This is a genomic window from Rhizobium sp. WSM409, from assembly GCF_057653825.1.
Genome location: NZ_CM172794.1, coordinates 3082589 through 3138740, shown reverse-complemented (window position 1 = coordinate 3138740; position 56152 = coordinate 3082589). Strand labels below are relative to the sequence as shown.

The 56152-nt window shown below is 61.2% G+C and carries 55 protein-coding genes (2 of these 55 cut by a window edge); 23 read left to right on the top strand and 32 right to left on the bottom strand.

Annotation, left to right across the window (positions count from 1 at the left end; genetic code table 11):
- The 3 genes in view from AC25BC_RS15710 to AC25BC_RS15700 are tightly spaced (at most 48 nt apart) and all read right to left on the bottom strand, a layout consistent with a single transcriptional unit that may run on beyond the window.
- On the bottom strand, positions 1-398 hold the 5' portion of the coding sequence (locus AC25BC_RS15710) for an ABC transporter permease (protein ID WP_003561446.1). It extends 520 nt beyond the left edge of the window; only the first 398 of its 918 coding nucleotides appear in the window; it begins with the start codon at positions 396-398; its stop codon lies beyond the left edge, outside the window.
- Positions 395-1318 (bottom strand): ABC transporter permease subunit, encoded by a 924-nt coding sequence (locus AC25BC_RS15705; RefSeq protein ID WP_012758514.1) that lies wholly within the window; start codon positions 1316-1318, stop codon positions 395-397. Before AC25BC_RS15705 ends, AC25BC_RS15710 begins: the two co-directional genes overlap by 4 nt.
- A gap of 48 nt (positions 1319-1366) precedes the next feature.
- Positions 1367-2947 carry a peptide ABC transporter substrate-binding protein gene (locus tag AC25BC_RS15700; RefSeq protein WP_011653015.1) on the bottom strand — a complete coding sequence of 527 codons (1581 nt, stop codon included), beginning with the start codon at positions 2945-2947 and terminating at the stop codon, positions 1367-1369.
- A 286-nt stretch (positions 2948-3233) separates the two neighbouring features.
- Between AC25BC_RS15700 and bglA the strand changes: the two genes are divergently transcribed.
- Positions 3234-4880: a beta-galactosidase BglA gene (bglA, locus tag AC25BC_RS15695; RefSeq protein WP_012758513.1), complete on the top strand. Its 1647-nt coding sequence runs from the start codon at positions 3234-3236 to the stop codon at positions 4878-4880.
- Between the two features lie 62 nt (positions 4881-4942).
- Here the strand turns inward: bglA and ade are convergent, their stop codons facing one another.
- Positions 4943-6640: an adenine deaminase gene (gene ade, locus AC25BC_RS15690; RefSeq protein WP_012758512.1), complete on the bottom strand. Its 1698-nt coding sequence runs from the start codon at positions 6638-6640 to the stop codon at positions 4943-4945.
- A gap of 150 nt (positions 6641-6790) precedes the next feature.
- Here ade and AC25BC_RS15685 point away from each other — a divergent pair, with 150 nt between their 5' ends.
- Positions 6791-7081 carry a hypothetical protein gene (locus AC25BC_RS15685; RefSeq protein ID WP_012758511.1) on the top strand — a complete coding sequence of 97 codons (291 nt, stop codon included), beginning with the start codon at positions 6791-6793 and terminating at the stop codon, positions 7079-7081.
- 72 nt (positions 7082-7153) lie between these two features.
- Here AC25BC_RS15685 and AC25BC_RS15680 read toward each other — a convergent pair whose 3' ends face one another.
- Together AC25BC_RS15680 and AC25BC_RS15675 are read right to left on the bottom strand one after the other, a co-directional pair.
- Complete coding sequence (locus AC25BC_RS15680) at positions 7154-8257, bottom strand: branched-chain amino acid ABC transporter substrate-binding protein (RefSeq protein ID WP_012758510.1); 1104 nt, start codon at positions 8255-8257, stop codon at positions 7154-7156.
- Positions 8254-8487 (bottom strand): hypothetical protein, encoded by a 234-nt coding sequence (locus AC25BC_RS15675; protein WP_157628338.1) that lies wholly within the window; start codon positions 8485-8487, stop codon positions 8254-8256. The genes AC25BC_RS15680 and AC25BC_RS15675 overlap by 4 nt, the downstream gene beginning before the upstream one ends.
- Before the next feature lie 260 nt (positions 8488-8747).
- Between AC25BC_RS15675 and AC25BC_RS15670 the strand changes: the two genes are divergently transcribed.
- Positions 8748-9662: an HD-GYP domain-containing protein gene (locus AC25BC_RS15670; RefSeq protein ID WP_012758509.1), complete on the top strand. Its 915-nt coding sequence runs from the start codon at positions 8748-8750 to the stop codon at positions 9660-9662.
- Between the two features lie 186 nt (positions 9663-9848).
- On the opposite strand, the gene aptA is transcribed toward AC25BC_RS15670, so the two are convergent.
- From aptA to AC25BC_RS15640, 6 genes are all read right to left on the bottom strand, one after another.
- Positions 9849-11174 carry an omega-aminotransferase AptA gene (gene aptA / locus AC25BC_RS15665; RefSeq protein ID WP_012758508.1) on the bottom strand — a complete coding sequence of 442 codons (1326 nt, stop codon included), beginning with the start codon at positions 11172-11174 and terminating at the stop codon, positions 9849-9851.
- Positions 11175-11529: 355 nt separating this feature from the next.
- On the bottom strand, positions 11530-11847 hold the full coding sequence (locus tag AC25BC_RS15660) for an ArsR/SmtB family transcription factor (protein WP_012758507.1): 318 nt from the start codon (positions 11845-11847) through the stop codon (positions 11530-11532).
- Between the two features lie 115 nt (positions 11848-11962).
- Positions 11963-12712, bottom strand: coding sequence for a HugZ family pyridoxamine 5'-phosphate oxidase (locus AC25BC_RS15655; RefSeq protein WP_012758506.1), 750 nt, complete (start codon positions 12710-12712; stop codon positions 11963-11965).
- 31 nt (positions 12713-12743) lie between these two features.
- Positions 12744-13796: a choline ABC transporter ATP-binding protein gene (gene choV / locus AC25BC_RS15650; protein ID WP_012758505.1), complete on the bottom strand. Its 1053-nt coding sequence runs from the start codon at positions 13794-13796 to the stop codon at positions 12744-12746.
- Positions 13793-14638, bottom strand: a complete 846-nt coding sequence (gene choW / locus AC25BC_RS15645) for a choline ABC transporter permease subunit (RefSeq protein WP_017994845.1) — start codon at positions 14636-14638, stop codon at positions 13793-13795. Before choW ends, choV begins: the two co-directional genes overlap by 4 nt.
- A 72-nt stretch (positions 14639-14710) precedes the next feature.
- Complete coding sequence (locus AC25BC_RS15640) at positions 14711-15667, bottom strand: choline ABC transporter substrate-binding protein (RefSeq protein ID WP_012758503.1); 957 nt, start codon at positions 15665-15667, stop codon at positions 14711-14713.
- A gap of 236 nt (positions 15668-15903) precedes the next feature.
- Here AC25BC_RS15640 and AC25BC_RS15635 point away from each other — a divergent pair, with 236 nt between their 5' ends.
- The 3 genes from AC25BC_RS15635 to AC25BC_RS15625 all read left to right on the top strand — a co-directional run bounded on the left by AC25BC_RS15635 (position 15904) and on the right by AC25BC_RS15625 (position 18935).
- Positions 15904-16506, top strand: coding sequence for a thymidine kinase (locus AC25BC_RS15635; protein WP_012758502.1), 603 nt, complete (start codon positions 15904-15906; stop codon positions 16504-16506).
- A 76-nt stretch (positions 16507-16582) separates the two neighbouring features.
- Positions 16583-17656: a hypothetical protein gene (locus AC25BC_RS15630; protein ID WP_012758501.1), complete on the top strand. Its 1074-nt coding sequence runs from the start codon at positions 16583-16585 to the stop codon at positions 17654-17656.
- 148 nt (positions 17657-17804) lie between these two features.
- Positions 17805-18935, top strand: a complete 1131-nt coding sequence (locus AC25BC_RS15625; RefSeq protein ID WP_012758500.1) for a DUF2333 family protein — start codon at positions 17805-17807, stop codon at positions 18933-18935.
- Between the two features lie 11 nt (positions 18936-18946).
- On the opposite strand, the gene AC25BC_RS15620 is transcribed toward AC25BC_RS15625, so the two are convergent.
- The 3 genes from AC25BC_RS15620 to AC25BC_RS15610 form a co-directional block, all read right to left on the bottom strand.
- Entirely contained in the window at positions 18947-19408 is a 462-nt protein-coding gene (locus AC25BC_RS15620) for a PAS domain-containing protein (RefSeq protein ID WP_128438227.1), read from the bottom strand.
- 46 nt (positions 19409-19454) lie between these two features.
- Entirely contained in the window at positions 19455-20180 is a 726-nt protein-coding gene (locus tag AC25BC_RS15615; protein WP_012758498.1) for a helix-turn-helix transcriptional regulator, read from the bottom strand.
- A 452-nt stretch (positions 20181-20632) separates the two neighbouring features.
- Positions 20633-20803 (bottom strand): hypothetical protein, encoded by a 171-nt coding sequence (locus AC25BC_RS15610; RefSeq protein WP_244432227.1) that lies wholly within the window; start codon positions 20801-20803, stop codon positions 20633-20635.
- Between the two features lie 181 nt (positions 20804-20984).
- On the opposite strand from AC25BC_RS15610, the gene AC25BC_RS15605 reads away from it, so the two are divergent.
- Positions 20985-22358, top strand: a complete 1374-nt coding sequence (locus AC25BC_RS15605) for a hypothetical protein (RefSeq protein ID WP_244432226.1) — start codon at positions 20985-20987, stop codon at positions 22356-22358.
- A gap of 82 nt (positions 22359-22440) precedes the next feature.
- On the opposite strand, the gene AC25BC_RS15600 is transcribed toward AC25BC_RS15605, so the two are convergent.
- On the bottom strand, positions 22441-22971 hold the full coding sequence (locus AC25BC_RS15600; RefSeq protein ID WP_012758496.1) for a TIGR00645 family protein: 531 nt from the start codon (positions 22969-22971) through the stop codon (positions 22441-22443).
- A 159-nt stretch (positions 22972-23130) separates the two neighbouring features.
- On the opposite strand from AC25BC_RS15600, the gene AC25BC_RS15595 reads away from it, so the two are divergent.
- Positions 23131-24810 (top strand): formate--tetrahydrofolate ligase, encoded by a 1680-nt coding sequence (locus AC25BC_RS15595; RefSeq protein ID WP_012758495.1) that lies wholly within the window; start codon positions 23131-23133, stop codon positions 24808-24810.
- Positions 24811-24818: 8 nt separating this feature from the next.
- Here the strand turns inward: AC25BC_RS15595 and AC25BC_RS15590 are convergent, their stop codons facing one another.
- The 3 genes from AC25BC_RS15590 to AC25BC_RS15580 form a co-directional block, all read right to left on the bottom strand.
- Positions 24819-25109, bottom strand: coding sequence for a type II toxin-antitoxin system RelE/ParE family toxin (locus AC25BC_RS15590; RefSeq protein WP_012758494.1), 291 nt, complete (start codon positions 25107-25109; stop codon positions 24819-24821).
- On the bottom strand, positions 25106-25351 hold the full coding sequence (locus tag AC25BC_RS15585; protein WP_017994843.1) for a CopG family ribbon-helix-helix protein: 246 nt from the start codon (positions 25349-25351) through the stop codon (positions 25106-25108). Before AC25BC_RS15585 ends, AC25BC_RS15590 begins: the two co-directional genes overlap by 4 nt.
- A gap of 84 nt (positions 25352-25435) precedes the next feature.
- A complete protein-coding gene (locus AC25BC_RS15580; RefSeq protein ID WP_017994842.1) occupies positions 25436-26446 on the bottom strand; it encodes an extensin-like domain-containing protein in 1011 nt (336 codons plus the stop codon).
- Between the two features lie 209 nt (positions 26447-26655).
- Here AC25BC_RS15580 and AC25BC_RS15575 point away from each other — a divergent pair, with 209 nt between their 5' ends.
- The 6 genes from AC25BC_RS15575 to queF all read left to right on the top strand — a co-directional run bounded on the left by AC25BC_RS15575 (position 26656) and on the right by queF (position 33946).
- Positions 26656-28905 (top strand): TonB-dependent hemoglobin/transferrin/lactoferrin family receptor, encoded by a 2250-nt coding sequence (locus AC25BC_RS15575; RefSeq protein WP_017994841.1) that lies wholly within the window; start codon positions 26656-26658, stop codon positions 28903-28905.
- Between the two features lie 264 nt (positions 28906-29169).
- A complete protein-coding gene (locus tag AC25BC_RS15570; protein WP_012758490.1) occupies positions 29170-31359 on the top strand; it encodes an anthranilate synthase in 2190 nt (729 codons plus the stop codon).
- A 128-nt stretch (positions 31360-31487) separates the two neighbouring features.
- On the top strand, positions 31488-31727 hold the full coding sequence (locus AC25BC_RS15565; RefSeq protein ID WP_003541831.1) for a hypothetical protein: 240 nt from the start codon (positions 31488-31490) through the stop codon (positions 31725-31727).
- A 15-nt stretch (positions 31728-31742) separates the two neighbouring features.
- Positions 31743-32414, top strand: coding sequence for a DUF2161 domain-containing phosphodiesterase (locus tag AC25BC_RS15560; RefSeq protein ID WP_012758489.1), 672 nt, complete (start codon positions 31743-31745; stop codon positions 32412-32414).
- Between the two features lie 153 nt (positions 32415-32567).
- A complete protein-coding gene (emfA, locus tag AC25BC_RS15555) occupies positions 32568-33482 on the top strand; it encodes a CDF family cation efflux transporter EmfA (protein ID WP_012758488.1) in 915 nt (304 codons plus the stop codon).
- Positions 33482-33946, top strand: coding sequence for a preQ(1) synthase (queF, locus tag AC25BC_RS15550; protein WP_012758487.1), 465 nt, complete (start codon positions 33482-33484; stop codon positions 33944-33946). The genes emfA and queF overlap by 1 nt, the downstream gene beginning before the upstream one ends.
- 125 nt (positions 33947-34071) lie before the next feature.
- On the opposite strand, the gene AC25BC_RS15545 is transcribed toward queF, so the two are convergent.
- On the bottom strand, positions 34072-34863 hold the full coding sequence (locus AC25BC_RS15545) for a DUF2076 domain-containing protein (RefSeq protein ID WP_012758486.1): 792 nt from the start codon (positions 34861-34863) through the stop codon (positions 34072-34074).
- 324 nt (positions 34864-35187) lie between these two features.
- On the opposite strand from AC25BC_RS15545, the gene AC25BC_RS15540 reads away from it, so the two are divergent.
- The 3 genes from AC25BC_RS15540 to leuA all read left to right on the top strand — a co-directional run bounded on the left by AC25BC_RS15540 (position 35188) and on the right by leuA (position 39392).
- The gene (locus tag AC25BC_RS15540; RefSeq protein ID WP_003561390.1) at positions 35188-35772 is read left to right on the top strand and encodes an ATP-dependent Clp protease proteolytic subunit; all 585 of its coding nucleotides are present in this window, start codon (positions 35188-35190) and stop codon (positions 35770-35772) included.
- A 209-nt stretch (positions 35773-35981) separates the two neighbouring features.
- Positions 35982-37211 (top strand): benzoate/H(+) symporter BenE family transporter, encoded by a 1230-nt coding sequence (locus AC25BC_RS15535; protein WP_017994839.1) that lies wholly within the window; start codon positions 35982-35984, stop codon positions 37209-37211.
- 429 nt (positions 37212-37640) lie between these two features.
- Positions 37641-39392 (top strand): 2-isopropylmalate synthase, encoded by a 1752-nt coding sequence (leuA, locus tag AC25BC_RS15530; RefSeq protein ID WP_017994838.1) that lies wholly within the window; start codon positions 37641-37643, stop codon positions 39390-39392.
- A gap of 100 nt (positions 39393-39492) precedes the next feature.
- On the opposite strand, the gene AC25BC_RS15525 is transcribed toward leuA, so the two are convergent.
- On the bottom strand, positions 39493-40002 hold the full coding sequence (locus AC25BC_RS15525) for a winged helix-turn-helix transcriptional regulator (protein ID WP_017994837.1): 510 nt from the start codon (positions 40000-40002) through the stop codon (positions 39493-39495).
- Positions 40003-40007: 5 nt separating this feature from the next.
- Between AC25BC_RS15525 and AC25BC_RS15520 the strand changes: the two genes are divergently transcribed.
- Positions 40008-40988 carry a quinone oxidoreductase family protein gene (locus AC25BC_RS15520; protein ID WP_128438226.1) on the top strand — a complete coding sequence of 327 codons (981 nt, stop codon included), beginning with the start codon at positions 40008-40010 and terminating at the stop codon, positions 40986-40988.
- Between the two features lie 324 nt (positions 40989-41312).
- On the opposite strand, the gene AC25BC_RS15515 is transcribed toward AC25BC_RS15520, so the two are convergent.
- The 4 genes from AC25BC_RS15515 to AC25BC_RS15500 form a co-directional block, all read right to left on the bottom strand.
- A complete protein-coding gene (locus AC25BC_RS15515; protein ID WP_012758481.1) occupies positions 41313-42158 on the bottom strand; it encodes an anti-sigma factor family protein in 846 nt (281 codons plus the stop codon).
- Positions 42159-42160: 2 nt separating this feature from the next.
- Positions 42161-42670, bottom strand: coding sequence for an RNA polymerase sigma factor (locus AC25BC_RS15510; RefSeq protein ID WP_012758480.1), 510 nt, complete (start codon positions 42668-42670; stop codon positions 42161-42163).
- A gap of 187 nt (positions 42671-42857) precedes the next feature.
- Entirely contained in the window at positions 42858-43418 is a 561-nt protein-coding gene (locus tag AC25BC_RS15505; protein ID WP_003561379.1) for a tetratricopeptide repeat protein, read from the bottom strand.
- 159 nt (positions 43419-43577) lie between these two features.
- Positions 43578-44486 (bottom strand): metallophosphoesterase family protein, encoded by a 909-nt coding sequence (locus AC25BC_RS15500; RefSeq protein ID WP_012758479.1) that lies wholly within the window; start codon positions 44484-44486, stop codon positions 43578-43580.
- Positions 44487-44586: 100 nt separating this feature from the next.
- Here AC25BC_RS15500 and AC25BC_RS15495 point away from each other — a divergent pair, with 100 nt between their 5' ends.
- Positions 44587-45036, top strand: a complete 450-nt coding sequence (locus AC25BC_RS15495; protein WP_050563527.1) for an NUDIX domain-containing protein — start codon at positions 44587-44589, stop codon at positions 45034-45036.
- Positions 45037-45117: 81 nt separating this feature from the next.
- On the opposite strand, the gene AC25BC_RS15490 is transcribed toward AC25BC_RS15495, so the two are convergent.
- Positions 45118-46128, bottom strand: a complete 1011-nt coding sequence (locus AC25BC_RS15490; protein ID WP_012758477.1) for a glutathione S-transferase family protein — start codon at positions 46126-46128, stop codon at positions 45118-45120.
- A gap of 5 nt (positions 46129-46133) precedes the next feature.
- A complete protein-coding gene (locus AC25BC_RS15485; RefSeq protein ID WP_164902749.1) occupies positions 46134-46358 on the bottom strand; it encodes a hypothetical protein in 225 nt (74 codons plus the stop codon).
- On the opposite strand from AC25BC_RS15485, the gene AC25BC_RS15480 reads away from it, so the two are divergent.
- On the top strand, positions 46323-46886 hold the full coding sequence (locus AC25BC_RS15480; protein ID WP_080518576.1) for a GNAT family N-acetyltransferase: 564 nt from the start codon (positions 46323-46325) through the stop codon (positions 46884-46886). The two genes, AC25BC_RS15485 and AC25BC_RS15480, sit on opposite strands and share 36 nt — an antisense overlap.
- A 43-nt stretch (positions 46887-46929) precedes the next feature.
- On the opposite strand, the gene AC25BC_RS15475 is transcribed toward AC25BC_RS15480, so the two are convergent.
- The 5 genes from AC25BC_RS15475 to AC25BC_RS15455 are packed head-to-tail and all read right to left on the bottom strand — an operon-like array spanning position 46930 to position 54176.
- Positions 46930-47346: a GNAT family N-acetyltransferase gene (locus AC25BC_RS15475; RefSeq protein WP_012758475.1), complete on the bottom strand. Its 417-nt coding sequence runs from the start codon at positions 47344-47346 to the stop codon at positions 46930-46932.
- A gap of 4 nt (positions 47347-47350) precedes the next feature.
- Complete coding sequence (locus tag AC25BC_RS15470) at positions 47351-49420, bottom strand: membrane protein (RefSeq protein ID WP_012758474.1); 2070 nt, start codon at positions 49418-49420, stop codon at positions 47351-47353.
- 1 nt (position 49421) lies between these two features.
- Positions 49422-52235, bottom strand: coding sequence for a DUF4159 domain-containing protein (locus AC25BC_RS15465; RefSeq protein WP_012758473.1), 2814 nt, complete (start codon positions 52233-52235; stop codon positions 49422-49424).
- Entirely contained in the window at positions 52232-53152 is a 921-nt protein-coding gene (locus AC25BC_RS15460) for a DUF58 domain-containing protein (protein ID WP_012758472.1), read from the bottom strand. Before AC25BC_RS15460 ends, AC25BC_RS15465 begins: the two co-directional genes overlap by 4 nt.
- A 13-nt stretch (positions 53153-53165) precedes the next feature.
- Positions 53166-54176, bottom strand: a complete 1011-nt coding sequence (locus AC25BC_RS15455; RefSeq protein WP_128438225.1) for an AAA family ATPase — start codon at positions 54174-54176, stop codon at positions 53166-53168.
- Between the two features lie 158 nt (positions 54177-54334).
- Between AC25BC_RS15455 and AC25BC_RS15450 the strand changes: the two genes are divergently transcribed.
- The 3 genes in view from AC25BC_RS15450 to AC25BC_RS15440 are tightly spaced (each overlapping or abutting the next) and all read left to right on the top strand, a layout consistent with a single transcriptional unit that may run on beyond the window.
- Positions 54335-54958 carry a DUF1285 domain-containing protein gene (locus AC25BC_RS15450; protein ID WP_012758470.1) on the top strand — a complete coding sequence of 208 codons (624 nt, stop codon included), beginning with the start codon at positions 54335-54337 and terminating at the stop codon, positions 54956-54958.
- Positions 54955-55605, top strand: coding sequence for a CoA pyrophosphatase (locus tag AC25BC_RS15445; RefSeq protein WP_012758469.1), 651 nt, complete (start codon positions 54955-54957; stop codon positions 55603-55605). Before AC25BC_RS15450 ends, AC25BC_RS15445 begins: the two co-directional genes overlap by 4 nt.
- Positions 55602-56152, top strand: the beginning of a protein-coding gene (locus tag AC25BC_RS15440; RefSeq protein ID WP_012758468.1) for a CCA tRNA nucleotidyltransferase. The gene runs 703 nt beyond the window's last position; the window shows 551 of its 1254 coding nt (coding positions 1-551); it begins with the start codon at positions 55602-55604; its stop codon lies beyond the right edge, outside the window. The genes AC25BC_RS15445 and AC25BC_RS15440 overlap by 4 nt, the downstream gene beginning before the upstream one ends.

Genomic DNA, 56152 nt, shown 5'->3' with positions numbered 1-56152 from the left:
CCGATATAACCCGATACCGCACCGTAGAGCACGCCGATGAAGACGGAGACGACGGTCGCCGTCAGCGCCACCGCCAGCGAGACGCGGGTGCCGTAAAGGACGCGGGCGAGAAGGTCGCGGCCGTTCGGGTCGGTGCCGAAATAGTGGCCGGTTTCGATCGAGGGGGGTATGCGGAAAGCCGCCCAATCAGGATCCTCATAGTTGAAGGGAATGAACCAGGGGCCGATGAAGGCGACGAGGATCAAAAGCGTCAGGACGACGATCGACAGGACGGCCGCCTTGTTGCGCCCGAGGCGACGCAAGGCATCCTTGGTGAGCGAGCGGCTTTCGGGCGCAAGGCCTTCCGCCTCCAGCAGTTCCTGGGCGAGCAATTCTCGCTTTGCGGGGTTGAGGATCATCGGTTTCTCACTTTCGGATCGAGCCAGGCATAGGCGATATCGACGAGAAGGTTCAGGAACACGATCAGCACCATGTAGAAGATGACCGTGCCGAGAACCATGCCGTAATCGCGGTTCAGCGCTGCGTTGACGAAATAGCGGCCGATGCCGGGCAATCCGAAGATGCTCTCGACAACCAGCGAGCCGGTGAGAAGGTAACTTGCTGCTGGACCCAGATAGGAGACGACAGGCATCAGCGCTGGCTTCAGCGCGTGGCGCATGACCGTCAGGCGGGGGCCGATGCCTTTGGCCTTGGCGGTGCGAATGAAATTCTGATTCATCACCTCGATCATCGAGCCGCGCGTGATGCGCGAGATACGGCCGGCATGCGGCAGCGCCAAAACGACGATCGGCAGAATGAGGTATTTGATCGAGCCGTCACCCCAGCCGCCGACCGGAAACCACGCGAGATGGATGCCGAAGACGAGCTGCAGGATGGGCGCAATCAGGAAGTTCGGTAGCACGACGCCCACCAGAATGAGCGCGCCCAGAATATAATCCGGTGCCTTGTTCTGATAGAGCGCCCCGAGACAGCCGACGGCCACGCCGACAATGATGGCAATCAGGAAGGCAGCCGTACCGATGGTGAAGGTGTAGGGCAGACCGATCATGATCTGCTGGGCGACTGTGAAATCCTCACTCGCGAAGGAGGGACCGAGATCGCCCCGGAGCAGGTCACCGACATAGATCAGGTACTGCTGGATGAGCGGCTTATCGAGATTGTAGTGGATCGCAAGGTTCTTCAGGATCACCGGCGGCAATGGCCTTTCGCCATCGAAAGGGCCGCCGGGGGCAAGGCGCAAAACAAAAAACGAGGCTGTCACGGCGATCCACATGACGGGGATCGTCGACAGCAGGCGACGGAGTGCGTATTTGATCATGATCGTGGGCCGGTCCTTTCCGCAGTGCGCGGAAAGGACCGTTTTCCCTTACTCTTTCATCGACAGCCAGCGGGTGCGGTGGATGTCTTGGATGTTGTCGACGAAGCCTTCGATCTTCGGCGAAACGACGTTCTTCGAGACATAGTAGTAGATCGGCAGGGCGGCGGATTCATCCAGCGCCAGCTGTTCGGCCTTCTTGAAGATCGCGGCACGCTTGGTGAGATCCGTCTCGGCGTTGCCTTCCTTGATCATCTTGTCGTACTCGGGATTCGACCAGCGGCCGTAGTTCATCTGCACGCCTGTCACCAGGAGGTTCAGGAAATTATCAGGGTCGTTGTAGTCGGCGAGCCAGCCGGCGCGGCCGATTTCGACTTGACCACGCTGCATCTGGTCGTAATGCACTTTGGTTTCGGCATTGACGAGTTCGACATCGACGCCAAGCGGCTTCCACATGGATGCGATGGCGACGGCGATGCGCTTGTGGTTGTCGTTGGTGTTGTAGCTCAGCACGGCGTGAAGCGGCTTGTCGGGGCCGAAACCGGCTTCGGTCAGGAGCTTCTTGGCTTCGGCGACCTTCTCGCTGTAGGGCAGGTCCTTCCAGCTAACATAGGCCGGTTCGCCGTAATTCGCCGTGCCCGGCGGAACCCAGGAATAGGCCGGCAGTTCGCCGGTGCCGAGGATCTGCGGGCCGATGACCTCGCGGTTGATCGCCATGGAGAGAGCCTGGCGGACGCGCTTGTCGCTGAAGGGCGGTTTCTGCGAGTTGACGACGTAATAATAGAGGCCAGAGAAGGGGGCGACATGCGCCTGGCCCGGCAGGTTTTTCTTCATCCACTCGTATTGGTCGGTTGGGAAGTCGGTGAGGATGTCGAATTCGCCGGCGCGGTAGCGTTTCAGCGCGGCTTCCTGGTCTTCGAGCACGAAGAACTTCGCTCCGTCGATCTTCAGGTCTTTGGTGTCATACCACTGATCGTTCTTGACTGTCGTGACATGCGAGCCCGGAACCCATTCGACGGGCTTGTAGGGGCCGTTGGTGACGATGTTGCCGATCTTGACCCAATCCTGCCCCTTCGCCTCGACGACATGCTTCGGCAGCGGATAGGCGGTGTAGTGCATCAGGGCATTGAGGAAATAAGGGGTGGAGTTTTCGAGGGTGATTTCGAGCGTCTTGTCGTCGATCGCCTTGACGCCGAGCTGGTTGAGATCGGTGATCTCACCCTTGTTGATCTTTTCCGCGTTCTTGATGGTGAACTGGAGATAAGCGTAGTCGGCGGCGTTCTTAGGGTCGACGAGGCGCTGGAAGGCGAAGACGAAGTCTCCTGCCGTTACCGGCTGGCCATCGGACCACTTGATGCCGTCGCGAAGCTTGAAGGTGTAGACCTTGCCGTCAGGCGAAATTGTCCAGCTTTCAGCCTGGCCGGGGATCGGATTATCCTTGGCGTCCTCAGTGACGAGGCCTTCAAAAATGTCGCCGGCGATGCGGTTCTCCCAGTCGCCGGAAAGCTTCTGCGGATCGAGCGACTGCGGGTCGCCACCATTGTGAATGTTGAGCGTGGCCGCGTGGGCCGAAAACGCCAGCAATGTGCCAAGCATTGCAGAGGCGAGAAATTTTTTCGCGAAATGGTTCATGGTGGGCCCACCTTTCTAGGCTTTTCGCCTTTATTAGACATTTGTTCCCGGTGTTTGACCTCTTACGTGCAGGTCAGCGCGCACATTATCGCAAAGGCTTTGCGTTGCAACCCCAAATCCGGAGGGTGGATTCGGGTTGTGGACAAGCCTATGTACGTCTCCCCCTTGTCGGATCGCGACGATGCGTCGCGGCGTTTCGCAACGCCTTCATAACCGCTTCACATGGTTGTCTTTTGTTTCGTCCGCTTTAGTGTGGCGAGCGCAAACGAGGCAGGAGATGTAGCCGATGGCATTGCAGGCAGGCGGGAGTGCGGACTGGTGGCGCGGCGCGGTGATCTATCAAGTCTATCCGCGCTCGTTTCAGGACACCAACAGCGATGGTCTCGGCGATCTCAGGGGAATTACCCGCCGGCTGCCGCATATTGCCAGCCTCGGCGTCGACGCGATCTGGCTCTCGCCCTTCTTCAAGTCGCCGATGGCCGACATGGGCTACGACGTTTCCGATTATTGCGACGTCGATCCGATCTTCGGGACACTCGCCGATTTCGACGAGATGATGGCCGAGGCGCACAAGCTCGGCATCAAGGTTGTTATCGACCAGGTGATCTCGCACACCTCCGACCGGCATCCCTGGTTCGTCGAGAGCCGATCGAGCCGGACCAATCCCAAGGCGGATTGGTATGTCTGGGCCGATCCGAAGCCTGACGGCACGGCGCCGAACAACTGGCTGTCGATCTTCGGCGGGCCGGGCTGGGAATGGGATGGCGTGCGCCGGCAATATTACCAGCATAATTTCCTGACCTCGCAGCCGGATCTCAACTTCCACAGCGAGGCCGTGCAGGATGCGGTGCTGGAGACGGTGAAGTTCTGGCTCGACCGCGGCGTCGACGGCTTCCGCCTGGATACGGTCAACTATTATTTCTGCGACAAGCTGCTCAGGAGCAATCCGCCGCACGAGCCGGATGAGGATGACGCAGGCCTCGATGCGCCCGACAGCAATCCCTACGGCATGCAGAACCACCTCTATGACAAGACGCAGCCGGAAAATGTCGATTTCCTCAAACGCTTCCGGGCGCTGCTCAACCAGTACGAGGATCGCACGACCGTCGGCGAAGTCGGCGATGGGGCGCGTTCGCTGAAGACGGTTGGCGCCTATACGAGTGGCGGCGACAAGCTGCACATGTGCTACACATTTGATCTGCTGGGGCCGGAATTCACCGCCGAGCATATTCGCGGCTGCGTCGAGGCCTTCCAGAAAGCAGTCACGGACGGCTGGGTCTGCTGGGCTTTTTCCAACCACGACGTCATGCGCCATGTCAGCCGTTTTGCGCGGACGGAGGAAGAGCGGCCTGTCATCGCCAAGCTGGCGATCTCGGTGCTTGCGGCACTACGTGGCTCGATCTGCCTCTATCAAGGCGAGGAACTCGGCCTGCCCGAGGCGGAGCTCGCCTTCGAGGATCTGCGCGATCCCTACGGCATCCGCTTCTGGCCGGCCTTCAAGGGCCGCGACGGATGCCGCACGCCGATGCCCTGGGAAGCCGGCAAGGCGCATGCGGGCTTCACGTCGGCCGAGAAGAGCTGGCTGCCGGTACCTTACGAGCAGGCAGCGCTTTCCGTGGATACGCAGGAGACGAGCGACAGCTCGGTGCTGCATCACTACCGCAGGACGCTCGCATTCCGGAGGAGCCACCTGGCGCTGATCGACGGCGAGATGACCTTCATCGGCACCAACCAGGATCTGCTCGCCTTCACCCGCGAAAAGGGCGGAGAAAAACTGCTCTTCATTTTCAACCTGACGCGCAAACCGGCGGAATTCCGCCTGCCTGACGGCATCGTGCTCGGGGAACCGCTTGCGATGCCGGGCTTCGAGGCGGTGGCTGACGCGGGATTGGTGAAGCTTGCGGCGTTGGATGGGTTTTGTGCGCGGGTTTGACGCTCGACTGAAAGGCGACTGTTGAGGTTGTCCGCCGCGGAGCCAGCCGTTTTTCAATCGCGTCACCCGATGAGCGCGAACTTGTCGACATCAACCATGCCGCGGTCGGATATTTTCAGGTGCGGGATGACCGGCAGCGGCAAGAAAGCGAGCTGGAGGAAGGGTTCTTCCAGCGTGGCGCCGAGCGCCAAGGCGGCTTTGCGCAGTTGGTGGAGCGTATCGCGGACCGTCTCATAGGGTTCGAGGCTCATCAAGCCGGCGATGGGCAGGGCGATTTCGCCGGTGACCTTGCCGTCTTCGACGACAACGAAGCCGCCCTTGATCTCGCCGAGGCGGTTTGCGGCGCGCGCCATGTCGTCCTCGTTGACGCCGACGACGCAGATATTGTGGCTGTCATGGCCGACGGTCGAGGCGATCGCACCCTTCTTCAGGCCGAAGCCCTGGACGAAGCCGTTGGCATGGTTGCCGTTCTTGCCGTGGCGCTCGATGACGGCGACCTTGATGATATCATTCGCAAGATCGACTGTCGCCTCGTTGCCCCTGACGGGCAGGCGATAGCGGCGATGCTCGGTGATGATCTTGCCCGGGATGACGCCGATGACAGGCGTCTCGCCTTCGGCGACCGGGACGCCGAAATGGGCGGCGTTGACGGGACGGGCCTTGACGCTGTCGAGGCCGATCGGGGCAACCGGCCTGCGCGAGGAAAAGAGCGCATCGGTGACGCGGCGGCCGGCGGAAAAGACCATGTCGGCGCGGCAGTTTTCCAGGCTGTCGAGCACCACCAGATCGGCGCGCCAGCCGGGCGCGACCAGGCCGCGGTCCCTCAGACCGAAGGCGCGGGCGGCCGAAATCGAGGCGGCGCGGTAGATCGCCAGGGGTTCGACGCCGCTCGCGATCGCTGTGCGGATCATATGATCAAGATGGCCCTGTTCGGCGATATCGAGCGGATTGCGGTCGTCGGTGCAAAGCGCGAGGAAGGGTGAAAGCCGCTCGGTGATAATGGGTATCAGCGCAGCGAGATCCTTGGATACCGAACCTTCGCGCACGAGAATGTGCATGCCCTTGCGGATCTTTTCCAGCGCTTCGGCGGCGGTCGTGCATTCGTGCTCGGTGCGGATGCCGGCCGAGAGGTAACCGTTGAGGTCGTTGCCCGAGAGCAGCGGCGCGTGACCGTCGATATGGCCGCTCTGGAAGGCTTCGAGCTTGGCCATGCAGATGGGGTCTTTGTGGATGACGCCGGGGAAATTCATGAATTCGGCAAGGCCGATGACCTGCGGATGGTCACGGTAGGGCAGGAGGCTTTCGATCGGCAGGTCGGCGCCGGAGGTTTCGAGATGTGTCGCCGGAACGCAGGAAGAGAGCTGGACGCGGATGTCCATGATCGTCTCCAGCGCGGATTCAACAAAGAATTCGATGCCGGCGGTTCCGAGCACATTGGCGATTTCGTGCGGATCGCAGATGGCGGTGGTGACACCATAGGGCAGAACGCAGCGATCGAATTCATGCGGGGTCACCAGCGAAGATTCGATATGCAGATGCGTATCGATGAAGCCTGGAACGACGATCCTGCCCGAGATGTCGATCTCGGTTTCGCCCTCATAATTGCCTGAGGTGCCGACGATGCGATCGGCGCCGATGGCAATGTCCGACTGGACGAGTTCGCCGGTGACGAGATCGAAGAAGCAGCCGCCCTTCAGCACGATATCGGCCGGCACACGGCCAACGCCCTGATCGATGAGACGTTCGAGCTTCGTGGTCATGGATTGCTACCTCTTCGATTGTTTTTCTGCCGCTGATGCCGAACTGATGCTGGAAACATTTGGATTGTATTTCCCGCTGCTTTTGCCTCGGTGGCAGCAGTGCTAGTGAAGCGAGAATACAGATGTCGTTTTCCAACTCAAGGTCATGATATGAAAGCAATTATTTCGGCGGCCTGCGCAGCAGTTTTTCTGTTGAGCGGCTGTGTGAACAACTCTGCGGTACTCACGACCGACAAGCACGGGAAGGTCAGTCAGATCATTCTCAAAAAATCGACCGGAAGTGTCGCTTCCGATGAAAATCTTAAGCGCGTCGTGGTCGCCAGTTTCTACGCGCGGATTTCAAATCCAACACCCAATCGGACGTATGTTCAACCGATGGTACTTATCGAACACCCGACAGTGGAAAGCTATCTGCGTGAGGATAAGAGGACGCGGGATTGACCGGCAGCCCATCTCTCAAAATACAAATCGGGCGCCGTGAGGCGCCCGATCCTGTTTCTCTATATCCGTCAATTACTCGGCGGCGACGATCTTGCCGGCTTCCCACTTGTAGAGCGAGAAGCTCTGCGAGGTGAGGTCGCCGGTCTCGCCGTAGGTGACCTTGCCGATGGCGGTCGGGATTTCTTCGCCGCCCTTCAGCGCGGCCGCGACGGCTTCCGCATCCTCGGCGCTGCCGGCCTTCTCGATGCCGGCCTTCAGCACTTCGACGGCGGCATAAGCGTTCAGCGTGAAGGCCTCGGCCGGGATGTTCTTGGCGGCGAGCGCGCCGGCTGCGGCCTTGGAATCCGGGCTCTTGGTGGCGTCCGAAGCGTTGGTGAAGATCGTGCCTCCTGCCGCATCCGTGCCGATTGCCCAGAATTCGGTGTTGGAGAGTCCGTCGCCGCCGATGATCGTCGCGTTGGCGGCGAGGTCATGCAGCTGGCGGGCGAGCAGCCCGCCTTCCGGATGGTAGCCGCCGAAATAGACCACGTCGACCTTCTCGGACTTGATGCGGGTGGTGAGCGCGCTGAAATCCTTGTCGCCAGGCGTGATCGCGTCATTGACGACTTCGGTGATGCCGCCGGCGTTCAGCGTCGCCTTGAAGGCATCTGCGAGGCCCTTGCCGTAGGCGCCCTTGTCGTTGACGATGGCGACGCGCTTGTCCTTGAAATTCTTCAGCACATATTTGGCGGCGACTTCGGCCTGCTGGTCGTCGCGGCCGCAGGTGCGCAGCACATTGGTGAGACCACGCTTGGTGAGGTCGGGGGCCGTCGCGGTCGGGGTAACCATCAGCACGCCGTTTTCAGCAAGCACGTCCGAAACGGGAATGGCGACGCCCGAGGTTACCGGGCCGACGACGAAGCGGATGCCGTCGCCGACGACCTTGTTGGCGGCGGAAACGCCCTGTTTCGGTTCGCCGGCATCGTCGGCCAGTTCGAGGACGACCTTCTCGCCGAGAATTCCGCCCTTCTTGTTGATTTCGTCGACGGCGGTCTGCGCACCATTCTTCACCTGGTCGCCATAGGCGGCGACCGGGCCGGTCAGCGGCGCGATCAGGCCGATGGTGATATCGGCATAGGCAAGCGGCGCAAAGGCGAGTGACGCGACGAGGGTCGCCGTCAATGTCTTGAGGGTCATAATTTGTCTCCTTGGATGGGGTCATTCGACCCGCGATGAAGCGTCGCGCCGGCTTTTCCGGATCGTTCAACGGCCCCCAGGCCGTGCCAAGGACGATCGATATCGGCGCGATCGATGCGCCCTCCGGCCATATTTGGCTCAAATGGGCGCAACGGCAAGATTTCTAGGAATTTTGGTGAGATTCCGCAAGTTGATAACAAAATGAAACGAAAATCGAGCCGATCCGGCATGAAATCGTCCCGGAATCGTCGATCCTGGCGCTGTTTGCCGATTTCTAGAGGGTGCGGTACCCCCTGGCATCAGCGCGGATCGCTGATAGACCTGCTGAATTTCGGGGAACGTCCTCGTCTTTCTGAATATTCGAATTCCGTTTTGAGATTAACACTTGATTCTACCAATTAGAGTAGAACCATTGTTCGTGCATATATTGCTGCGATGCAAAAGAGCGGTCGATAATAAACAGAGAGATATTTCGGGAACTGAGATCTGGATGCTCAAGCGTATCGAAGCCAGGCGGGTGCGCAACGGAATGTTTGTGGAGGCGATCGAGGGTGCATGGCAGGATCCTTTTCTGTCCAAGCGAAGATTTCTGCTGCGGCGTGAAGCCGATGCCCTGAAACTTCGCAAGAGCGGTATTGAAGGTGTTATCATCAACACCAGCAGAGGCCTGGACATTGACGGCCTGCCAGGCGGCAATATCGAGATCGACACCCAGGCGGCACGCGAGACCATCCAGAAATCCGTGCAGGTACTGGAAAGCGTTTTCGGCCGGCTCCAGCATGGCGATGGGATCAGCGTCGATCAGGTGGCGCCGGTGATTTCCTCAGTCTCCAAGTCGATGGATGACAATCCCACTGTCTTTCTCAGCGTTACGCGTCTGAAATCCAAGGACGAAGTGACGTTTCTGCATTCCCTTTCGGTGAGTGCGCTGATGATCCTTTTCGGCCGTCATCTCGGACTTGACGAGGCTACAGTGCAGACGCTCGGCACAGCAGGATTGCTGCACGACGTCGGCAAGCTCGAAATTCCGCTTGAGATACTCAACAAGGAAGGGCGTCTTGACGAGGACGAGATCAAGATGATCCGCGATCACCCCGAAAAGGGGCATGCAATCCTGTCACGCCAGGAAGGCATGTCGGAGATCGTACTCGACGTATGCCTCAACCATCATGAACGTATCGACGGCAAGGGCTATCCTCGCAGGCTTTCCGAGACGCAGGTCAGCTTCCATGCCCGTCTTGCTGCGATTTGCGACGTCTATGACGCCGTGACCTCCGTGCGGCCGTACAAGGCGCCATGGAGCGCGAGCCAAGCACTGAAGTGGATGCTTGGCAGCGAAGGGCAATTCGATCGCCGGCTGGTGAAGAAATTCGCCCTCTGCCTTTCCGTCGCCGCCGTGAGCTGAGGCCTATCGGTCTTCCCAACAAAAGGGCCTGGATGGATTTACAGCGCCGCGCGTCTTTTCAGACGCGAAAAGGACGCTGTAACACTTTGAATTGCCGCATAATTTTCTCCTTAAATCGGTTCCGATTTGAGGAATTATGCAGGCGGTCCGCCGCAGGCCATGATGCCTGAAGACTTCAGAGCTTTCTCAAATGTTGTTCTGCAGGATGGCCCGCAGCTTGCCGAAGAGCTCGTCGATGTGGTGCTTCTCGATGATCAGCGGCGGGGAGAGTGCGATGATATCGCCGGTGGTGCGGATCAGCAGGCCGCTTTCATAGGCTTTCAGGAAAGCGGTGAAGGCGCGCTTGGTGGGCTCGCCGGCGATCGGGTCGAGTTCGATCGCGCCGATCAGGCCGGTGTTCCTGATGTCGATGACATTGGGGCAGTCCTTCAGCGAATGCAGCGCGTCGGCCCAGTAGTCGGAAAGCTCGGCGGCGCGTGTCAGCAGGCCCTCCTCCTTGTAGGTGTCGAGCGTGGCGAGGGCCGCGGCGGAGGCGATCGGGTTGCCGGAATAGGTGTAGCCGTGGAAGAACTCGATCATATGCTCCGGGCCGTTCATGAAGGCATCATGAATCTCGGAGGTGACGAAGACGGCGCCCATCGGGATGACGCCATTGGTCAGTCCTTTGGCGGCAGTGATCATGTCAGGCTTGACGTCGTAATATTGCGCGGCAAAGGGGGCGCCGAGGCGGCCGAAGCCGGTAATGACCTCGTCGAAGATCAGAAGGATGCCGTGTTTGGTGCAGATCTCGCGCAGCTTCTGCAGGTAGCCCTTCGGCGGGATCAAGACGCCGGTGGAGCCCGCCACCGGCTCGACGATGACGGCGGCGACGGTGGAAGCGTCATGCAGGGTGACGATACGCTCGAGTTCGGTGGCGATGTCGCCGCCATGCTCGGGCTCGCCGCGGGTGAAGTTGTTCTTGCCGGGCTGGTGGGTGTGCGGCATGTGATCAACGCCGGTCAGAAGCGTGCCGAACATCTTGCGGTTGGTGACGATGCCGCCTACGGAGATGCCGCCGAAATTAACGCCGTGATAGCCGCGCTCGCGGCCGATCAGGCGGAAGCGTGATCCATTGCCCTTCACGCGATGATAGGCGAGCGCAACCTTGAGCGCGGTCTCGACGGATTCGGAACCGGAGTTGGTATAAAGAACGTGGTTCAGGCCTTCCGGGGCGATGTCGACCAGGCGGTTTGCTAGTTCGAAGGCCTTGGGATGGCCGAGCTGGAAGGCCGGCGCGTAATCGAGCTCGCCGGCCTGCTCGCGGATCGCCTCGGTGATCTTCGGGCGGCAGTGGCCGGCATTGACGCACCAAAGGCCGGCCGTGCCGTCCAGCACCTGACGGCCGTCATGGGTCGTGTAGTACATGTCCTTGGCGCCGACGAACAAACGCGGCTCCTTCTTGAACTGGCGATTTGCCGTAAACGGCATCCAGAAGGCGCGAAGATCGTTTGGTGCGTTGAGGCGATTGGACATGCTGTTCTCCTGGCCGCTGACGGCCCTTTCCCGGGGGCCTTACGCCCATATTTTTACTGCCCGGTCAAATTATCAGGGCTTCCCAAGGCGTCAACGGGAAAAGTCCCGAAAGCTCCCCTGACAGGAGGCTCAAGCTGCTTCGATCGATCACGGGGCGAGCGCTTCAGCGCGGTCGGGCTGCAGTTCCTTGCCTGCGGCGAAAGGAGCAGAAAGGCCAGGCCTTCAAAGGCACGACCGGCAAATCGCAAATTTGCCGGTCGTGCCATAAGGTTCAGGTGCTGAAATATCGCTGCCAAGCCTCCGGGAACATCCCCTTGCAGCGCGGCATCGGCCGACATTCATGTCAGCGCTATCATCAGGCGGCGGATCTATTCCGGTTCTGCACGAGGTAAATGTCTTCGAGCGTTGCCAGGATCTTCATGACTGGCTCGGAGGTGCTCGAATAATAAATGGTCTGTGCGTCTCTGCGGGTCTTGACCAGCTTTTGAGCGCGCAGTTTCGACAGGTGCTGAGAGAGAGCCGACTGGCTGAGCCCGACCTGCGTCGCAAGCACGCCGACGGCCACTTCGCCCTTCACGAGGCTACACAGGATCAGCAATCTCTTCGGGTTTGCCATGGCCGACAATAAAGCTGCCGCCACGCTCGTGTGGTCGGCCAAATCAGAGGTTTCCATATGTTATCTTCCTAATGCAAAACGTACATCAAGCGTGTTGGCGCAGGCCGCCAGCCGGGATTTTGACTGACACCAAAAACTAGCAACTGGGCTCGAAGATTGTATATACCTAAATTTAAGGTATCGAGTATGCTATTTTAGACATGTTTGAACAAATGTGATCGGTATCCACAGCGAGGGTTTCGAACTCGTATCGCAGCAGCAAATCGCCGGAAATCATGTCGAAACCTGAGGAATCGATACCACAAATGCGCCAAGAGCCGGATTCCGGCGCCTTTAGCCTGATAGCGAGGCTTTCCTCGACGTCGGGGTGGCGTTCTACTAAATCTCGCACTGCTTCTGCCGCCCCGACGGCAATCGCCTCATTCGCGGCCGACTGGATTACGAGATCGTTCCCATCCAGCTGGTAGGCGCGGCCGAAGCCGCCATTGAGGCTGGCCTGCTCAGGCTTGAGACGGAAGAATAGGAAATCAGGAAAGTCGATATAAAGCTTCGCCTTAGTGTGGCGAGCGAGAAAACGCATGTGGATCCGCGCGTAGCATGGATTGCTGCGCTCGACGGATTCTGCTCTGCACTGGGTCGTCAGACGAGGATAGGCGAGGGGATCGCCCTTGCCGGGCTCGCCAGTCAGGAGCGAGGCGCGCGGGTCGCTGGCGAGCGCCCTGGTATGGGCCGACAGCTGCGAAACCAGGATAACGGGGGTGCCGTCGATATCGGTGGCGACGAGCACGCGGCTGGCGAAGGGAAAGCCGGTCTCTGGGTCGAGAACGGCAATCGCCGCGTATCGTGCGGAGCGCAGAAGCACGCGGGCAAGCTTGCGGGCATCGTCGTCGGTTTCGCGTAAGGGCGAGGGCTGATCTTTCATATCCGCCTTGTGACAAAGCGGATGGAAAACATCAAGCTTCCTCCTTGCGGCGATGGCGGGTGAGGCCGGCAACGATATCCTGAGCCGAGATGGTGCCGACGATCGCGCCGTTTTCGACGATGCCGATACTGCCCGGTTGGCGGGCAAGGGCATCGAGGATATCGATGAGCGGGGTCGCGGCGCGGGCCGTGGCGCTGACGCTCATGCCGGCGGCAGTCTGACCGAGGCCTGGCTGCATGACGTCGGCCGCCGTCAGCATGTTGATCGGATTGAGGTTCTGCACGAAGTCGGCGACATACTGGTCTGCGGGGTTCTTGACGATGTCGTGCGGCGTCCCACACTGGATGATGCGGCCGCTCTCCATGATGGCGATGCGATTGCCGATGCGGAAGGCCTCGTCGAGATCGTGGCTGACGAAGAGGATGGTCTTCTTTAGCCGCCGCTGGAACTCCAGGAGCTCGTCCTGCAAACGGGTGCGGATCAATGGGTCGAGCGCCGAGAACGGCTCGTCCATGAGCAGGATCGGGGCGCCGGTGGCAAAGGCGCGTGCAAGGCCGACACGCTGCTGCATGCCGCCCGAAAGCTCGTTGACCTTGCGGCCTGCCCATTTTGTCAGGTTGACCAGTTCAAGCTGCTCGCCGACGCGGAGCTTGCGTTCGGCTTCCGGCATGCCGGCGAGTTCGAGGCCGAAGCCGACATTGTCGGCGACGGTGCGCCAAGGCAAAAGGGCGAACTGCTGGAACACCATGGAGACGGTGTGCGTGCGCAGATCGCGCAGAGCCTTGGCATTGCATCTGTAAGGGTTGACGGGGCCGGTGGTCGTGGAGACGGCGACATCGCCACGCACCACGGGAGCGAGCCCGTTGACGGCGCGCAGCAGCGTCGACTTGCCGGAGCCGGAAAGGCCCATCAGCACCAGAATCTCGCCTTCCTCGATCGTCAACGAAGCATCGGCGACGCCGAGCACCAAGCCGGTCGCGGCGCCGATTTCGTCGCGCGATTTGCCCTGATCGACCATGGCAAGCGCGGTTTCCGGCCGATCGCCGAAGATGATGCTGACATTGTTAAAGCTTACCGCGGTCATGCAGCGCCTCCTTCACCCGCCGTGCGGAACATCCGGTCGAGAATGATTGCCAGGATGACGATGCAGAAGCCCGCCTCGAAGCCCTTGGCGATATTGACGGTGTTCAGCGCACGGACGACGGGCACACCAAGCCCGGGAGCGCCGACAAGGGCGGCGATGACGACCATCGACAGCGATAGCATGATGGTCTGGGTGAGACCCGCCATGATCTGCGGCGTGGCGAAGGGAAGCTCGATTTTGCGCAAGACCTGTATCGGCGTCGCTCCAAAAGCGACGGCGGCTTCGACGAGGGACGGCGGCGTCGAGATGATACCGAGGCGCGTCAGCCGGATCGGGGCGGGGATCGCGAAGATGACGGTGGCGATCAGGCCCGGCACCATGCCGAGGCCGAACAGGATGAGCGCCGGGATCAGATAGACGAATGTTGGTATGGTCTGCATGAGATCGAGTATCGGGCGCATGGCAGCATAGACCCAAGGGCGGCGGGCGGCGGCAATGCCGAGCGGAATGCCGATCACCATACAGACGAAGGTGGCGGCGAGCACGAGGGCGAGAGTCTCCGTCGTTTCCTTCCAATAGTCCTGGTTGACGATCAGCAGCAGCCCGAGACAGGTGAAGACGGCGACTGCGATCGACCGGCGCAGCCAAAAGGCGATGGCGGTAATGGCCGCGATGACGATCAGCGGATGGGGCTTCTGCAGCACGAAGAGCAGGCCATCTATAGCGCTCGACAGCAGGAAGGCGATCTGGTTGAAGAACCACTCGCCGTTCGAGGTCAGCCAGTCCACGAAGGATTTGGCCCAGGGGCCAACGGGAATCTTAAATTCGGTGATCCAATTCAAGGGTGCGCCCATCCAGAAAAACAACAATCGGACAAAAATGAAGCGGGGCGGCGAGCCGCCCCGTTCGTATTATCAGAGGCCGAGGCCGGTCTTGGCGGCCGCGAGAGCCTCGCCGCTGCCGTCGCGGGTTTTGACGCCCGCGAGCCAGGGTTCGAGCGCTGCGGGGTTCGCCTTCAGCCATTCGGAAGCTGCAGCCTCCGGCTCCTTGCCGTCGTTGAGGATCTTGCCCATGATCTGGTTCTCCATGTCGAGGGAGAATTTCAGGTTCTTCAACATCATGCCGACATTCGGGCATTCGTCGAGATAACCGGCACGCACGTTGGTGAAGACCTTGGCGCCGCCGAAGTCGGGGCCGAACACTTTGTCCCCGCCTGTGAGGTAGGTCAGCTTGAAGTTGGTGTTCATCGGGTGGGGCTCCCAGCCGAGGAAAACAACGGGCTTGCCTGACTTGTCGGCACGCGCGACCTGGGCGAGCATGCCCTGTTCGGAGGATTCGACGACTTCCATATCCTTCAAGTCGAACTCGTTCTTCTCGATCATGTCCATGACGAGGCGGTTGCCGTCATTGCCGGGCTCGATGCCGTAGATCTTGCCGTCGAGATCGTCCTTGTGGGCGGCGATATCCTTGAAGTCCTTGATGCCGAGTTCCGCACCCTTGGCGTTGGTGGCGAGCGTGTACTTGGCGCCGACCAGGTTCGGGCCGAAGGATTCGACCGACTTGTCGTCGAGATAGGGACGAACGTCCTTCTCCTGCGTCTCCATCCAGTTGCCGAGGAAGACGTCGATGTCCTTGTTCTTCAGCGAGGTGTAGGTGACCGGCACGGAGAGAACCTTGACGTCGGTCTGATAGCCGATGCTCTTCAGGACGATGGATGCGGTGGCGGTGGTGGCGGTGATATCCGTCCAGCCGACGTCCGAGAAATGAACGGTGGAGCAGCTGTCGGGATCGGCGGCGAAGGCGGCGGTCGCAACGGAGAGGGCGGCGACGGCAGTTGCGGTAACGAGTTTGAACGTGCTTGTTGTTTTCATTTTAGACTCCCAGTCTTTAAGTTCCCAAGCCAACCATCAATAACCGAGTTTGACAAGCGACCTCAGTGCGTTTGCGCCGTATCGACCCATGCGATTGCGACGTCCGCGGATTTTTTCGCAATGCCTTGTTTCCGGGGCTTTCGGCGGTTTTCGAGCCGGATTCCTGTGATTATCGCTCCCTCAGGGCTTTTCTTTGCCATTCCAAGCTTTCAATAAGCCGATCAAGGAGAAATCGGATGGCAAAACTCTATTTCAACTACTCGACGATGAACGCCGGCAAGTCGACGATGCTGCTGCAGGCCTCCTATAATTACCAGGAGCGCGGCATGCGCACGGTGCAGCTGATCGCCGCCTTCGACGAGCGCGCCGGCCGAGGCGTCATCGGCTCGCGGATCGGCTTGGAGGCGAGCGCCATTCCCTTCGAGCCGCATGAAGATCTGTTTCGGTTGGTCGCGACGCTGAGCGGAGACGGAGCGCCGATTTCCTGCATCTTCGTCGACGAGGCGCATTTCATGACGCCTGTCCATGTCTGGCAGCTTGCCCGCGTCGTCGACAGGCTCGGTATCCCTGTGATGGTCTACGGGCTGAGAACCGATTTCCAGGGCAAGCTGTTTCCGGCCTCGCAGGAACTGCTGGCGATCGCCGACGAAATGCGCGAGGTGCGCACGATCTGCCATTGCGGGCGCAAGGCGACGATGGTTGTGCGGCTCGACGCGAAAGGAAAAGTATTGCACGAAGGCGCGCAGATCGATGTCGGCGGCAATGAGAAATATGTCTCGCTCTGCCGCAGGCACTGGGACGACGCGATGAACGGTGCCTGGATCGCCGAGCCGGTCTAAAGCCGGCGATGCTGCCTGTTTTCTTTGGCGCCGCAAGCGACTAGCTTGGGGGCAGGAGATTCCCTGGAGAGATCAGGTGCGCAAACCCCCGTCATTCGACAGCCAGTATGAAGCCGCAGGCAGCCTCGCCGAGAGGATTGCGGCCGAGGGGGCCTATTGCGTGGCTGCGATCAGCGCCTTCAGCGGCGACGAAACACGATCAGCCGACGAGGTCTTCCTCGAGCAGAATGCCCGCTTCCAGGCCCATATCGCCGATGCTGCGGCGCTCGACGCCCAACTGGCCGAGCTGGTCTTTTGCCTCGACCGGCTGACGGCCGAGGTTTCTGCCGATCTCGACAGTTTCCGGGGGCTGACGCTACGTGAGAAGATGGCCGGCTGGGTGTCGCGCCAGCGGATGTGGCGCATGTACACCGAACGCGTGCGCGAGGCGCCCGTCATCGAGCGGCTGCTCGATCTTTTGACGAAATCGGACGCGCTCGCCAGGCTGATCGCCAGTCAGCGCGCCGCGCTTACCGAACGGCACAAGGCAGCCGAACTCAGCCTTGTCGATATCGTCGAGCAGCGGCGCCGGCTGGTCGTTTCCATCGATATCGCCCGCCTCAAGATGAAGGAGCTCAATGCCAAGGCGCTGACGACGCAGGGCCGTATCGGCGTCTATGGCAACAGGGCGCATTGGGAGCAGATGGAGGCGGAACGGCGGGCGCTGAAGGCGGAGGCCGAGCGGATTTCCGCCGGGGAGCACGAGATGCGCGACGACAGCCAGCGGCGTGAGCGCTTCATCGGCCTGTTCCAGACCTATGTCGATTCGCTGAACGGCCGGATCGCCGCCTGCAACGCGCTGTTGCGCAAGCTGTTGATCGACGTGGAGGAGCGGCTGATCATCTACCAGGCGCAGGTCGATACCGACCGGCCGGGCATGAAGGTGAGGATCAAGCCGGAATTGTTCCCCGATATCGCTGCGCCGATCAGGCTGTTCGAGAAGGGCATGCTGGTCGCCCAGGATCTGGAGCGGCGCAAGAGCCGTGCCGATCTCGAATTCGCTAGAAGGTTCCCGACCTATGCCGATCCGCCGCCGGAAACCTCGGGAGCGCCTCTGATCGATACGGCGCGCAGGTCCTTCCGTTTCAGCCGGCCTTTCCTGCGCTCCTGACCAGCAGGGCGCGGGCAATACCCCTCTCCCAATGCTTTCATTCTGGAAAATCGAAGGGTTCGTGTTGTGCTCGGCCCATCGAGCGCATATGTGGGATGCAGCGGGACGGCAATGTCCCGATGTTCGCCTCGCCTGACAGGAGACGACGATGCTTGACCGGATAGCCGGTTTTTTCAGGCTGATCGGCCAGACGATCGGCCGTTGGGCCCGCCTGTTTTCCGCCTGGGCCTTCTGGCCCTTTCTTGCCGCACACGGCTGGTATCAGCGCCGGAGCTGGATGATCCGGCTGCCGGTCATCGCGTTCGTGGCGCTGCTGGTCGTGCTCTATGGTTATTTCTTCTGGCAGACGCAGGTCTGGTCGAATTTCAACACCGCCTTTGTCGATCAGTACCGGCTTTCCGAACGCAAGGTTGCCGCCGGACAGGAAGTGCCGGTCGCCGAGGGCGCCAATGCGACGGCGCCGAAGACCTGCCAACGCTCGGCGATCGTTGACGTCGCGGCCGATCTGACCGATTTCAATGTCAACCAGAACGCATGGATCTCCTCCATGCTGCTCTACAAGATGGGCTTCTTCGGCATCGACTGGGATCACACGCCCTTTCTCGACAACAAGGCGTCGTTCCAGCGCGGCGTCAACCAGGCGGTCCGACGGACTTCGGCGGAGCTTGTCGATACGCTTGGGCGCGTGCGCGGCACGTCGGGCATCAACAATGACCTGCAGAGCGCGCGCGGCAATCTGCAGTTCGACGAAAACAGCTGGTATTTCGGGCTCAATCCCTTCGGGCCGAAGACGCCAACGCCTTCCTATTACCGCTCCGCGGTCGGCAGCCTGCGCAAGTTCAACACCGATCTCGCCCTCTGCAATGTCGTTTTCGACGGCCGCGCCGATAACCTCATGCAGTTCATCGACCGCATTGCCAACGATCTCGGCGGCACCTCCGACATGCTCGCCGAGCGCTCGGAAAACCACAATCGCGGTTGGTTCGACACCCGCGCCGACGACCGGTTCTGGTTCGCCTATGGCCAGCTCTATGCTTACTACGCCATCCTTACCGCCGCGCAGGCCGACTTCTCACAGGTGGTGCAAGAACGCAATCTCGGCGCGATCTGGGGCAGCACGACGCGGCAGTTCCAGGCCGCCCTGCGCATCCAGCCGGCGATCATCTCGAACGGTCGCGAGGATGGCTGGATCATGCCGAGCCATCTCGCCACCATGGGCTTCTATATTCTGAGGGTGCGCTCGAACCTCGTCGAGATCCGCTCGGTGCTCGACCGCTAAAACGTCTGGAGTCAACGGGGTATCGTGTTGTCCTCGAAGCCGACGACGCGCAGTTTCTCGACGAATTCATAGGTGATGCCGACGATGCCGCCGCCGCTTTCATCGTTTCGGAAGCGGCCGACGCTGCGCACCAGCTTGTGGCCGCCAAGCCGGTTGTCGACACGATAGACGAAATGGAAGCCGACGCCGTGAAGGCTCGCCTCTTCGAAGGTCTGAGCGATCAGACTGCGGTCCTCCTCATGGATGCGCGACATCAGCTCTGTCAGGTTGACGGGGCCGTCGCTATAGGGGAGGCCGAAGATCGCGTGGACATCCTCGCTTGCAAAGAAATGTCCTGTCTCGATATCGATGCGCCAGAAGCCGAAAAGACGATAGGCAGCAAGCATCCAGACGACTTCCGCATCGGTGATGCCGATGTGGGCGCGGGATTGTTCTGTCTTGTCAATGACGGGCTGTTCGAAGTGAAGAGGCACGATTCCCCCAGATCATGGGACGACGTGCCGACTCTCTTCTGATTCCTCAGTTGATCAGCTTCAATCGAATGGCCTTAGCTACCAACTGGGTCCGGTTGACGCAATCGAGTTTTTTGATCGCGTTCGTCATATAGGCGTTCACCGTATGGTCCGAGAGCGTGAGGATCTGACCGATTTCGATCGAGGTCTTGCCCTGGGCAGTCCAGCGAACAACTTCTAGTTCTCTGGTTGATAGCGCGTTATGCGCGCATTCCTCGTTACGTTTGACTGCATTGTATGCATCAAGTGCATGGAGAATGATCATTGCCAGCTCGTTGGTCTCACTCTGGCCAAGTGCGGCGCGCTCGCCGCAGAACCAAAAGACCAGGCGCTGGCCGTCGGCTGCAATGGTCGGCATGGCAACGCCTGCCGGTATGGCATGGCGCAGCATCAGGGCACGAAGTTCGGCGGGGAAAGCCTGACCATTGGAGGCGTCGTTGAGGTGCCATGCCGGCGGCACAGCAGACTGCCTCAGCCTTACGCCGAAAGGGCAGCCGCGCATCATGTGGGCGCGGTCGAAATCCCTGACATAGGCGACAGGAAGCGAGCTCTCAATCAGCAGGGGTTTCAGGAGGAGGTCTTCGGGGGAGGGAGCGTGCATTAGCGTCGCATGCGACAATCCGAAGGCTGTGGAGACCCTGCCGAGCGCCTGCGCAAACAGGCTGCGCGTTCGTGCGGTCGCAAGCTCTGCCGAAAGCAATGACTGTCTTTCAGAGGTAGTCATGTAAGACATTTGTACGCCCCCGGCAGCCCCAATGTTACCGCTATCAAATACAGAAAATCTGCGGGATGCTAGCCCCAATTGACCTAACGCAAGCCGATTCATTCAAATTGTGAAAAATTAGCCACAGTAGCTCGCGCTTCGGTTGAGTTTCGAGTTGCAAACATAGCGTTGCGGTATCGTTGAGTTCCCTCATGGCGGCATCGCAACGGTCTCGCGCAGCCGGGCAGGGGAGAATCACTTGGGAGAGTTTCGGGGAAGAGCTCGGATCTCTCCGGCACCGGCGCAAAGGCGGTGGGGCGGCCTACCTGCAACGCTTGGCGGCGGCGCGGGTGATCTGCGCGAACACGGCCGCAGCGGGACGCCATCTCAGCCGGATTGCGATGAGAGAACAAAGATAAGAGGACCGCAGCAGGCGGCGAAATCCGGCTTGCTGGCAGTCAATCCACTTGCTAAGCCTATGCTCAGTACAACTGAGGCAATTTAATCGTGCGCTTTGCAGTTTCCTTTCTGGTGAAGTGTCTATTTTCCAGATTGTTACTTGTTTTTCTCCTTTTGACCTTGCCGATCGGAGCGGCAACCTCGCAGGCTGCCGAGGAAAAGAAGCCAGCGCCGCATCCCCCGATGAATTTCATCCTCGTGCGCAGTCTCCTCTGCCAGGAAAACTGTCCGGAATGGATATCGGCGGAGGGGCGGATAACGTCGGATACACCCGCGCGGCTCAGAAAGATCCTCAAGAAGATCGGCGGCCGTAAACTGCCTGTCGTTTTTCGTTCGGAAGGCGGCGACGTCGATGCCGCCTATGCGATGGGCCGGATGATCCGCAAGGCCGGGCTGGAAACGGCGGTCGGCGGCACGCGGCTCAAAGATTGCCCGGTTGGGGATACGCGCTGCCAAGCCGCTGTTGCCAAGGACGGTAGCGCGGTCGGTTATACCTATTCGTCCGGTGCATACTGCTTTTCTGCTTGTCCGCTGGCATTCGTCGGCGGTACGTCGCGTGTCTCGTCGCAATGGGCCTTGATCGGTGTCCACCAGATCACGACTGTCTACAACAAGGTGCGAGTTTCCTATCGCATCGAATACAAGATCGTGAACGGCAAGAAAAAGGAGATCTCCCGCAAGGAGGTCGGACGCAAGGTGGCGGGGCAGAGCAGTTCCACCAAACTTGGAAAGAAGGCTACTGCTGCCTTGACGGCCTATTTGAAGGAAATGGGCGTCAGCGAAGACGTGGTCGGTCTGATGATGAGCGCTACGCCTGACAACATCAATATCGTACCGGCTGCAGAGGCACTTCGAATAGGTCTCATTACGGACATGCTGTCCTACAATGAGTGGCCCGGCATGCCGCTCTGCGCGCCGGATGCAGCGGCCGAGGCTGTCTGTCACAGCCATCCGGCAGCCGAAGCGCCTGTGGCGGCTGAGGCGCCTGTATCTAAGACGCCGGTATCCGAGGCACCCGTACAGGAAGCGGCTGCAGAGACAAGCGAGAAACTGCCCAAAACCAGGCCGATGGACTTCCTCCTGATGTCCAATGGCAATTGCCAGGAAGAGTGCACGCAGTGGATTTCTGCGGACGGAGACATCACACCGGATACGCCGGCTCGGCTGAAGGCGATGTTGACGACGCTCGGCGAACGAAAGCTGCCGATCGTCCTTCAATCTAATGGCGGGGACACGGATGCGGCTTTCGTGATGGGGCGCATGATCCGCGCTGCAGGTCAGGAAACCTCGATTGGCAGAACGCAGTTGCCGAATTGTCCAAAGCTGGATCCACGTTGCAAAGCCAGCATCGCCAAAAGCGGACCGACCGAGGGCGAAGTCTTTGCCGGCCGTGCGTACTGTCTTTCGAGCTGCGCTCTTGTCCTGATGAGCGGAACGCCGCGGATGGTCGGATATTCGGCAATCGGCATCGTCAGGCCCACGACGGCTGAATATACGAGATTTTTAGCTTATTTCGACGAGATGGGCGTGAGCGCCGAGACATACGAGACGATGATGCCCGCTACTTCAACTGAGCGAGGAAGTATCATACTTCCTTCTGAGGCCCTCAAGCTTGGCATCATCAATGGTATCATCCCCTATGATGAAGAGCCCGGCTTGCATGTCTGTGGGCCGGAGGCGAAGGAAAGCCTTCGATGCCCGAGAAAAGCTGAGGCAGAGATCGTTCCTGTTGCTGCTTCGGTCAATTGATCTCAGGACTCGAAAGAGCATAGCTCGGCGTTTTCGTCGGGCTGCTGCTTGTTGAAGCTCCGAAGGCGCCTCGTGACGCCTGTCAGTCCTTATCCTTCAGATCATTTTTCGACGTGACGCTCATCAGCTTCTCCAGGAAACCGAGCATGACGGCGGAGGCGACGAAGGCGAGGTGCATGAGGGTCAGCCACATGATCTTGCCGTCCGCATATTTGTCGGCATTGAGGAAGACCTGCAGCAGGTGGATGGAGGAGATGGCGACGATCGAGGAGGCGACCTTGATTTTCAAGCTGCCCGAATCGAGCTTGCCAAGGAAGGAGACCTCGTTGTCGGCCTCGCTGGCCTCGTCGAAGCGGCTGACGAAATTCTCGTAACCCGAGATCATGACCATGACGATCAGGCTGGCAACGAGGGCAGCGTCGATCAAACCGAGCATGGCAAGGATCATCTCCGCCTCGTCAAGCTCGAAGACGCCGGAGGCGATCTTCAGGAACTTGTAGGCGAAGGAAACGGCATAGACGGCGAGTGCTGCTACTAGGCCGATATAGAAGACGACGAGGATCCAGCGGCTCGACAGGATGATGCGCTCGATGATGAGTTCCAGTGATTTCATGTTTTCAGCCTGTTAAACCGCAATTGTCGTCCGCCACATAAACGCCCAGCGTGGCGGCCGCAAGGCGTGGGGCTATTCACACCCCGCCGATATTTCGTTATCTCGATGAAGAGAAAAATAACGGCTCCGCGCCCGCGGAGGTCGGACGGGGGAACATCCATGCCATCCATCAAATCCGATATCGAAATCGCACGCGCCGCGGCCAAAAAGCCGATCTTCGAAATCGGGGCGAAACTCGGCATTCCGGTCGAGCAGCTCGTTCCCTATGGTCATGACAAAGCGAAGGTCAGCGCCGAGTTCATTGCTGCGCAAGCAGGCAAGAAGGATGGCAAGCTGATCCTCGTCACCGCGATCAACCCGACGCCGGCGGGCGAGGGCAAGACGACCACCACCGTCGGGCTCGGCGACGGGCTGAACCGGATCGGCAAGAAAGCCGTTGTCTGCATCCGCGAGGCCTCGCTCGGCCCCTGCTTCGGCGTCAAGGGCGGGGCGGCCGGCGGCGGTTATGCACAGGTCGTGCCGATGGAAGACATCAACCTGCATTTCACCGGCGATTTCCATGCGATCACATCGGCGCACAATCTGCTGGCGGCGATGATCGACAACCACATCTACTGGGGCAACGAAGAGAATATCGACATCCGCCGCATCACTTGGCGGCGGGTCATGGACATGAACGACCGGGCGCTCAGAAGCATGGTCTCATCGCTCGGCGGCGTCGCCAACGGTTTCCCGCGCCAGGGCGGGTTCGACATCACCGTCGCCTCCGAGGTGATGGCGATCCTCTGCCTTGCCACCGACCTCAAGGATCTGGAGCGGCGGCTTGGCGACATCATCATCGGCTATCGTTTCGACAGGACGGCGGTGCAAGCGCGAGACCTGAAAGCCGACGGCGCAATGGCGGTGCTGTTGAAAGATGCGATGCAGCCGAACCTCGTGCAGACGCTAGAGAACAATCCGGCCTTCGTGCATGGCGGCCCCTTCGCCAACATCGCCCATGGCTGCAACTCGGTGACGGCGACGAAGACGGCGCTGAAGCTTGGCGACTATGTGGTGACCGAAGCGGGCTTCGGCGCCGATCTCGGGGCCGAGAAATTCTTCGACATCAAGTGCCGCAAGGCCGGGCTGAAGCCGGATGCGGCGGTGATCGTCGCGACCGTCCGGGCGCTGAAGATGAATGGCGGGGTGAAGAAGGAAGATCTCGGCACGGAGGATGTCGAGGCGCTGAAGAAGGGCTGCGCCAATCTTGGCCGGCACGTTGCCAATGTGCGTCGTTTCCGGGTGCCCGTCGTCGTGGCGATCAACCATTTCGTCTCGGATACCGACGCCGAGATCGCGGCAGTCAAGGAATTTGTCTCGAGGCTTGGCGCCGAGGCGATCCTCTGCCGCCACTGGGCGCTGGGTTCGGCCGGCATCGAGGAACTGGCGCACAAGGTGGTGGAACTGGCCGAATCCGGGCAGGCGAAATTCCAGCCGCTCTATGGCGACGACATTTCGCTGTTCGAGAAGATCGAGATCGTCGCCTCGAAGATCTACCATGCCGGTGAAGTGACGGCCGACAAGGCGGTGCGCGACCAGTTGCAGACATGGGAGGAGCAAGGTTACGGCAAGCTGCCGATCTGCATGGCGAAGACGCAATATTCCTTCTCCACCGATCCGAACCTGCGCGGCGCGCCGGAAGGCCACATCGTCACCGTGCGAGAGGTGCGGCTTTCGGCGGGAGCGGGCTTCGTCGTCGCCATCACCGGCGAGATCATGACGATGCCGGGCCTGCCGAAATCACCGTCGGCGGAACGGATTTTCCTGAACGACCAGGGCTATATCGAGGGGTTGTTTTAGAGCCGGCTTCAGAAGCTCTTCGGCCATCGTTGAGATGTATGCAAGATGGTTAGAATTTCAATTTCGTTTTCTCTAGCGCGACATGCGACAATATAGGGAATGTCGCTCAGCACCACTTCCCTTGTTCCCGCGACGCGACTGACTTTTCCCACCAACGGATAATCCGGCATCGTCTCCACGATGGATTGGATACGGACGATGACCCTCGCTGCGGCACCTTGATGGTGACGGGCGATGTAAGCGCCGATATGATCAAGGCGGGCAAGCGCTCTGCGGGTCCATTTGATGCGCAGGCTCATTTTCCAGAAGGGCTACCAATATATTTTGACAGGACTGTAGCGACATCCTCATCGGAGGCGAAGTCGCTTTGGTCGGCTTCGCGAACGGCAGCCTCGATCTCCGAGAGTTGCCATTCCTCCCGTTCGATGAATTCTTCGATCGCCACGGCTGCGATCTCGGCCGACGAAAGCTTTCGCCTTTCGGCCAGGCGATCCAGACGGGAAACTGTGGAGTCTTTCATCTGGAAGCTCAACAAGGTCATGGTAGGCACTCCGCCGGTTCTTCGTGCCGAAGTTTAGTGGTTGGATGACCCGATTCAAGCGGGAATCGCAACTCTTTGAAGTGACTAATGGCAATAACGATAGCCACCCTTCCTCTCGATGACGTCTAGATGGAAATGGGTTTCGTGGGCGGCGTCGCTTTCCGGATCGAGGACGGTGGTGAAGTAGAGGCAGCCGGCGGCGCTGACGGTGCGCTGGAAGGCGCCGGTCAGCGTAGAATCCTCGCGACGGGAGCGGACGGCGACATCTTCACCCTTTTCGAAATGGAAGCTCGCAATATCGATGGCGTTGCCGCGGGCATGCTCGGAGATCTTGCCGGTTCCGGCACTGTTACGCAGGCGGCACATATAGGACGTTGCCTGGTTGACGGTGGTGATGCGGCCCTGCTCCGGTAGGGCGGCGGAAGCCGCCGGGATGACGCTGTCCTTCATCCAGCGAGCAAGGGCAAGCGCTGCCGGACAGCGAATCGTCGCCTCCGGCTTCAGCTTGATGCCGGGCAGGGCTTCAGAGACGATGATCGGCTTGTCGATGCCGCAGCCGTTACCGTCATCGATGCGCGGCGTGTCCTTGAAGACGACGCCCAGGGACTGAAGGGCGGCCGTGCATTCGGCATGCTCGGCATCGCTTTCCGGTTCGATCGTCAGGTGTTGCTCTTCAAGTGTCTGCTCGCCGGGCGGCTTACCTTCTTCCGTCGGCGGCTGTGAGCTTTCGGGGCTGCCCGGCGGCCGCGGCGGACCTTGCATCGGTTCTGTCGGCCCGGGCTCTGACGGTGCGGCCTGCGGCGCTGGCGGGCTCGATGCCGGTGCCTCCGGGTCCTTGACGTCGGGTTTCGGCTGAGGGGCCGGGACCTCTCCGGGCGCGGGCGGTTCCGTCTTTTCCGAGGAAGGGGAGGTGGGGCTGGTCGGCTGTCCGGCATCTGGCCGAGGTTCGGGCATCGGGCCTTGCGGGGGCAGGCGAGCGCCGGCAAGAAAGGCGGTAGCGGCGAAAAGGATCGCCAATGTCGAAAGTTTTCTCAACGCGTCCGATTCCTCGTATCCGTGGCTGAAGACAACGCATGAGGGCGTTTTTCGTTGCAATTGTGCAACGTCATTGAAGATCGCTAAAACTTGATATATTTATTCAACATAAAATGATGACTTATGTTGACAATGCTGCTCATGTTTTTTATGCGGCGAAAAGAAGGCGGAATTTTACTTCGTCTTCATCCGTAAAAGCCCAGCCAGCCCCTCGAGCGTTCGACGCGCCACGACCAGCCAGCCCGGTAATCATCATGAGAGGGTAGGTTATGATCGTCCGGCATTGGCGCTCGGTTCTATTGGTCTGCACGGCAGCCACAGTTGTTCTTCCTGTTTCGCAGTCTTTCGCGCAAAGCGCTCCGGCAACAGCGCCGCAAGCCGCGACGGAGGAAAGCACCGTCCTGCAGAAGATCGTCGTCAAGGGCAAACGCGTGGCGCCGGGCAGCGTCGCCGACACGCCGCTGGCCACCGAGATCACTGCCAAGCAGCTCGAAGAAAAGCAGGTCACCAATTTTGACGATATCGGCCGCAGCGTCGATGCAGGCGTAAATTATTCGCGTGGTGACGCAGGCTTCAACCTGCGTGGCCTTTCGGGCGCTCGCATCCTGACCACCGTCGACGGCATTCCAATTCCCTATATTTCGAACAGCTCGCGCCAGGGCGCTTTCGCCCTCAGCAATGCCAATGGCGGTGGCGATACGTTCGATTTCGATTCGCTGTCCTCGCTCGATATCGTGCGCGGCGCGGATTCGAGCAAGGGTGGTTCCGGCATGCTCGGCGGCGCCATCGTTCTCAATACGCTGGAGCCGGAGGATCTCATTCCTGAAGGCCGCGACTGGGGTGCGATCGTCAAGTCGACCTATGACAGCGAAGACCGCAGCATTTCCGGCTCAGCCGCTGCCGCCAAGAAGATCGGCGGTACGTCGATCCTGTTTCAGGGTGGCTACCGCAAGGGGCATGAACGCGACAACATGGGCGACAATGACAGCTATGGTCGTTTCCGCACCGAGGCGGATCCAGCTGATTTCGATCAGCATAATCTGCTCTTCAAGCTGCGTCAGGAGCTGGAGGGTGGCCACCGCATCGGTCTGACTGCCGAGCGTTTCAGGCGTGACCTGCAGACTGATCTGCGTGAACAGCAAGGTACCGGACGCACTTATATGATCGACAATTACGACGGTCGCGAACTGCGTGATCGTGATCGTGTGTCGCTCGATTATGACTATGAAGCGCAGTCTTCCGATGCGTTCTTCAGCAGTGCGCGCGCCACGCTCTATTGGCAGGACTTGAAGAAGGAATCCGGCAGCAAGGGGCGTACCGCGGCGAATGTGGCCTATGGCCGTAACAACGAGATTGAAAACGAAACCTGGGGCTTCAGCGGCACTGCAACGAAGGATTTTGAGTATTCCGGTCTCAGCCACTCCGTTCGCATTGGCCTCGACGTCGGCGTTTCCAGCTGGAGCCAGTATAGCTGGGCCCTTTGCCCCACACCGACGACCTGCCCGTCGCTGAACAATCAGGCGGAAGTGCCCAATGTCGACAGCCAGAATCTTGGGCTTGTTGTCGAAGACAAGATCGAAATCGGCAATACCGGCTTCGCGCTGACACCCGGCTTCCGCTTTGACTGGTTCAACTACAATCCCTCGACCGGCGGGAGTTTCGCAAGCAATACCGGCCTTGCTCGTTTCGGGGACCTGAGCGACCGAACGGAAGCCGGCCTGTCACCGAAGATTCTTGCGACATACGACTTGACGCCCGACGTGCAGCTCTACCTGCAGCTGGCAGTCGGCTTCCGCGCACCCACCGTGGACGAACTCTACAGCCGCTTCTACAACCCGACGGGCCGCTATGCCCAGCTCGGCAATCCCGATCTGCAACCCGAAATCGGCCGCGGCGTCGAAATCGGCGCTAATTTTGACACGGGCGATTTTACCGGTCGGGTTGCGGCCTTCCACACCCGCTACCAGAATTTTATCGAGACGGTGACGAGCGTCGACGCGACCGGCTTTACGGAATTCAACTACACGAACGTATCTGCGGCAACGATCTCGGGTATTGAAGCCAGCGCCGCCAAGACATTCAACAACGGCATCAATCTCCATACGTCACTTGCCTATGCCTATGGCAGGAACGAGGAAACTGCCCAGCGCCTGCGATCGGTGGCACCGTTCAAGGCGATAGTCGGCGGCGGCTGGAGCAACGAGACTTTCGGCTTCGATCTTTCTTCGACGCTTTCGGCGGGCATGCTTACCGATCATCTCGATACGCCCGTCACCAACACCACCGACACGACCTTCGATGCGCCGGGCTACGCGATCGTCGACCTGACCGGCTGGTGGACGCCGGACCAGGTGCCGGGCCTGCGCGTGCAGGCAGGTGTCTACAACATCTTCGACCAGGAATATTTCAACGCGCTCGCCGTGCGCGATGTCAACCTGATCTCGACGGCGTCGCAGCCGCGCGATTGGTATTCCGAGCCCGGACGCACCTTCAAGATCTCGCTGACCAAGACTTTCTGATCGCGATCACGCCTTCATGGCTGGGGGAGTGGCGGCTTTCGGGCCGCCCTTTTCATTCCGCATTCGCCTCTTGCGCAATTGCTGATCTCAGGCTAACAATTTTTCATGATCAAGTCCTTGAACATTGCTGTTTGGTGGTGGGTTCGCTAAGGCGGCCTCGACCAATCGTGTCCAAAGACGACGAGTGAGCCGCCCGAAACTTCGAGGCGGCTTTTTTTGTTTTATGGCCGCCTGTCGTCCGGGCCCCGATAACGGAGTGGAACAATGGTAACGATCCTGCGGGATGATGGTGCGGAAATCTACGAGACCAAGGGCGGCATTACGGTCACGCGGCAGCGGCGGGCGATCCCCTACGGCGATGCGGTCTCTTCCTATGTCGACAAGCTCGACGAGCGCCGCGGCGCGGTGTTTTCGTCGAACTACGAATATCCCGGCCGCTATACGCGCTGGGATACCGCCGTCGTCGATCCGCCGCTCGGAATCTCTTCCTTCGGGCGCGACGTCTGGATCGAGGCCTATAATGAACGCGGCGAGGTGATCCTCGGCTTCGTGATCGAGCGGCTGAAGACCGTGTCCGACATCGTGCTCGGCGCTTCCTCGGCCCGCCGCCTCGACCTCACCGTCAAGACGCCGGACCGGGTGTTCACCGAGGAAGAACGCTCGAAGATGCCGACGGTCTTCACCGTGCTGCGCGCCGTCACCGACCTATTTTATTCGCAGGCGGATGCAAGCCTCGGGTTCTACGGCGCCTTCGGATACGACATCGCCTTCCAGTTCGACGCGATTAATCTGAAGCTGACGCGGCCCTCCGATCAGCGTGACATGGTGCTCTACCTGCCGGACGAGATCCTCGTCGTCGACAACTATTCCGCCAAGGCCTGGGTCGACCGTTACGACTTCGAAAAAGGCGGCGTGTCGACCGAGGGCAAGGCCCAGGATATCGCCGCGGAGCCCTTCAAACACACGGATGCCATTCCGCCGAAGAGCGATCACCGACCGGGCGAATATGCCGAGCTCGTCACCAAGGCGAAGGAAAGTTTCCGCAAGGGCGACCTTTTCGAAGTCGTGCCCGGGCAGAAATTCATGGAGCGCTGCGATAGCAAGCCGTCCGACATTTCAAAGCGGCTGAAGGCGATCAATCCCTCGCCCTATTCCTTCTTCATCAATCTCGGCCATCAGGAATATCTGGTCGGCGCCTCGCCTGAAATGTTCGTGCGCGTTTCCGGCCGTCGCATAGAGACCTGCCCGATTTCGGGCACGATCAAGCGCGGCGACGACCCGATCGCCGACAGCGAGCAGATCCTGAAGCTGCTGAATTCCAAGAAGGACGAATCCGAGCTCACCATGTGCTCGGATGTCGACCGCAACGACAAAAGCCGTGTCTGCGAGCCGGGTTCGGTCAAGGTGATCGGCCGCCGGCAGATCGAGATGTATTCGCGCCTCATCCACACGGTCGACCATATCGAAGGGCGGCTGCGCGACGACATGGACGCCTTCGACGGTTTCCTCAGCCACGCCTGGGCCGTTACCGTCACCGGCGCCCCGAAGCTCTGGGCGATGCGCTTCATCGAGAGCCATGAAAAGAGCCCACGCGCCTGGTATGGTGGGGCGATCGGCATGGTCGGTTTCAACGGCGATATGAACACCGGCCTGACGCTGCGCACCGTGCGCATCAAGGATGGTATCGCCGAGGTGCGCGCCGGTGCGACGCTGCTCAACGATTCCATTCCTGACGAAGAAGAAGCCGAAACAGAACTGAAGGCCTCTGCCATGCTTTCCGCCATCCGAGACGCCAAGACGGGTAATTCCGGCAGGGTTCAGCGCGACGTCGCAGGCGTCGGCAAGGGCGTCAGCATCCTGCTCGTCGATCACGAGGACAGCTTCGTCCACACGCTCGCCAATTACTTCCGCCAGACGGGGGCGACGGTTTCGACCGTGCGCACGCCGGTGCCGGAGGAAATCTTCGACAGGCTGAACCCGGACCTCGTTGTGCTGTCGCCGGGACCCGGAACGCCCAAGGATTTCGATTGCAAGGCGACGATCAAGAAGGCGCGGGCGCGCAACCTGCCGATCTTCGGTGTCTGCCTCGGCCTGCAGGCGCTCGCCGAAGCCTATGGCGGGGAGTTGCGTCATCTGGCGGTGCCGATGCACGGCAAGCCCTCGCGCATCCGCGTGCTGGAGCCGGGCATCGTCTTCTCCGGCCTTGCCAAGGAGGTGACGGTCGGCCGCTACCACTCGATCTTCGCCGATCCTTCGACGCTGCCGCGCGAGTTCATCATCACGGCGGAAAGCGACGACGGCACGATCATGGGCATCGAACACGCGAAGGAACCGATCGCCGCGGTGCAGTTCCATCCAGAATCCATCATGACGCTCGGTGGCGATGCCGGGATGCGGATGATCGAAAATGTCGTGGCGCATCTGGCGCGCAAGGTGAAGACGAAGGCTGCCTGAGGATTTCGACGGTTATTCGGCCTGCTCTTTCCCCCGACTGCGGGGAGGGGCAGGCCGTTTTCGAAAGGCCGGTTGACTTCTTCAGGCAAATCAGAACATTTCAGGAACGATCAATCGGGATATTCGACGTGGCCAATGCTGAAAAGTTCATCGTTCTTCCCTATCGCAAGAACCGCGGCAATCTCGTCCCCGGTGAAATGCGCCAGGCATCGAACTCCGTCAGCGCGGAGAAAATTGCCTCGGCGATGTCGGAGCGTTTTGTCGGCGTGGCGGCCTATGCGGTGATCGTCGATGAAGAAACCGGAGATATGTCGTCGCCGCGATTGCTTGCACGATATGGCGAGATTGCCGATCTCAACGCCGCCTGAGGCGCGGTTTTCAGCATGGAGACATCGCTCTACCTGCCGGTCAAAGCTTTCCTGGAGGCGGCGGGTTATGTCGTGAAGGGTGAGGTCGGCGGGTGCGATCTCGTTGGCTTGAGCGATGCCGAGCCGCCGGTCGTGGTGGTCTGCGAACTCAAGCTCTCCTTCAACCTCGAGCTTGTTCTCCAGGCGGTCGATCGCGCGGCGATGAGCGATGAGGTCTGGATCGCGGCCCGCGTCTCCGCCAAGGGTCGGGGGCGGGAGACCGACAAACGCTATCGCGATCTCTGCCGCAGGCTCGGCATCGGCATGCTCGGCGTCTCCGATAGCGGCGAGGTCAGCGTTATCGTCAGTTCCGTCTCGCCGATGCCGCGCACCAATCCCAAGCGGCGGACGCGCCTCGTCAAGGAGCATCAGCGCCGCCGCGGCGATCCCGCCATCGGCGGCAGCACGCGGGCGCCGATCATGACCGCCTATCGCCAGCAGGTGCTGCTCTGCGCCGCCGCAATCGAGCGTGGGGTCGGGCGGCCGCGCGATATGAAGGCTCAGGTGCCCAATGCCGGCCGCATCCTGCTCGACAACGTCTACGGATGGTTCGAGCGCAAGGAGAAGGGCGTTTATGCGCTGACGCCTGCAGGGCAGGCCGCGCTCTTGCGCTGGCCGCAAATTGTTCTCGCCGACCCCGCTCCTTGAGTCGCGCGGAAGGGAGTCTCATTGCCCTTTGACAAATCCGCCGTCTTCCCCCATATCACCATCAACTGAACCGCCTGCGCGACATTCGCGTGGGCGGTTTTGCGTTTCAACGGCTTGAAAGCTGCAATTCATTCGCAACCGCAGGGGAACGATATGAGTGACAACGGCGATCTTACGGTTCGCAAGTTGGCGATGTGGGGGATTCCGCTGTCGCTCGGCGTCATGGGGCTGAAGATGGTGGCCTGGTGGTTCACCGGGTCGGTGGCGCTGCTGTCGGACGGGCTCGAATCATCGGTCAACGTCGTCGCAGCCTTCATCGCATTCTTCGTCATTCGCTATGCGCAAAAGCCGGCCGATCACGACCATCCTTTCGGCCATCATAAGGCGGAATATCTGTCAGCGGTTACCGAGGGCGCGCTGATCGTCGTCGCTGCCCTGCTGATCGTCAACGAGGCGGTTGGTTATCTCGCCGAGCCACGCATGCTGGATGCACCCGTGCTCGGCCTTGCGATCAACTTCGCGGCCGGTGTCATCAATGCGATCTGGGCGCGCTTGCTGATCAGAACCGGACGCAGACATCGCTCGCCAGCGCTGACGGCGGATGGGCAGCATATCATGTCCGATGTCGTAACCTCTGTCGGCGTGCTCATTGGCCTGCTGCTGGCGCTGGCGACGGGGTATGCGATCTTCGACCCGGTGCTCGCCATCCTCGTTGCCGTCAACATCCTCTATCAGGGCTGGAAGGTGATCTCGCAATCGATCGGCGGGCTGATGGACCAGGCGGTCGAGCCGCAGGAGGAGGAGGCGATCAAACAGGCGATCGCTGCCCACGCGGAGGGCTCGATCGGCGTGCACGACCTGAAAACGCGCCGCGCGGGCACCGTCACCTTCATCGATTTTCACATGGTGGTGCCCGGCGGGATGTCGGTGCGGCAGGCGCATGATATATGCGACCGCCTTGAGGATGCCATCAGGGCGGTGCACCAGGGCGCCACGATCGCAATTCATGTGGAGCCGGAGGGCGAGAAGGCTCACGGCATCCGCGTCAAAGTCGTCAAGGAGGCATGATGCCGAATACAGATGTTTCCAGCCTGTCGATGCTGGGTCAGCAAACCGAAACCGCGCAATCGCCTGAGGAGGCGGTGCTTGAAAAAGTGCCGTCCAACCATGCCGGCACCGATTATGTCGTGCGCTTCACCGCGCCGGAATTCACCTCGCTCTGCCCGATGACCGGGCAGCCGGATTTCGCCCATATCGTCATCGATTACATTCCGGGCGAATGGCTGGTGGAATCGAAGTCGCTGAAGCTCTTCCTGCATTCCTTCCGCAATCACGGCGCTTTCCACGAAGATTGTTCGGTCTACATCGCCAAGCGCATCGTCGAACTGCTTGATCCCAGGTGGCTCAGAATCGGCGCCTACTGGTATCCGCGCGGCGGTATTCCGATCGACGTCTTCTGGCAGACGGGCAAGCCGCCGGAAGGCGTCTGGCTGCCGGAGCAGGGCGTTGCCACCTATCGCGGCCGTGGGTGAGCAGCGGTCGGGCAAAGCCCGACCAATCGATCCAGTGAATCGATTGCAGCGGCGAACGCCCTGAGCCTAGAGCGAAGGGCCGGGCAACGGTGCGGCAATCGCTATCCGTCTCCGGCCGCTACACCTCAAACATCCGTAACGTTGTCGCCGGACGAGTCGTCGATGGAATCGTCGCCGTCGTCGTAATCGGCCTGCTGCAGGTCGGCCCTGTTGTCCTTGTCATCGGCCGTGTTGTCCGCGGCCTGGCGGGTGTCGTCATTGCCGTAATAATTGTTGATGACGGTTTCTTCGGTCGGCGCGCTGGCATTGCCGAAGGGATTGGCGCCGAAGGGCGAGCCCCAGCCGAGCGAGGACATGTGGTTGCCGAAGATGCCGCTCAGCGAGTTGGCAAGCAGCATGCCGCCGGCGACACCTGCCGCCGTGCCGAGCGCGCCATGCAGGAAGCTGCCGCCGGCAGACGGCGCAGAGGCCTGCTGGGTCCAGGGGCCGGTCGGCTGTTGCGGCGGCTGGCGGACATCGCGTTCGTAGCCGCGGGAATCGTCATAGCCGCGGGACTGCTGGCCCCAGGGACCGGGATTGGAGGGGCCAGGATTGGAGGGGACTGGCGCCGGTTGCTGCGTCTGGGTGTTGCCGAAGATCGAGCTCAGAAAGCCGCCGCCCTGCTCGGCCTGACGGTGTTCGCTCTCGCCGGCTTCCAACTGGCGGACACGCTCTTCGAGTTCCTTGATGTGGTTGGCGGCTGCCTCAAGCCCCTTTTCCTGAACGATGACGGCCTGGGCCAGGTAATAGGTGGCGGAGGGTTGTTCGCGCGTCGCCTGGTCGATCAGGGCCTCGGCGTCGCGGTCGCGCGGTGTGGCCGCGGCGGTGCGTACGCGGTCGAAGAGGGCGGTCAGCAATTGGCGTTCTTCGGGTGACATGTCCTGTCTCCTAATGATCTAGAGCGCCGCGCGTCGGACGCGCTAAGGACGCTCTATCAATTTAAAACTGCGCATAATCCTTTCCGACAATCGATTCCGATTTCGGGGTTATGCGCTGGCGGCGTTTGCCGCGTGAGGTTGAGGTAGGAACCGATTTAGCTTTTCAAAGCCTTTCGCCGTTACAATTCAGTAAGGCTTGCAGAACGGCGCGCGGCTTCTTAAGGATATCTCCATCGCTTCGGTGCCTTGTGTTTTTCTCGCATTGTTTTAGGCATTGAGTCGCACTATGTGCGAGGAACCCGAATTCATCTCCAAGAGGTTCGAATGAACGACGAAGACCAGGACGACAAGACGAAGGAACTGCCGCTCGGCAAGGAAACGGAGGCGAATCTTTTCAAGTCGCGTTCGATCTTCATCTACGGACCGATCAATCAGGAATTGGCGCAGAAGGTCTGCTCGCAGCTTGTGGCACTTGCCGCGGCCAGCGACGAGGACATCCGCATCTATGTCAATTCGCCCGGTGGCCACGTCGAATCCGGCGATTCCATTCATGACATGATCAAGTTCATCAAGCCGAAGGTCTGGATGATCGGCACCGGTTGGGTCGCCTCCGCTGGCGCGCTGATCTATGTCGCCACTCCGAAGGAGCGGCGCCTGTGCCTGCCGAACACGCGCTTCCTGCTGCATCAGCCCTCCGGCGGCACGCGCGGCATGGCATCCGACATCGAAATCCAGGCGCGCGAGATCATCAAGATGAACGAGCGCTTGAACAGGATCATGGCAGCGGCCACCGGCCAGCCGCTCGACAAGATCGACAAGGATACGGATCGCGACTACTGGCTTTCGGCCGAAGAGGCGAAGGAGTATGGCCTCGTTTCACGGATCGTGACGTCGCAGGCCGATATCTAAGTTTTCTCAGCCAAAGCTGCCAAGAACCCGCCCTTGCCTGCCGATCGCAGGTGAGGGCGTTTTGTTTTCGGCCAGAGCCTTTCCTGGTCAGAATGCTGCAATCTGGCCAGGAAAGGCTTTAGTGCTTGAACGGAGATGATCTCCTAGCGGCAAGGTCTGAACGGAAAGCACTGAATCCAGACTTGCGCCTGCGGCAACCATCATGCTCCATGCGGCATTCGCGCAGCTCGAGTCCCGCCATGCTCAAAGATTTTTCCGTCCAAGCCCTGTTCATGGGGCTGCTGACCGCCTTCGTCGGTTCCGCCAGTTCCTTCGCCGTTGTACTGCACGGGCTGCAGGCGGTCGGCGCCACGGATGTACAGGCGGCTTCCGGGCTGATGGCATTGTCGATTTCCATGGGCGTCTGCGCGATCGTGCTGAGTGCCGTGACCAGATTGCCGGTCAGCATCGCCTGGTCGACACCGGGTGCCGCACTGCTGGCAAGCACCGGGGCGATCGAGGGCGGCTTCAATGCGGCGGTCGGGGCATTCCTGATCTGTGCTGCGCTGATTATCCTTGCGGGACTGTTCAAGCCGCTCGGGCGAGCGGTTGCCGCCATTCCGGCACCACTCGCCAATGCAATGCTCGCCGGCGTGCTGATCGGCCTCTGCTTCGCGCCGGTAAAGGCGATCGGCTTCAATCCGCTGTTCGGCCTGCCGATCGTCGTCGCTTGGATCGTCGTCGGCGCCTTCAAGCGGCTTTGGGCGGTGCCGGCAGCACTCGCGGCCTTCGTGCTGGTGCTCGCCTTCGGCGTCGATATCCCTGACGGTGCGCTCGGCTCGCTGGAACAATCACTGGTGCCAACGGCGGAAATCGTCCGACCGGTGTTCAATCTTGCCGGCCTCATCTCGATCGCGCTGCCGCTCTTCATCGTCACCATGGCCTCGCAGAACATTCCGGGTATCGCGGTGCTGAAGGTCAACCATTACGATCCGAAGCCCGGCCCGCTCTTTGCCGTCACCGGCTTCTTCTCGCTGCTGTCGGCGCCGTTCGGCGGCCACGCCGTTAATCTGGCGGCCATCACCGCGGCGATGTGCGCCGGACAGGACGCCCATGCCGATCCGAAGCGGCGCTATTGGGCGTCACTCATCGCCGGTGTCGGCTATATCATTCTCGGGCTGCTCGCCGGCGCGGTGACGGCCTTCGTCGCCCTTGCGCCTTCCATCCTGATCGAGGCGGTGGCCGGCCTGGCGCTGGTCGGCGCCTTCTCGTCCTCGGCAATGTCGGCCTTCCAGGCGCCGGACTCACGTGAGGCGGCGGCAATCACCTTCCTCGTCACCGCCTCCGGCGTTTCCTTCGGCGGTATTTCCGGCGCCTTCTGGGGCCTGCTCGCGGGTGGGCTGATGCTGGCGCTGTCGCGGCTGGTGAGGCTTTGGAAAGACCGAGCTCAGTCGAGGTAACGGAAGGTCGTTCTGCCCTTCAAATGCCGGATCCTGGCGCTTTCAAGCAACTCCGCCGGCAATAGATGGGCAGTTGGTCGAATGTTGGCGGCGATCAAAAGCCGGGCAAGGACTTGCCAGCTCTACCGTCCGAGGCTATAAGCGCGCTCATGAAGACCACTGGCGCCAGAATTTCTGACACGATTGCACGCGGCCGCATTGCCCTGCGTGACAATACGCGCGCCCTGACCTCGCTTCTTCTCCTCGGCCTTACGCGCGGTTGTCGGGTCCTTTGAGGAGCGCCCGGCGGCCGAAAGCCCGCCCGGCCATCGCTCCTCGCGACTCACTTTCAAAATTGACCTAACGACCGACAAGGTCCGCATTTGTTTATCGCCAAGCCCGACGTGATCGGCTAAGAGCGGGCAAATGCCGGGACGAGGAGACGATACGATGGACGCGAAGACGCAATCCTCCGAGAATAAAGCGGCCTCAAAGAGCGGAACGAATTCCGCAAAAGGCATGCCCGATGCCGCGGCAAAATACCGGGCCTATCCGCAGGTGAACATTCCCGACCGCACATGGCCGACGAAGACCATTACCAAGGCACCGGTCTGGTGCTCGGTCGACCTGCGCGACGGCAACCAGGCACTCGTCGACCCGATGGGCCACGATCGCAAGGCGCGCATGTTCCAGCTGTTGATCGAGATGGGCTTCAAGGAAATCGAGATCGGTTTCCCCTCGGCTTCACAGACCGATTTCGACTTCGCCCGTTGGTGCGTGGAGGAGGGCAATGTGCCCGACGACGTCTCCCTGCAGGTATTGGTGCAGTGCCGCCCGGAACTCATCACCCGCACCTTCGAAGCGCTGGAAGGCGCAAACCGGCCGATCGTGCATTTCTACAACTCCACCAGCGAGTTGCAGCGCCGCGTCGTCTTCGCCAAGGATGTGCAGGGCATCAAGCAGATCGCCGTCGATGCCGCCAAGATGATCACCGATATGGCCACGAAGGCCGGCGGCGGTTATCGTTTCGAATATTCCCCGGAGAGCTTTACCGGCACGGAACTCGATGTGGCGCTGGAGATCTGCAACGCCGTCATCGAGGTCGTCAAGCCGGCGCCCGATAACAAGCTGATCATCAACCTGCCGTCCACCGTCGAGATGGCGACGCCGAACGTCTATGCCGACCAGATCGAATGGATGTGCCGCAACCTCGACAATCGCGAGAACCTGATCGTTTCGCTGCATCCGCATAACGACCGCGGCACCGGCATTGCCGCTGCCGAACTGGCACTGCTGGCAGGTGCCGACCGCGTCGAAGGCACGCTGTTCGGCAATGGCGAGCGTACCGGCAATGTCGACATGGTGACGATGGCGCTGAACATGTTCACGCAAGGCGTCGATCCCGAGATCGACTGCTCGAATATCGAACGCATCAAGGAAGTGTTCGAATATTCGAACCAGATGGCGATCGGCGAGCGCCATCCTTACGTCGGAGAATTGGTCTACACCGCCTTCTCCGGCTCGCATCAGGACGCGATCAACAAGGGTATGAAGGCAGCGCAGGTCGCCAATCATCCGATGTGGGAAGTCCCATACCTGCCGATCGACCCGCGCGATGTCGGTCGTTCCTACGAGGCGATCATCCGCATCAACTCTCAGTCTGGCAAGGGCGGTATCGCCTATATCCTGCAGCAGGATTACGGGCTGAACCTGCCGCGCAACCTGCAAGTGGAATTCCGCGAGGACATCCAGCGCATCACCGACGTCGAGGGCAAAGAGCTTCCGTCCCGGCGCATCTACGACCGCTTCATCGAGCGCTACGTGACGCAGCCGGAAGGCCGGCTGCGCTTCGTCGACCATCACACCTATCCCGACACCGAGCACAAGGGCCAGCGGATCGTCGCAGCCGAGATCACCGACAATGGGGAGATCAAGCGCATCGAAGGGCGCGGCAACGGTCCGATCGACGGCTTCATCAATGCGCTGTCGCATTATCTCGGCGTCGACATGTCGGTCGAGGACTATTCCGAGCATTCGCTCCAGCATGGCTCGAACGCAGCGGCGATCTCCTATGTCGAGATCTCCTATCCCGGCGGCAAGCTCTTCGGCGCCGGCATCAATACCAACATCGTCGCGGCGTCGCTGGAAGCGATCGTCTCGGCCGCCAACCGCGTCCTCGACGTGAAGGCCGGCAAAGCCTAATCGGCCTTTGTCGGTTAGGTCTCAGGCCGAGACCGCTCTACTGCATAATTCCTTAAATCGGAATCGATTTAAGGATAAAATTATGTAGCAATTCAAAGTGTTACAGCGCCTTATGCGCGTCTGAAAAGACGCGCTGCGCTGTAGCGCGGCGCGGCCTGACGATGCAGTCGGCGATATCGGCGGCTTCGTTTCGCGCCTCGGCATGGCGCTGACCCCATTGGCAGAGCGCCAGCAGCACCGGTTCGAGGCCGAGGCCGAGTTCGGTCGCGCTGTATTCGACGCGGACGGGGACTTCAGCGAAGATCTGGCGGGCGACCAGCCCGTGCTCCTCCATCTCGCGCAGTTGCTGGATCAGCACCTTCTGGGTAATGGCGGGCATCATCCGTTTCAGCTCCGACAGACGCTTCGGGCCGGAGAAGACGTAATAGAGGATGACCGGCTTCCAGCGCCCCGAGATCACCTTCAGCGCGCGTTCGACGGGCAGCTCGGGGAGTCTTTTCATCGGCTCAGCCATGGTCACCTCCTGGTGGGTAGGGCACGAAAGAGTGTGTATTTTCATCTGATGTTCTATTGCTAAACCTGCCCCACGCCAATCAGACGTGAGGTTCACCTGCCATGAAAGCCGTCCAATTCAATCGCTTCGGTCCGCCAGATGTCCTCGAGCTCGTGGAACTGCCGGTCCCCGAGCCGGGACCGGACGAGGTGCTTGTCCGCGTCCACGCGGCGGGCGTCAACTTCTTCGAGGTGTTGATGCGGGCCGACCGCTATGCCGTGACGCCCGACCTGCCGATGTTTCCCGGTGTCGAGGTCGCGGGTACGATCGAGCGAGCAGGGCCTGGTGCCGACCGCTCGCTCATTGGTACGCGCGTTGCCGTTCCTCTCTTTGCGATGGGGCGCGGTTCGGGCGGTTATGCCGAGTTCGTTGCGGTCGATGGCGGGGCGGTGGTGCAACTGCCCGGTGCGGTTTCTTTCGAGGCGGCCGCCGCGCTGATGGTGCAGGGGTTGACGGCGCTGCACCTCCTACGCCGCAGTCCAGTGAAAGGCAAAAACGTTCTCGTCAATGCGGCAGCCGGCGGTGTCGGTTCGCTCCTCCTGCCGCTGGCGAGGCGCGACGGGACGAAGATGGTGATCGCGGCGGCGAGCAGTGACGAGAAGAGGGCGCTTTCCCTGTCGCTTGGCGCCGATCATGCGGTCGATTATACGGCGCCCGGCTGGCAGGAGGATGTCAAGAGGGTGACCGGAGGGCCCGGCGCGGATGTCATCTATGAAACCGTCGGCGGCGCGTTTTCAAGGGCGGCGCTCGATGCGCTGGCGCCTTGCGGGGAACTGGTGCTGGCGGCGATGGGGCGGTTCGGGCTCGGGGCCGCAGATGTCGAGGGCATGCTTGATCACAACCAGTCGATCAAGGGATTTTCGTTGTTGGAGCTGCTGACGCCTCAGGGGGTGCGTGAGGATCTTGCAGCGCTCTTCGAGCTTGCCGCGACGGGCGCCCTGACGGTTATCGACGGCGGTCGTTTCCCACTGCATCAAGCGGCGGAAGCGCATCGCGTCATCGAAGATCGGCGGGCGGTCGGCAAGGTGGTGCTGGTGCCTTAGAGCCTTTCCTGGCCAGCTTGAAGCATTCTGTTGGCTCAAACGGAGTCGGATGGTCGACCGGCCGGCGCGCGTCGTAGCCAGGCTCTACGGCCAAGCCGGCCGGTCGATCAGCCGGCCCGTTTCAGCCAACCCGAAGGGCCGGGCATCTTTACGCCAGGATCAGAGGCGATCGGCTCGGACGTACCAAGAGGTATGCCCTTCGCCAATCGCCTCTGCCCTGACGAAAACCTGCTCCGGCAGAATGCTTCAATCTAACCCGGAAAGGCTCTAAATCAACGTGACGCACGATGTCGGGCGATACTGCTCGGCATCATGCTCCGGCAATCAGATCGCGGTGGCGATCTCCATGGCGAGCTGGCCGAGCGTTGCTTCGGCGGAGGGGCCGGCGAGTACGTAGGAGGTGCCGGCATTGTGCCAGGTCACGAGGCCGATCTCGTCCTTGATCGTTTCCTTGAAATCGTCGGTCTCCGGCGGCTGCGCGTCCTTGCGGAAGCAAATGGAGATGATGTCGCCATCGGCATTCGAATAGACGAGCTGTCCGACGGGGCGGCTGTCGCCGAGGATGACGCGCGCGCCCTGGAAGGTCCAGGCTTCGGCGCTCAGATCCGGCACGCGGAAGGGGACGCCGATTGCGGTCGTCAGCCAGCTGGAGATTTCCTCGGCCTGCGAGGCGGGCACTTCGACGAGATGACGGGGCTGGCGGATCAGCAAGCGCTGATAGGCGGTGACGTCGCCCAGCCAGTCGCTGGTATTGACCGGTGCCGTATTGGTGGTAGCCGTGGTGGCAATCTCGTCGGCATCCGGGGCTGTGCCGACGAAATAGCCGATGCCGCAACCGACGACAAAGAGGATGAGGGCGGCGGCCAGTGCCTGCGGGCCGCTCGGCGCCAGTTTCACTTGCGGGCGCGTGGCGCGCTGGGCGATCGGCGTCTTCGGCGGCTGTGTGCTCTTGATAGAGCGGACCAGGGCAAGCGGGACCGGCTCCTTCAGGATATCGTCGAGGCGGCGGCGGCCGAAATCGGCGCCGTGGCGCAGCTTCTCATGCAGCCGGCGCGCATTCTCGTCGCTTGCCAAGCGCTGCTCCAGTTCGTGCCGCTGTTCGGGCGAGACTTCGCCGTCGAGAAGGGCGGTGAGCTGGGCTTCGAGCGGCAGTTTCCTAAGATCGAGCAAATTCAGAACCTGTGGATCGGGTGGGTGCCGGCAAGCTCGGCGAAATGCAGCCTTGCGGTGGCGAGCTGCGAGACGACGTTTGCCACCGGAATACCCATGATGTCGGCCGCCTGCTGGTAGCTGTGGCCTTCGACGTCGACGAGCAAGAACATGCTGGAAACACCATCCGGCATATCGGAAATCATGTGATGGATGGTGTCGGGATCGACCGCTGCCGAACGTTCGCGCGCGGCCTCGCGAATATCGGTGACGTTGCCGCGGACGGAAGCCTTCGGCTTGCGTTTGCGGTTGTCGTCGGTCCATTGCTGGCGGGCAAGCGTGTAGATCCAGCTTTCCAGCCGGCCTTCGCCGCTCCATTGATGACCCTTGGCGATGGCGCGCTGACAGACGGCCTGAACGAGTTCATCGGCCACGGCAACCTCACCCGCGAGCGTGATCGCGAAGCGGCGAAGGCGGGGCAGGAGGCCGACGAGATCACGCCGGAGATCGATGGTCGTTGCGGGCTGACGCATTGTTTATCCAAGAAGCATTCACAATGGTTTCGCGGACGAAGGGTTCGCCGTCGGGCGCGAAACCGACTTTATCGACGCCGTCGATGCATGAGCTTTATGAAACAAGTCTCCTGCACTTCGCAAGCATCCGGTCGTCTTCATCCCTCTTTCCCAAGGGATTTTCGTATTCTGGCCCGCAAAGCTTGCGTCAATATGTCTTGTAGCCGTTCAAGCTTTGCAGCAGGGCGCGATAGGCCCAGGTGCCTTCGCCGCCGCGATCACGGATTTCGACAAGCTGGACGCGGGCGCCCTGAATATCTCCCTGTTCCACCAGCGCCATGCCCATATAAGAGCGGGCGAGGATATAATTCTCATCCGCCTGCAGCGCCTTGCGGTAGTAGGACATGCCGAGCTCCATGCGGCCGGCCTTGCGGTTAGCGTAGCCGAGATAGTTCAGGATGCGCGGGTCGTTCTGGTTGCGAGCGAGATTGAGCACGGTGATGGCGTTGTCATACTGGCCGGCATAGGCAAACTCGCGAGCGAACTTATAAAGATCGTCGTCGTTGAAGCTGCTCTTCTTCGGGTTGACACATTCCTTCTTGGCCTTGTCCCAGACCTTGCCGCCGGTGCAGGTCTTGGTCGTCTGGGTCTTCGGCGGCGGATTGGTGTCGTCATTGTTGTCGCCGACCGCGAAAGCGGCCGTGGCGATGCCGAAGGCAAAGCCGGCGGCGAGCGAAAGTCTGGACAGGTGACGGAAAGAAGAAGTCATCGGCGCGCTCCGTTCTCAGGCAATGCAGTTGCTCGAATTGTACGCTTACCACTAAAAATACCAAGAGGGTAAGCAACCTCCATGGCAAATGTTGCGACGGTGGGCCGATCTCCTCGCAGATCGATTCAAGTGCTATACAAAAAGAGTCAGGAGCCGGCGCTAAGGCGCGAAAATATCGGTGCTTTCCGGCATCACCGCGTCGCCGGCCCTGTTGAGGCTGAAGCGTTCGCCACTGAGCTCCCAGGCGCCGGGAGAGCCGTCGATGGAGAAGAGGTTGTAGGCGGCGGGCGGCTTGACGCTGCCCGGTCCCTGCGAGGCTGAGGCGATGCCGACGACCGGCACCGGCTGCACCTGGCCGCGCAGCCAATGCAGCGTGTTCAGGTGCGTATGGCCGTGCAGCACGAGTTCGGCGCCGCCTGTCGAAATCACAGCGGCGAAACGGCGGATGCCGATCATCCGTTTGTAGAAGGCCGTGGCGCCGCGGATCGGCGGATGATGGATCATGACAACGCGGAAGAGCCCGGCTTCCCCAGCCGCGCGCAACATGTTGACAGTATCGCGGGCCTGTCGCGCGCCGAAAAAGCCGGAGGCGGCGAAGGGAGGAGTGGCGACCGCCGTCGAACAACCGACAATCGCGACTTTGCCGCGAACACGCAGATAGGGGAAGATATGGCGGTCGTCCTGCCATTGCGGCGGGGCGAGATCGCCGCGGACATAATCGTACCACGCGCGCATCGACTTCTCATAGGCGCCTGGTACATAGGCGTCATGATTGCCGGGAACGACTGACGTGTTCGCAGGGTCGCCGAACGCGCGCAGCCATGCAGCGGCGGCGCGAATCTCAATGCCGCTCGCCAGATTAACGAGGTCGCCGGTGACGGCCAGGTGATCGGCCTGGTGGGCGCGGATGTCGTCGAGCAGCAGATCCAACGTGCTGCCGAAAAGGTGCTTGCGTCGATTTCGATGCCAGTTCACAAAGCCTGTTATGCGTTTTGAAAACAGCTCTTGAATGGAAAGACTGGGCAGCGGCCCGAGGTGGACGTCGGAGATATGCGCGAGCTTGAACATGTTACGAGACATAGACCAGCTTATTGACAAATCAAACACATCGGGCGCGATGAAGAGCTGAAACGGAGTGATAGTGGATAAAGAGAACCGGCCCCTTCACATGAGGCTGGCATTGCGCCTGCTGCATGTCTATTTCAGTTTCGTCCGCAGCATGACCGTGGGCGTGCGGGCTGCCTGTTTCGATGCAGACGGACGCATCTTTCTCGTGCGCCACAGCTATATCGGCGGCTGGCACATGCCGGGCGGCGGGCTGGAGCGCAACGAGACGGTCGAGGAAGCGCTTGCCAAGGAATTGCGCGAGGAGGGCAACCTCAGGATCATCGGCAAGCCGCAGCTGATCCAGGTCTATTTCAATACCACCACCACAAGGCGCGACCATGTCGTCTTCTACCGGGCAATCGTCGAGCAGACGGCGCCGCGGCCGCCGGACTGGGAGATATCCGACAGCGGCTTCTTTTCCCTCGACAGCCTGCCCGAGGGCACGACCAAGGCGACGCATCGCCGTCTCGCCGAGCTTCGCGGCGAGCAGGAGCCCGCCCACCGCTGGTAATTCTCAGGCGGCGGCAAGCGACTGCATAATTTCTTAAATCGGAATCGATTTAGGGATAAAATTATGCAGCAATTCAAAGTTCTACAGCGTCCCTTGCGCGTCTAAAAGGACGCGCGGCGCTGTAGCACGACCGTGCGGACGGTCGAGATCGAGCGCCGGGCCGACGGGAACGATGCCGGTCGGATTGATCGTCTTGTGGCTGCGGTAATAGTGTTCCTTGATGTGCTTCAGGTTCACCGTCTCCGAAACGCCCGCCGTCTGGTAGAGATCGCGGAGATAGTCGGGCAGGTTGGGGTAGTCGGCGATGCGGCGGATGTTGCACTTGAAATGGCCGACATAGACGGCGTCGAAGCGCACCAACGTGGTGAACAGGCGCCAGTCGGCCTCGGTCTGCCTGCTACCGAAGAGGTAGCGGCCCTTGCCGAGGTGTTCATTGAGCATGTCGAGCGTTTCGAACAGCTTGCCGACGTTTTCTTCATAGGCTTGCTGGGTGGTGGCAAAGCCGGCCTTGTAGACGCCGTTGTTGACGGTGTCGTAGACGGTGGCGTTCAGCGCATCGATGTCGGAGCGAAGGTCCTCGGGATAGTAATCGGCCTTCGAGCCGGTCAGCCCGTCGAAGGCACTGTTAAACATGCGGATGATCTCGGCGGATTCGTTGCTGACGATCGTGCCGGTCTTCTTGTCCCAGAGCACGGGAACGGTGACGCGGCCGGAATAGTGCGGATCGGCCTTGACGTAGATCTGCCAAAGCGCGGACGCGCCGAAGAGGTGATCGCCGGTGGCACCGTCGCCGACCTTGAACTCCCAGCCGTTCTCGAGCATCAGCGGATCGACGACCGAAACCGAGATCAGCTCTTCGAGCTTCTTCAGCTTGCGGAAGATCAGCGTGCGATGCGCCCAGGGGCAGGCGAGCGAGACATAAAGATGGTAACGCCCGGCTTCGGCCTTAAAGCCGCCGCTGCCGGAAGGACCGGCCTCACCCTCTAATGTCACCCAGTTGCGGAACTGCGAGGGCTGCCGCTTGAAATGACCCTTGCTCTCCTTCGTGTCGTACCAGGCGTCATGCCAGACGCCGTCCACTAGCATTCCCATGGTCTTCATTCCCTTGATTGCGTGTTGGAACGGAAGATATCGCAGATGGCAGGGCTTTGCAGGCGGTAAAGATTGAACAGTGCGTCACGTCGTGCATTTTGCGTTGGACGGCGGAAATTTTTCCTGCTATCGGCCTTTTCACGATTTTCGGACCCCTGCCTGATGTTCATTTCCAGAAACCCGCGACGACGCTGATGCTCCCGAACGCCCAAGGCGTGTTCGAGACCCATCAATCTGTCCATCCGGTTTCTGTCATCATGTACAAGCACGATCTCGTCTACCTCACTGAAGACGCGTCTCATGACGCCGCCATCGAACACATCAACGAAGAAGCCTTCGGTCCGGGCCGATTCACGCGCGCTGCCGCGCGCATCCGTGAGCAGGGACCCCATGACCTGTCGCTCTCCTTCATCTGCACCGATAACGGTGAGACGATCGCCTCCGTGCGCATGACGCCGGTACTGGCCGGTACAGTGAAGGGCCATCTGCTCGGCCCGCTCGCCGTCCGCCCCTCCCACAAGAACAAGGGCATTGGCCGGGAACTGGTGCGGATCGCGGTGGAGGCAGCAAGACGCAAGGGCTCGGAAGCCGTCATCCTCGTCGGCGACCCGCCCTATTACGGCCCGCTCGGCTTCGAGAAGGTCGCCTACAACGCGCTGTCTTTTCCAGGCCCGGTCGATCCCGGCCGTGTACTCGTCGTTCCGATCGCCGAGGGCGTGCACGCGCTGCTGAAGGGTACGATCGCCTGGCGCGAATGATTTAGAGCGCCGTGCGTCCTTTCGGACGCACAAAGGAGATGCGCTAGAGATTTTTCCGGAGGAAGCTGCGCGTGCGGCCTTCCGGGAAATCCTTAAGCTCTCCGAAAACCTCATAACCCTGACGCAGATAGGCGCGCAGAGCCTGCGGGTTGAAGGTGTCGATCCAAGCGCCGCGGCACCCCCGGGCTTTCGCCTCTTCTTCCGCCTTTGCGAGGATATTGCCTGATATACCGGTGCCGCGCAGTGTATCGGGAATATAGAGCATCTGGGTGAAGAGCCAGCCCCAGGCGGTAAAGCCGGAAAGACCGCCGGTCACCTTGCCGTCGGTATCGCGGATGAGGACTGCAAGCGGCTGGCGATCCGAAGGGCCGACATCGCTGTTGTTGAAGGCCGAGAGCGCATCGGTGATCACTGCCAGTTCCTCTAGCGAGGGCGAAGCGGTGAGCTCGAATTCCGGCATGAGATTACCGCCCTTCGCGCCACCACATGGCGCCGAAGGCGAGCAGCAGGATGCCGACGCCGGCGAACCCGGCAAAGAGCGGCAGCGTGTTGATGCCCTTCAAGACCGTCTCGCTGGTCATGCGGATCATCATGCGATCGTTGTCGGAGACGCGCACCTGGCCGCGCACCGGCAGGATCGGCGGGACCGAGATCGCGCCATTTGCATTGGAGACGCGGGTGACGAGACCCTTGCTTCTGTCGGCGACCGGCTGCAGCACATCGGTCGTCGAGATCATTGCCTTGAATTCCGGCGCGTCGACGGCGCCGATATGAACAAGCGTCGACAGCTTGCCGTTGCGGACTTCGAAGAGACCGATTTCGTCCATCCTCTTCTCGGCCTTGTAGAGCCCCGGTTCGGACTGGGTGAGCGGCAGGGTTTCGGTCTTGCCGGAGGGATAACGCACGGTGGCGTTGCCGGGATTGTCGCCGATCGTCTGGCGGGTAACTTCAAGGGTCCGGCCGGAGGCGCGCGCCGTCAGCGCTTCTTCCTCGAGCGCCGGCTCCTTCATCAGCCAATGGGCGATACGGCGATAGAGCGAAACGTTCGGACCGCCGCCTTCGAAGCCGCGCGCCCAGAGCCAGCCCTGATCGGAAAGCAGCATGGCGACGCGGCCCTGGCCGGCGCGGTTCAGCACCAACAGCGGGTGGTTGTCGGCGCCGAGCATGATCGTCTCGCCCTGCGGCCGCTCGACATCGACGCTGCGGAACCAGCGTCCCCAATGCGGCGGGTCCTCGCCCGAGCCATCCAGGCCGCGCGTGACGGGATGTTTGCGGCCTTCCTCGGAGAGGCGGGGATAGAAGGCCTTTTCGATCATCTCTCCGGTGGGCGTTGCCGGCAGGACCGTGGAAAGCGGCGTCAGCGCAATGGAATCGGGGCCGGCATGCTCGGGACCGGCGGCGATCAGCAGCGCGCCGCCGTTGTCGACATATTGCGCGATGTAATCGTAATAGAGCAACGGCAGCACGCCGCGGTGCTGGTAGCGATCGAAGATGATCAGGTCGAAATCCTTGATCTTGTCGACGAAGAGCTCACGCGTCGGAAAGGCGATCAGCGACAGCTCGTTGATCGGCGTGCCGTCCTGTTTTTCCGGCGGACGCAAGATGGTGAAGTGGACGAGATCGACCGAGGCATCGGATTTCAGCAGGTTGCGCCAGGCGCGCTCGCCGGCATGCGGCTCGCCGGAGACAAGCAGGACGCGGAGATTCTGGCGGATGCCGTCGATGACGTGGACGGCGCGGTTGTTGGCGGTGGTGACTTCGCCGGGAAGTGCCGCGACCGAGAATTCGAGCACATTGCTGCCGCCACCCGGCACCTTGAAGGAGAAGGGCGTATCCTGCCCGGGTGTCGCCTGCAGGGTGGCGATCTCGTCGCCATTCAGCTTCACCGTGACATCGGCCGTGCCGCCCGGGCCAGGGCCGTCGTCGAAGACGCGCAGGATCACCTGCTGCTCTTCGTTGACGATGCCGAAGCGCGGCCCCTTGATGACTTCGATGCGGCGATCGAATTCGTTGGCTTTGCCGGTGATGAGGCCATGGATCGGCGCGTCGAAACCAAGCGCCTGATTGGCGGCCGGAGCATCATGGACTTCACCGTCGGTCAGCATGATGGCGCCGCCGATACGGGCGGGCGGGACATCGGCAATGTTGGCCGACAGCGCGTCGAACAAACGCGTGGACGGCACGTCGGAATTGACGTCGCCTTCGACATCGACGAAACGGGGCTCTATCTGGGGGAAGCGGGCGAGTTGTCCCTTCAGGGCCGCAAGCGCATCGTCGGTCATCTTGACGCGATCGGGCGTCTGCTGGCTCTGGCTTCGATCGACAAGAACCGGGACGATCGTCGACAACTGATCCCGATCCTCCTGCAGCAGGACAGGATTGGCAAGGGCGGTCAACATGGCGAGTGCTGCCAGCGTTCTGATCCAGGCACCGCGAATGCCGCGCCAGATCGCGAAAGCGGCGATAACAGCGCTGACGACCGCGAGTGCAGCCAGAACCGACCAGGGCAGGAAGGGCGAAAAGTCGAAGGTCATCTCATTGTCCTAACCGTTCGAGGAGGTCGGGAACATGGACCTGGTCGGTCTTGTAGTTGCCGGTCAGCATGTACATCATGATGTTGACGCCGGAACGGTAGGCATATTCGCGCTGCGTTTCATCCGACGGCACGGTCGGCAGTATCGGTACGCCGTTGTCGTCGATCGCCCAGGCGCCGGCGAAATCATTGCCGGTGATCAGGATCGGCGAAACGCCGTCGGCCGTCGCCGCCGATTTTTCGCTCGGTCCCTGACCGCCCTGCCGGGACTCGATCCAGAGGGGGCTGCCCGTATAACGACCGGGAAAGCTCGACAGAAGATAGAAGGATTTCGTCAGCACGTGATCTGATGGTACCGGCTCGAGCGGCGGGATGTCGAGATTGGTGAGGATTGCCTGCAATCTCTCACCGTTGGCGCTGACATTGCCGCCATTGTCCAATGCGCTGATCTGATCACGCGTATCGAAAAGCACGGTGCCGCCATTGCGCATATAGGCATCGATACGGCTGATTGCCGCCGTCGACGGCATCGGCGCCGTCGCCGAAACCGGCCAGTAGATGATCGGATAGAAGGAGAGTTCGTCTTTGGTGAGGTCGATGCCGACGGGCGACGCCGGCTCCAGCGTCGTGCGAAAAGTCAGGAACTGGGTTAGTCCCTCAAGACCGCGCTCGGATATATTATCCACATCCTGTTCGCCGGTGACGACATAGGCGAGATGGGTGTTGTCAAGCCTCTGCAGGATAAGGTCGTCGCCGGGCTGGGAGTCGTCGGCGTGAAGCGTGCCGGGTTGCACGAGAAAGCCGGCGCCGACGGCGACCGCGATCATCGCGGCGGTTCGGACAGCCGGGCGCAATCGCGAGAATGCGCCATTCATGAAGAGGACGATCAGGCTATCGGCCAGGAGCAGCAGAAAGGCTGCGAGAAAGAGCGCGGGTTTTGCCGACCAGCTTTCGCCGCCGATCAGGCCTTCGCGCACGGCATTGGTCCCTGTTGTGTCGAGCGGCGTCAGTTCGGCGTTCTCGGGCAGCACGTTCAACGAGGCGAAACCATCCTCCGAACCGTAGAGCCCGGGAGGGTTGTCGAAATTTGTCGTCGGTTCGACCCCGGCCTGTGGAATGAGCGGCCGCGCCGATCCCGTCTCGGAGACGAGCGTGCCCTTGGCCGTCAGCATGCGGAATGGCGGCAGGGTTTCGGAGACACGCGCATTGCCGCGCGCTTCCGAAGTCACACCGCCCGAGCGCGATATCTGCAGGAGGTGACGCAACATGTCGACGAAGGTGCCTGAGATCGGCAGATCGGACCAGGTTGCTTCCGCGGTGACGTGAAACAGGACGATCTGGCCGGATGCGATCTGCTTCATCGTGACGAGCGGTGTGCCGTCAGCCAGGCTCGCCCAGGTGCGTTCGGCAAGATCGGGCGTCGGTTCGGCGAGCACCTGCCGCTTGACGACGACATCGGCGGGACGCGCTATGCCGGCGAAAGGCCCGAAACTCGGAAATTCGGCAAGCGACTGCGGCTCGCTCCAGGACAAGGTGCCGCCGAGCGCCCGTTCTCCCTGACGCAAGATGACAGGGATCAGCGGATCGTCCGCAGGGGCTGCCGCCATGCGCGGGCCGGCAAACCGCAGGAGCATGCCGCCATTCGATATCCAGCGCGTCAGAGGCTCGTAGGTCTCCTCCGGCAGCCGGCCGATATCGGCCATGATGATGATGGAGGGATTGTTGGCGAGAAGTTTTGGTATCGCGACCGAAAGATCGGAATCGCCAGGTTGGATCAGATCCGCATAGGGTTGCAGCGCCCGCTGGATATAATAGAGCGGCGAGAGCAGCGGCTGGAACTCATCCCCTCCTTCACCTGACAGCAAGACGACGCGGCGGCGCTTGAATGCGTCGTCGAGAAGGTGGACGGCGCCTGCCGTCGCGCCGTTGTCGACGCTGATGCGCGCGAAATCGTTGCGCATCTCGAAGGGAGCGGTGATCGCACTCGTCGCGACGCTCTGGCCGGGGCGGAAATCCACCCTGCCATTGGCGATCGAGCGGCCCTGGGTATCGACGGCGTTCAGCGCCACCGATGCGGCCTGCGAGGTGTTGAGCCGCGTGACCTTGACGGTCATGGCATCCGCCGCATTGTTGGCGGCAGTGATCGCGACCGTCCGCGCGGCCTCGCCCTCGATCAGGCGCAGATCAGCGGGCTGGAGTTCGGCCAGCCTGCGCACCGTGGCGTCGTCGGCCTTGGCGGCGGCGCCGTCAGTCAGGAAGGCGAGGGTGCCGGGCTTGATGCCGTTCAGCGCGGCGCGCAGCGCCTGGAAGGCGCGTTCGCGGTCCGGTACCAGTGGTCGCGGCTCGGCGGCGCGCAGCTTGTCGCGGGCGGCAGCGGCGGTGCCGGGCACGGCGTCGTTGCTCGGATCGGCGGTGAAGGCGATCGACACAGGCGTGCCGGCGGATTCGGCGTCGTCTATCAACGCGTCGGCGGTCTGGATGCGGCGCTCCCAGTCGGGTGCCGCCGCCCAGCTGTTGTCGACGAAGAGGACGAGCGGGCCACCTGATGCCAGCGAACTGGTGCGTGGATTGAAAACCGGGTCGGCGATTGCAAGGATGATGGTGGCGGCGAGCAGCATGCGCAGCAGCGTCAGCCACCAGGGGCTCTGCGCCGGCGTCTCCTCGCGCTTCAGCACCGAGGCGAGGATCTTCAGCGGCGGGAAGACTTCGGTCTTCGGACGTGGCGGCGTCAGCCGTAGCAGCCACCAGATGACCGGCAAGGCGACGAGCGCGCCGAGAATGGCGGGATAGGCGAAAGCGAAGGGAAGGGCGTTCATAGCTGCCCTCCATGCGTTGCCTTGGCCGGCATGCCGGACAGATACATGTGCACCGCGACCAACGCTTCCGAAGCAAGATGATCGGTGCGATGAGACGCGAAGGTCCAGCCGAGATGGCGCAGCGACTGGCCGAGGCTGTCCCTGCGGGCGAGGTAGGCGTTGCGATAGGCCTCGCGGATATGTTCGGCGCGGCCGGAGATAAGCTTGGCGCCGCTCTCCGGATCGGTGAATTCGGTGCGGCCGCTATAGGGGAATATCTCTTCGGCGGGATCTGATATCTCGACCACGTGGCCGCGCAGGCCGCGGCGGGCAAGCGGGCCGAGGCGCTCCATGATTGCCGGCGCATCGTCGAGGAAATCGCCGATGAGGACGAGGTCGCTCCAGCCGCGGATCATCGCCGTTTCCGGCAGGCCGCCGGTCAGCGGCGTGTGCATGAGCGCGGCTGCGAGGCGTTCGGCGGCGTTGCGGGCGGAGGCGGGTTCCATGATGCCGGGGCAGCCGATGCGCTCGCCGGAGCGGGCGAGGATTTCGGCAAGCGCCAGCATGATGACCAGAGCGCGGCTTTCCTTGGACACGTTGCCGTAGCTCGACTTGTACATCATCGAGGGCGACATGTCGCACCAGAGCCAGATCGTGTGCGCCGCCTCCCATTCGCGCTCGCGCACATAGGTGTGGTCGTCGCGGGCGGAGCGGCGCCAATCGATGCGCGACAGGCTCTCGCCCTCGGCATAGGGACGGAACTGCCAGAAATTCTCGCCGATGCCGCGCTTGCGGCGACCATGCCAGCCGGCGATCACGGTGTTGGCGATGCGCTTGGCTTCCACCAGGCAGTCCGGCACCAGGGCGGCCCGCTGCCTGGCGCGGGAAAGGGCATCGCTGCCTGACGTCGGGTTGACGATCTGTCCGATAGATGCCACGCGTCCGGCTTCCTTATCCCTTTGCCTGCTTGACCAGTCCGGCGACGACATCACGCACCGACATGCCTTCGGCGCGGGCGGCGAAGGTCAGCGCCATGCGGTGCTGGAGAATGGGTTCGGCGAGCGCGAAGATATCGTCCAGAGACGGTGCCAGACGGCCTTCGTAGAGCGCGCGGGCGCGCGCGCAGAGCATCATTGCCTGGCCGGCGCGAGGGCCAGGACCCCAGGCGACGTTCTTGTCGGTCGAGGTATTGTCCTGTCCGGGGCGGGCGGAACGCACCAGCGCCAGGATGGCATCGACAACCGTGTCGCTCACCGGCATCTGGCGCACCAGAGTCTGGATCTCGATCAGCCGCTGCGCATCGATGACGGCTTCCGGTCGGGTTTCGCCCAAGCCCGTCGTCTCGAGCAGGATCTGACGCTCGGCGGCGAGTTCGGGGTAGTTGACGTCGACTTGCAGCAGGAAGCGGTCGAGCTGGGCTTCGGGCAGGGGGTAGGTGCCTTCCTGCTCGAGCGGGTTCTGGGTGGCGAGCACATGGAAGGGCGCCGGCAGGTCATAACGCTGGCCGGCGATCGTGATGTGATATTCCTGCATGGATTGCAGAAGGGCCGACTGGGTACGCGGCGAAGCGCGGTTGATCTCGTCGGCCATCAGGAGCTGGGCAAAGACCGGGCCCTTGACGAAACGGAAGGAGCGGCGTCCACTGTCGTCCTGGTCCATCACCTCGGAGCCGAGAATATCCGAGGGCATCAGATCCGGCGTGAACTGGATGCGGTTGGCGGCAAGGCCGAGCACCTCGCCGAGCGTGGTCACCAGTCTGGTCTTGGCAAGACCGGGAACGCCGACGAGCAGAGCATGACCGCCTGACAGCACGGCGAGAATGGTGTTCTCGACGACGCTTTCCTGACCGAAGATCACCTTCGAGACTTCCCCGCGGATGGCGGCGATATCGGAGAGCGCCTTTTCGGCGGCGGCGACGATCGCCTTTTCATCGAGGCTGGCTTCGGTCTTCATCATACCCATGCGTATCTCCAACGGCTGAAATCATTCGGCAGCGAATCGGCGGACTTATACATGTGCCTCATACCCGATAGAGTTATGGAGATGTGACGGGCTGACAAGTTCGTTGCGAATGACTATCTCGTGACTTTACTTCGTTAAGGACAAACCGGGACGGAAGAATGGCAGCCGAGGAAATCAGCGGACAGGCGGATGCGGCGGGACTTGCCGCACTGATTTCGCGCGCGTCTCAGGAAAATGCCGGACAAAAACGAGGATTGCCGCCGGTCGAGCGGTGGAATCCGCCTTTCTGCGGCGATATCGACATGGAAATCCGGGCGGACGGCACCTGGTTCTACATGGGTACGCCGATCGGTCGACCGGCGCTGGTGCGGCTGTTTTCGACGGTTTTAAGAAAAGACGACGACCAGAAGACCTATCTCGTAACTCCTGTGGAAAAGGTCGGTATAAGGGTCGTCGACGCGCCTTTCATCGCCGTGGAGATGAGCGTGACGGAGGGGCAAGGCCGACAGGTGCTGACTTTCCGCACCAATGTCGGCGATGTCGTGGAGGCGGGAGGAGAGCATCGGCTGCGCTTTGCGATTGCGGGCGAGAATGCCGAATTGAAACCCTATCTGCATGTGCGCGGGCGGCTGGAGGCGCTGGTGTCGCGTGCGGTGATGTATGAACTGGTGGCGCTCGGCGAGACGATCGAGGTCGAGGGACAGGCGATGTTCGCCGTCCGCTCGGCCGGAGAGGTTTTTGCGATGATGCCGGCCGATGAACTGGATGCGCTTTCCCGATGAATGATGCGATTACCCAACGTTATCCGCTGTTTTCCGCAGCCGAATTCCGCCGCCGCGCGCTCAACCAGAATGGTGGGCCGGTCGATCATGCCTGGCGCGATCACGGGGACCACATCCTCAATCCCGATATCGTCGCCGAGGTCGAGACCTTCAAGCTGCGCGACGCCGCCGTGCTCGTACCCGTCATCGACGATGGCGAGGAAGCGCATGTGATCTTCACCAAGCGCACGGCGACGCTGCGCAAACATTCCGGGCAGATCGCCTTTCCCGGCGGCTCGATCGATCCCGCCGATATCTCGCCCGAAATGGCGGCGATCCGCGAGACGGAGGAGGAGATTGGCCTGGCCGGTTCCTTCGTCGAAACCGTGGGGCGGCTGCCGAATTACCTTGCCTCAACGGGCTTCCGCATTACGCCGGTGCTCGGCGTCGTCTCGCCGGGCTTTGCGCTGACGCTGAACCCGACCGAGGTGGACGACGTGTTCGAGGTGCCGCTTTCCTTCCTGATGGATCCTGCCAATCACACCCGCGACAGACGTGTCATCGACGGCATCGACCGGCATTTCTACCGCGTGCCCTATGAAACCAGAATGATCTGGGGCATTACCGCTGGCATCGTCCGCACGCTTTATGAAAGGCTTTATGCATGACCGGCATCGCCGACCAAGCATGGTTCCGCGACCCGGCCCTCGGCCGGATCTTAGCGCTTCTCAACGCCGATGGCGGCGAAGGGCGGGTGGTTGGCGGAGCGGTGCGCAACAGCCTGATGGGCCTGCCGGTCAATGATGTCGACATAGCCACGACACTCAGACCGGAGCCGGTGATGGAGCGGGCGGCGGCGGCCGGCATCAAGGCAGTCCCAACCGGCCTCGAGCACGGCACGGTGACGCTCGTCATCGACGGCAAGCCCTTCGAGGTGACGACCCTTCGCACCGACGTCGAGACCGACGGACGCCATGCCAAGGTTGCCTTCAGCACCGACTGGAAGGGAGACGCCGAACGGCGGGATCTGACGATCAACGCGCTTTATGCCGATGCAAAGGGCGAGGTGGTGGATCTCGTTGGCGGACTTGCCGACATTGAGACGCACAACATCCGCTTCATCGGCGATGCCGCAAGGCGTATTGCCGAGGATCATTTGCGTATCCTGCGCTTCTTCCGTTTCTTTGCCTATTACGGTTCCGGGCGGCCGGATGC

Bases quoted from the DNA above. Each gene is read 5' to 3' on its own strand.
- AC25BC_RS15705 (WP_012758514.1), bottom strand. From the start codon at position 1,318: ATGATCAAATACGCACTCCGTCGCCTGCTGTCGACGATCCCCGTCATG.
- AC25BC_RS15700 (WP_011653015.1), bottom strand. From the start codon at position 2,947: ATGAACCATTTCGCGAAAAAATTTCTCGCCTCTGCAATGCTTGGCACA.
- bglA (WP_012758513.1), top strand. From the start codon at position 3,234: ATGGCATTGCAGGCAGGCGGGAGTGCGGACTGGTGGCGCGGCGCGGTG.
- ade (WP_012758512.1), bottom strand. From the start codon at position 6,640: ATGACCACGAAGCTCGAACGTCTCATCGATCAGGGCGTTGGCCGTGTG.
- AC25BC_RS15685 (WP_012758511.1), top strand. From the start codon at position 6,791: ATGAAAGCAATTATTTCGGCGGCCTGCGCAGCAGTTTTTCTGTTGAGC.
- AC25BC_RS15680 (WP_012758510.1), bottom strand. From the start codon at position 8,257: ATGACCCTCAAGACATTGACGGCGACCCTCGTCGCGTCACTCGCCTTT.
- AC25BC_RS15675 (WP_157628338.1), bottom strand. From the start codon at position 8,487: ATGCCGGATCGGCTCGATTTTCGTTTCATTTTGTTATCAACTTGCGGA.
- AC25BC_RS15670 (WP_012758509.1), top strand. From the start codon at position 8,748: ATGCTCAAGCGTATCGAAGCCAGGCGGGTGCGCAACGGAATGTTTGTG.
- aptA (WP_012758508.1), bottom strand. From the start codon at position 11,174: ATGTCCAATCGCCTCAACGCACCAAACGATCTTCGCGCCTTCTGGATG.
- AC25BC_RS15660 (WP_012758507.1), bottom strand. From the start codon at position 11,847: ATGGAAACCTCTGATTTGGCCGACCACACGAGCGTGGCGGCAGCTTTA.
- AC25BC_RS15655 (WP_012758506.1), bottom strand. From the start codon at position 12,712: ATGAAAGATCAGCCCTCGCCCTTACGCGAAACCGACGACGATGCCCGC.
- choV (WP_012758505.1), bottom strand. From the start codon at position 13,796: ATGACCGCGGTAAGCTTTAACAATGTCAGCATCATCTTCGGCGATCGG.
- AC25BC_RS15640 (WP_012758503.1), bottom strand. From the start codon at position 15,667: ATGAAAACAACAAGCACGTTCAAACTCGTTACCGCAACTGCCGTCGCC.
- AC25BC_RS15635 (WP_012758502.1), top strand. From the start codon at position 15,904: ATGGCAAAACTCTATTTCAACTACTCGACGATGAACGCCGGCAAGTCG.
- AC25BC_RS15625 (WP_012758500.1), top strand. From the start codon at position 17,805: ATGCTTGACCGGATAGCCGGTTTTTTCAGGCTGATCGGCCAGACGATC.
- AC25BC_RS15615 (WP_012758498.1), bottom strand. From the start codon at position 20,180: ATGTCTTACATGACTACCTCTGAAAGACAGTCATTGCTTTCGGCAGAG.
- AC25BC_RS15610 (WP_244432227.1), bottom strand. From the start codon at position 20,803: ATGAAATTCATCGGGGGATGCGGCGCTGGCTTCTTTTCCTCGGCAGCC.
- AC25BC_RS15605 (WP_244432226.1), top strand. From the start codon at position 20,985: ATGATCCGCAAGGCCGGGCTGGAAACGGCGGTCGGCGGCACGCGGCTC.
- AC25BC_RS15600 (WP_012758496.1), bottom strand. From the start codon at position 22,971: ATGAAATCACTGGAACTCATCATCGAGCGCATCATCCTGTCGAGCCGC.
- AC25BC_RS15595 (WP_012758495.1), top strand. From the start codon at position 23,131: ATGCCATCCATCAAATCCGATATCGAAATCGCACGCGCCGCGGCCAAA.
- AC25BC_RS15590 (WP_012758494.1), bottom strand. From the start codon at position 25,109: ATGAGCCTGCGCATCAAATGGACCCGCAGAGCGCTTGCCCGCCTTGAT.
- AC25BC_RS15585 (WP_017994843.1), bottom strand. From the start codon at position 25,351: ATGACCTTGTTGAGCTTCCAGATGAAAGACTCCACAGTTTCCCGTCTG.
- AC25BC_RS15575 (WP_017994841.1), top strand. From the start codon at position 26,656: ATGATCGTCCGGCATTGGCGCTCGGTTCTATTGGTCTGCACGGCAGCC.
- AC25BC_RS15570 (WP_012758490.1), top strand. From the start codon at position 29,170: ATGGTAACGATCCTGCGGGATGATGGTGCGGAAATCTACGAGACCAAG.
- AC25BC_RS15560 (WP_012758489.1), top strand. From the start codon at position 31,743: ATGGAGACATCGCTCTACCTGCCGGTCAAAGCTTTCCTGGAGGCGGCG.
- emfA (WP_012758488.1), top strand. From the start codon at position 32,568: ATGAGTGACAACGGCGATCTTACGGTTCGCAAGTTGGCGATGTGGGGG.
- queF (WP_012758487.1), top strand. From the start codon at position 33,482: ATGCCGAATACAGATGTTTCCAGCCTGTCGATGCTGGGTCAGCAAACC.
- AC25BC_RS15545 (WP_012758486.1), bottom strand. From the start codon at position 34,863: ATGTCACCCGAAGAACGCCAATTGCTGACCGCCCTCTTCGACCGCGTA.
- AC25BC_RS15540 (WP_003561390.1), top strand. From the start codon at position 35,188: ATGAACGACGAAGACCAGGACGACAAGACGAAGGAACTGCCGCTCGGC.
- AC25BC_RS15535 (WP_017994839.1), top strand. From the start codon at position 35,982: ATGCGGCATTCGCGCAGCTCGAGTCCCGCCATGCTCAAAGATTTTTCC.
- leuA (WP_017994838.1), top strand. From the start codon at position 37,641: ATGGACGCGAAGACGCAATCCTCCGAGAATAAAGCGGCCTCAAAGAGC.
- AC25BC_RS15520 (WP_128438226.1), top strand. From the start codon at position 40,008: ATGAAAGCCGTCCAATTCAATCGCTTCGGTCCGCCAGATGTCCTCGAG.
- AC25BC_RS15510 (WP_012758480.1), bottom strand. From the start codon at position 42,670: ATGCGTCAGCCCGCAACGACCATCGATCTCCGGCGTGATCTCGTCGGC.
- AC25BC_RS15505 (WP_003561379.1), bottom strand. From the start codon at position 43,418: ATGACTTCTTCTTTCCGTCACCTGTCCAGACTTTCGCTCGCCGCCGGC.
- AC25BC_RS15500 (WP_012758479.1), bottom strand. From the start codon at position 44,486: ATGTTCAAGCTCGCGCATATCTCCGACGTCCACCTCGGGCCGCTGCCC.
- AC25BC_RS15495 (WP_050563527.1), top strand. From the start codon at position 44,587: ATGAGGCTGGCATTGCGCCTGCTGCATGTCTATTTCAGTTTCGTCCGC.
- AC25BC_RS15490 (WP_012758477.1), bottom strand. From the start codon at position 46,128: ATGGGAATGCTAGTGGACGGCGTCTGGCATGACGCCTGGTACGACACG.
- AC25BC_RS15480 (WP_080518576.1), top strand. From the start codon at position 46,323: ATGCTCCCGAACGCCCAAGGCGTGTTCGAGACCCATCAATCTGTCCAT.
- AC25BC_RS15485 (WP_164902749.1), bottom strand. From the start codon at position 46,358: ATGGGTCTCGAACACGCCTTGGGCGTTCGGGAGCATCAGCGTCGTCGC.
- AC25BC_RS15475 (WP_012758475.1), bottom strand. From the start codon at position 47,346: ATGCCGGAATTCGAGCTCACCGCTTCGCCCTCGCTAGAGGAACTGGCA.
- AC25BC_RS15470 (WP_012758474.1), bottom strand. From the start codon at position 49,420: ATGACCTTCGACTTTTCGCCCTTCCTGCCCTGGTCGGTTCTGGCTGCA.
- AC25BC_RS15465 (WP_012758473.1), bottom strand. From the start codon at position 52,235: ATGAACGCCCTTCCCTTCGCTTTCGCCTATCCCGCCATTCTCGGCGCG.
- AC25BC_RS15455 (WP_128438225.1), bottom strand. From the start codon at position 54,176: ATGGGTATGATGAAGACCGAAGCCAGCCTCGATGAAAAGGCGATCGTC.
- AC25BC_RS15450 (WP_012758470.1), top strand. From the start codon at position 54,335: ATGGCAGCCGAGGAAATCAGCGGACAGGCGGATGCGGCGGGACTTGCC.
- AC25BC_RS15445 (WP_012758469.1), top strand. From the start codon at position 54,955: ATGAATGATGCGATTACCCAACGTTATCCGCTGTTTTCCGCAGCCGAA.